45 protein-coding genes and 1 pseudogene are annotated in these 46,175 nt (G+C 75.0%); 32 read left to right on the top strand and 14 right to left on the bottom strand.

Going from position 1 to position 46,175, the window contains the following annotated elements:
• The 7 genes and pseudogenes from AB0H57_RS26640 to AB0H57_RS26610 all read left to right on the top strand — a co-directional run.
• Positions 1 to 665, top strand: a pseudogene (locus AB0H57_RS26640) (hypothetical protein); the annotation flags it as partial.
• A 275-nt stretch (positions 666 to 940) separates the two neighbouring features.
• On the top strand, positions 941 to 2,176 hold the full coding sequence (gene egtA, locus AB0H57_RS26635) for an ergothioneine biosynthesis glutamate--cysteine ligase EgtA (protein ID WP_357510997.1): 1,236 nt from the start codon (positions 941 to 943) through the stop codon (positions 2,174 to 2,176).
• The gene (gene egtB, locus AB0H57_RS26630; RefSeq protein WP_357510995.1) at positions 2,173 to 3,504 is read left to right on the top strand and encodes an ergothioneine biosynthesis protein EgtB; all 1,332 of its coding nucleotides are present in this window, start codon (positions 2,173 to 2,175) and stop codon (positions 3,502 to 3,504) included. Before egtA ends, egtB begins: the two co-directional genes overlap by 4 nt.
• The gene (locus AB0H57_RS26625; protein ID WP_357510993.1) at positions 3,504 to 4,307 is read left to right on the top strand and encodes an ergothioneine biosynthesis protein EgtC; all 804 of its coding nucleotides are present in this window, start codon (positions 3,504 to 3,506) and stop codon (positions 4,305 to 4,307) included. The genes egtB and AB0H57_RS26625 overlap by 1 nt, the downstream gene beginning before the upstream one ends.
• 74 nt (positions 4,308 to 4,381) lie before the next feature.
• Positions 4,382 to 5,347, top strand: coding sequence for an L-histidine N(alpha)-methyltransferase (gene egtD, locus AB0H57_RS26620; RefSeq protein ID WP_357510991.1), 966 nt, complete (start codon positions 4,382 to 4,384; stop codon positions 5,345 to 5,347).
• Between the two features lie 241 nt (positions 5,348 to 5,588).
• Entirely contained in the window at positions 5,589 to 6,176 is a 588-nt protein-coding gene (locus AB0H57_RS26615) for a TMEM165/GDT1 family protein (protein WP_357510989.1), read from the top strand.
• A 108-nt stretch (positions 6,177 to 6,284) separates the two neighbouring features.
• Positions 6,285 to 6,500 (top strand): hypothetical protein, encoded by a 216-nt coding sequence (locus AB0H57_RS26610; protein WP_357510987.1) that lies wholly within the window; start codon positions 6,285 to 6,287, stop codon positions 6,498 to 6,500.
• A gap of 91 nt (positions 6,501 to 6,591) precedes the next feature.
• Here the strand turns inward: AB0H57_RS26610 and nhaA are convergent, their stop codons facing one another.
• Together nhaA and AB0H57_RS26600 are read right to left on the bottom strand one after the other, a co-directional pair.
• Positions 6,592 to 7,917: a Na+/H+ antiporter NhaA gene (nhaA, locus tag AB0H57_RS26605; RefSeq protein WP_357510985.1), complete on the bottom strand. Its 1,326-nt coding sequence runs from the start codon at positions 7,915 to 7,917 to the stop codon at positions 6,592 to 6,594.
• Between the two features lie 126 nt (positions 7,918 to 8,043).
• Positions 8,044 to 9,897 carry a polysaccharide biosynthesis protein gene (locus tag AB0H57_RS26600; protein ID WP_357510984.1) on the bottom strand — a complete coding sequence of 618 codons (1,854 nt, stop codon included), beginning with the start codon at positions 9,895 to 9,897 and terminating at the stop codon, positions 8,044 to 8,046.
• A 193-nt stretch (positions 9,898 to 10,090) separates the two neighbouring features.
• On the opposite strand from AB0H57_RS26600, the gene AB0H57_RS26595 reads away from it, so the two are divergent.
• The gene (locus tag AB0H57_RS26595) at positions 10,091 to 11,563 is read left to right on the top strand and encodes a polysaccharide biosynthesis tyrosine autokinase (RefSeq protein ID WP_357510982.1); all 1,473 of its coding nucleotides are present in this window, start codon (positions 10,091 to 10,093) and stop codon (positions 11,561 to 11,563) included.
• On the opposite strand, the gene AB0H57_RS26590 is transcribed toward AB0H57_RS26595, so the two are convergent.
• Positions 11,544 to 12,098 carry a low molecular weight phosphatase family protein gene (locus AB0H57_RS26590; RefSeq protein ID WP_357510980.1) on the bottom strand — a complete coding sequence of 185 codons (555 nt, stop codon included), beginning with the start codon at positions 12,096 to 12,098 and terminating at the stop codon, positions 11,544 to 11,546. The two genes, AB0H57_RS26595 and AB0H57_RS26590, sit on opposite strands and share 20 nt — an antisense overlap.
• Positions 12,099 to 12,248: 150 nt before the next feature.
• On the opposite strand from AB0H57_RS26590, the gene AB0H57_RS26585 reads away from it, so the two are divergent.
• From AB0H57_RS26585 to AB0H57_RS26560, 6 genes are all read left to right on the top strand, one after another.
• Complete coding sequence (locus tag AB0H57_RS26585; protein ID WP_357510978.1) at positions 12,249 to 13,502, top strand: glycosyltransferase family 4 protein; 1,254 nt, start codon at positions 12,249 to 12,251, stop codon at positions 13,500 to 13,502.
• A gap of 106 nt (positions 13,503 to 13,608) precedes the next feature.
• A complete protein-coding gene (locus AB0H57_RS26580) occupies positions 13,609 to 15,393 on the top strand; it encodes a DUF4012 domain-containing protein (RefSeq protein ID WP_357510976.1) in 1,785 nt (594 codons plus the stop codon).
• A gap of 12 nt (positions 15,394 to 15,405) precedes the next feature.
• The gene (locus AB0H57_RS26575) at positions 15,406 to 16,065 is read left to right on the top strand and encodes a hypothetical protein (protein WP_357510974.1); all 660 of its coding nucleotides are present in this window, start codon (positions 15,406 to 15,408) and stop codon (positions 16,063 to 16,065) included.
• A 181-nt stretch (positions 16,066 to 16,246) separates the two neighbouring features.
• Complete coding sequence (locus AB0H57_RS26570; RefSeq protein ID WP_357510972.1) at positions 16,247 to 17,167, top strand: hypothetical protein; 921 nt, start codon at positions 16,247 to 16,249, stop codon at positions 17,165 to 17,167.
• 16 nt (positions 17,168 to 17,183) lie between these two features.
• Positions 17,184 to 18,155 (top strand): pirin family protein, encoded by a 972-nt coding sequence (locus AB0H57_RS26565; protein ID WP_357510970.1) that lies wholly within the window; start codon positions 17,184 to 17,186, stop codon positions 18,153 to 18,155.
• 61 nt (positions 18,156 to 18,216) lie between these two features.
• Positions 18,217 to 18,882, top strand: coding sequence for a hypothetical protein (locus tag AB0H57_RS26560; protein WP_357510968.1), 666 nt, complete (start codon positions 18,217 to 18,219; stop codon positions 18,880 to 18,882).
• Between the two features lie 259 nt (positions 18,883 to 19,141).
• Here AB0H57_RS26560 and AB0H57_RS26555 read toward each other — a convergent pair whose 3' ends face one another.
• Entirely contained in the window at positions 19,142 to 19,798 is a 657-nt protein-coding gene (locus AB0H57_RS26555) for a DUF1345 domain-containing protein (protein ID WP_357510967.1), read from the bottom strand.
• 54 nt (positions 19,799 to 19,852) lie between these two features.
• Positions 19,853 to 20,125, bottom strand: coding sequence for a DUF2795 domain-containing protein (locus tag AB0H57_RS26550; RefSeq protein WP_357510965.1), 273 nt, complete (start codon positions 20,123 to 20,125; stop codon positions 19,853 to 19,855).
• 194 nt (positions 20,126 to 20,319) lie between these two features.
• On the opposite strand from AB0H57_RS26550, the gene AB0H57_RS26545 reads away from it, so the two are divergent.
• A complete protein-coding gene (locus tag AB0H57_RS26545) occupies positions 20,320 to 20,730 on the top strand; it encodes a DUF2267 domain-containing protein (protein ID WP_357510963.1) in 411 nt (136 codons plus the stop codon).
• Between the two features lie 48 nt (positions 20,731 to 20,778).
• Here AB0H57_RS26545 and AB0H57_RS26540 read toward each other — a convergent pair whose 3' ends face one another.
• Positions 20,779 to 21,945, bottom strand: a complete 1,167-nt coding sequence (locus AB0H57_RS26540; protein WP_357510961.1) for a CaiB/BaiF CoA-transferase family protein — start codon at positions 21,943 to 21,945, stop codon at positions 20,779 to 20,781.
• Between the two features lie 121 nt (positions 21,946 to 22,066).
• On the opposite strand from AB0H57_RS26540, the gene AB0H57_RS26535 reads away from it, so the two are divergent.
• From AB0H57_RS26535 to AB0H57_RS26515, 5 genes are all read left to right on the top strand, one after another.
• Positions 22,067 to 23,158 (top strand): glycosyltransferase family 4 protein, encoded by a 1,092-nt coding sequence (locus tag AB0H57_RS26535; protein ID WP_357510959.1) that lies wholly within the window; start codon positions 22,067 to 22,069, stop codon positions 23,156 to 23,158.
• A 177-nt stretch (positions 23,159 to 23,335) separates the two neighbouring features.
• On the top strand, positions 23,336 to 24,355 hold the full coding sequence (locus AB0H57_RS26530; protein WP_357510957.1) for a TerC family protein: 1,020 nt from the start codon (positions 23,336 to 23,338) through the stop codon (positions 24,353 to 24,355).
• A 75-nt stretch (positions 24,356 to 24,430) separates the two neighbouring features.
• Positions 24,431 to 25,030: a sulfite oxidase-like oxidoreductase gene (locus AB0H57_RS26525; protein ID WP_357510955.1), complete on the top strand. Its 600-nt coding sequence runs from the start codon at positions 24,431 to 24,433 to the stop codon at positions 25,028 to 25,030.
• 43 nt (positions 25,031 to 25,073) lie between these two features.
• The gene (locus AB0H57_RS26520; protein WP_357511001.1) at positions 25,074 to 25,793 is read left to right on the top strand and encodes a ferredoxin reductase; all 720 of its coding nucleotides are present in this window, start codon (positions 25,074 to 25,076) and stop codon (positions 25,791 to 25,793) included.
• A gap of 16 nt (positions 25,794 to 25,809) precedes the next feature.
• Positions 25,810 to 26,103 carry a DUF6510 family protein gene (locus tag AB0H57_RS26515; RefSeq protein ID WP_357510953.1) on the top strand — a complete coding sequence of 98 codons (294 nt, stop codon included), beginning with the start codon at positions 25,810 to 25,812 and terminating at the stop codon, positions 26,101 to 26,103.
• A 190-nt stretch (positions 26,104 to 26,293) separates the two neighbouring features.
• On the opposite strand, the gene AB0H57_RS26510 is transcribed toward AB0H57_RS26515, so the two are convergent.
• On the bottom strand, positions 26,294 to 27,532 hold the full coding sequence (locus AB0H57_RS26510) for an MFS transporter (protein ID WP_357510951.1): 1,239 nt from the start codon (positions 27,530 to 27,532) through the stop codon (positions 26,294 to 26,296).
• 396 nt (positions 27,533 to 27,928) lie between these two features.
• Entirely contained in the window at positions 27,929 to 29,377 is a 1,449-nt protein-coding gene (locus AB0H57_RS26505; RefSeq protein ID WP_357510949.1) for a M20/M25/M40 family metallo-hydrolase, read from the bottom strand.
• Positions 29,378 to 29,494: 117 nt separating this feature from the next.
• On the opposite strand from AB0H57_RS26505, the gene AB0H57_RS26500 reads away from it, so the two are divergent.
• Positions 29,495 to 30,793: an NAD(P)/FAD-dependent oxidoreductase gene (locus AB0H57_RS26500; protein ID WP_357510947.1), complete on the top strand. Its 1,299-nt coding sequence runs from the start codon at positions 29,495 to 29,497 to the stop codon at positions 30,791 to 30,793.
• Here AB0H57_RS26500 and AB0H57_RS26495 read toward each other — a convergent pair.
• From AB0H57_RS26495 to AB0H57_RS26485, 3 genes are all read right to left on the bottom strand, one after another.
• Complete coding sequence (locus AB0H57_RS26495) at positions 30,767 to 31,852, bottom strand: AI-2E family transporter (RefSeq protein WP_357510945.1); 1,086 nt, start codon at positions 31,850 to 31,852, stop codon at positions 30,767 to 30,769. The genes AB0H57_RS26500 and AB0H57_RS26495 overlap by 27 nt on opposite strands.
• Positions 31,853 to 31,911: 59 nt before the next feature.
• Complete coding sequence (locus AB0H57_RS26490) at positions 31,912 to 32,715, bottom strand: fused MFS/spermidine synthase (RefSeq protein WP_357510943.1); 804 nt, start codon at positions 32,713 to 32,715, stop codon at positions 31,912 to 31,914.
• Between the two features lie 72 nt (positions 32,716 to 32,787).
• Entirely contained in the window at positions 32,788 to 33,756 is a 969-nt protein-coding gene (locus tag AB0H57_RS26485; RefSeq protein ID WP_357510941.1) for a DUF2267 domain-containing protein, read from the bottom strand.
• A gap of 206 nt (positions 33,757 to 33,962) precedes the next feature.
• Here AB0H57_RS26485 and AB0H57_RS26480 point away from each other — a divergent pair, with 206 nt between their 5' ends.
• The 6 genes from AB0H57_RS26480 to AB0H57_RS26455 all read left to right on the top strand — a co-directional run bounded on the left by AB0H57_RS26480 (position 33,963) and on the right by AB0H57_RS26455 (position 39,063).
• Positions 33,963 to 34,277 (top strand): hypothetical protein, encoded by a 315-nt coding sequence (locus AB0H57_RS26480; protein WP_357510939.1) that lies wholly within the window; start codon positions 33,963 to 33,965, stop codon positions 34,275 to 34,277.
• A gap of 325 nt (positions 34,278 to 34,602) precedes the next feature.
• Positions 34,603 to 36,363, top strand: a complete 1,761-nt coding sequence (locus AB0H57_RS26475; RefSeq protein ID WP_357510937.1) for a PP2C family protein-serine/threonine phosphatase — start codon at positions 34,603 to 34,605, stop codon at positions 36,361 to 36,363.
• Positions 36,360 to 37,406 (top strand): cobalamin-dependent protein, encoded by a 1,047-nt coding sequence (locus AB0H57_RS26470; RefSeq protein WP_357510935.1) that lies wholly within the window; start codon positions 36,360 to 36,362, stop codon positions 37,404 to 37,406. The genes AB0H57_RS26475 and AB0H57_RS26470 overlap by 4 nt, the downstream gene beginning before the upstream one ends.
• An 86-nt stretch (positions 37,407 to 37,492) precedes the next feature.
• Positions 37,493 to 37,840, top strand: a complete 348-nt coding sequence (locus AB0H57_RS26465; RefSeq protein WP_357510933.1) for an STAS domain-containing protein — start codon at positions 37,493 to 37,495, stop codon at positions 37,838 to 37,840.
• Positions 37,841 to 37,909: 69 nt separating this feature from the next.
• Complete coding sequence (locus tag AB0H57_RS26460) at positions 37,910 to 38,356, top strand: response regulator (protein ID WP_357510931.1); 447 nt, start codon at positions 37,910 to 37,912, stop codon at positions 38,354 to 38,356.
• 134 nt (positions 38,357 to 38,490) lie between these two features.
• Complete coding sequence (locus AB0H57_RS26455) at positions 38,491 to 39,063, top strand: ATPase (RefSeq protein ID WP_357510929.1); 573 nt, start codon at positions 38,491 to 38,493, stop codon at positions 39,061 to 39,063.
• Between the two features lie 42 nt (positions 39,064 to 39,105).
• On the opposite strand, the gene AB0H57_RS26450 is transcribed toward AB0H57_RS26455, so the two are convergent.
• Entirely contained in the window at positions 39,106 to 39,963 is an 858-nt protein-coding gene (locus AB0H57_RS26450; protein ID WP_357510927.1) for a hypothetical protein, read from the bottom strand.
• Positions 39,964 to 40,233: 270 nt separating this feature from the next.
• Here AB0H57_RS26450 and AB0H57_RS26445 point away from each other — a divergent pair, with 270 nt between their 5' ends.
• On the top strand, positions 40,234 to 41,178 hold the full coding sequence (locus AB0H57_RS26445) for an endonuclease/exonuclease/phosphatase family protein (protein WP_357510925.1): 945 nt from the start codon (positions 40,234 to 40,236) through the stop codon (positions 41,176 to 41,178).
• Positions 41,179 to 41,196: 18 nt separating this feature from the next.
• Here AB0H57_RS26445 and AB0H57_RS26440 read toward each other — a convergent pair whose 3' ends face one another.
• Positions 41,197 to 41,622 carry an OsmC family protein gene (locus tag AB0H57_RS26440; protein ID WP_357510923.1) on the bottom strand — a complete coding sequence of 142 codons (426 nt, stop codon included), beginning with the start codon at positions 41,620 to 41,622 and terminating at the stop codon, positions 41,197 to 41,199.
• A 69-nt stretch (positions 41,623 to 41,691) separates the two neighbouring features.
• Positions 41,692 to 42,639, bottom strand: coding sequence for a serine/threonine-protein kinase (locus AB0H57_RS26435; RefSeq protein ID WP_357510921.1), 948 nt, complete (start codon positions 42,637 to 42,639; stop codon positions 41,692 to 41,694).
• 191 nt (positions 42,640 to 42,830) lie between these two features.
• Between AB0H57_RS26435 and AB0H57_RS26430 the strand changes: the two genes are divergently transcribed.
• The 4 genes from AB0H57_RS26430 (at position 42,831) to AB0H57_RS26415 (ending at position 46,070) form a co-directional block, all read left to right on the top strand.
• Positions 42,831 to 43,064, top strand: a complete 234-nt coding sequence (locus AB0H57_RS26430) for a hypothetical protein (RefSeq protein ID WP_357510919.1) — start codon at positions 42,831 to 42,833, stop codon at positions 43,062 to 43,064.
• Positions 43,065 to 43,140: 76 nt separating this feature from the next.
• On the top strand, positions 43,141 to 43,881 hold the full coding sequence (locus tag AB0H57_RS26425; RefSeq protein ID WP_357510999.1) for a response regulator transcription factor: 741 nt from the start codon (positions 43,141 to 43,143) through the stop codon (positions 43,879 to 43,881).
• Positions 43,859 to 45,349, top strand: a complete 1,491-nt coding sequence (locus AB0H57_RS26420) for a HAMP domain-containing sensor histidine kinase (protein WP_357510917.1) — start codon at positions 43,859 to 43,861, stop codon at positions 45,347 to 45,349. Before AB0H57_RS26425 ends, AB0H57_RS26420 begins: the two co-directional genes overlap by 23 nt.
• Before the next feature lie 40 nt (positions 45,350 to 45,389).
• Positions 45,390 to 46,070 carry a helix-turn-helix transcriptional regulator gene (locus AB0H57_RS26415; RefSeq protein WP_357510915.1) on the top strand — a complete coding sequence of 227 codons (681 nt, stop codon included), beginning with the start codon at positions 45,390 to 45,392 and terminating at the stop codon, positions 46,068 to 46,070.
• Positions 46,071 to 46,175: the final 105 nt, after the last annotated feature.

The raw sequence follows: 46,175 nt of genomic DNA, 5'->3' as shown, positions 1-46,175 counted from the left end.
CCGGAAGGCGGCGGCTCACCACCGGCGCGGTCGCCTGGCTCGCCGGGGTCGCCGCCGCCGCGACGGCCGGGGTGGCAGTCGCGGCGGTCTCCCTCGACCGCCAGGCCGACTCGCCCTCCGGTCCGGGCAGTGCCAGCCCGGCCCCGTCCGGCGCGACGGGCGGCGCGCCGTCCGGTGGGACGACCGGCGGTACGCCGTCGGGCACCGGCGATCCCGTCCCGGGTTCCACCGGCCCCGACCCCAGCGGCGGTCCGCGACCGTCGAGCCCGGCCACGGCCGCCCAGCTGCCCGGCCTGTGCCGGGCGTACCTGGCCAAGTCCGTCGAGGGGCGGGAGCGGACGCTGCGGACGCCGGGGTTCCGGGTCCTGGTCGACGCCGCCGGCGGCGCCGACCAGGTGGCGGACTACTGCACCCGGCTGACACCTGCCGACGAGCCCGCGCCCCGGGCCAGCCGGACGCCGCCGGTGACCGGCTCGGCGGGCGCCCGCCCGTCCGCCTCCGCCACCCGGAAGTCCCCGCCGGCCGCCAGCAACCGGGCGACGCCGGCTGCCGCCAGCAACCGGGCGACGCCGGCTGCCGCCAGCAACCGGGCGACGCCGGCCGCCGCCACCAACCGGTCGTCCGCCCCGGGCGTCGTCCCCCCGACCGGCCGCCAGGACGGCTGACCCGCGCCGAGGCGCGGTCCGGACGCCCGGTCGCGGTCCCCGCGCCACCGCTGGCCGGTGGCCGGCTGACACCCGCCCGCCCGGCCGGTCGGGCCCGCCCGCGGTCCGGTCGGGTGCTCCACACCCCGACCACCGATCCGGACAAAAACTCGTCCGGCCGGGCGGGCGAAATTCGTCTGCTAGACAGAAGATGGTGAGGCCGCGTACGCGTCCGTTGGTGACGGTGGTGCGTGCCGGCGGACGGTGGAGCCCGCCCTGAGAAGGGAGCCGGACCCTTGGTGACGTCGCCCGAACTGGACCGGACCACGATCCTGCGGGAGGCGGACGCCGCAGCGCGGCATCTCGCCCGGATCTGCTTCAAGACCGGCCCGCCGGTCTTCACCGGCGTCGAACTGGAATGGACCGTGCACGACGCCGGCGATCCGGCCCACCCGGTGAACGGCAGGCGGCTGCGGGCGGCCCTCGGGCCGCACACCCCCACCACCCTCGACCGCGGCAGCCCCGCCGAGCCGCTCGCCCACGGCAGCGCAGTGACCCTCGAACCCGGTGGGCAGCTGGAGGTCTCCAGCCCGCCACGACCCTCGGTCGCCGCGCTGATCAACGCCACCGAGGCCGACGTCGGCCAGGTGAGCGGCCTGCTGGAGGCCGCCGGGCTGGTGCTCGGCCGGACCGGCATCGACCCGTGGCGCAGCCCCCGGCCGGTCGTCGAGACACCCCGCTACCGGGCCATGCGATGCGTCTTCGACCGGCGCGGCGCTGCCGGCCGCACCATGATGTACAGCACCGCCGGCCTGCAGATCTGCCTCGACGCCGGGGAACGGGGCGAGCTGCCGGCCCGGTGGGCCGCGGCGCACGCCGTCGGCCCGCCGCTGGTCGCCGCCTTCGCCACCGCCGACCGGCACGCCGGGCGGCGCACCGGGTGGGCCTCCGCCCGGATGGCGGCCTGGCTGGCGATCGACCCGGCCCGGACCCGGCCGGTCTGGTCGCCGTCGCACGCCGACCGGGACCCGGTCGCCGCCTGGACGGAGTACGTCCTCGCGGCGCCGCTGCTGTGCCTGCGGGGCGACGGCGCCGACTGGACCCCGCCGGCCGGGGTCACCTTCGCCGACTGGGTGGCAGGCGGGCTGCCCCGGCCACCCACCACCGACGACCTCGACTACCACGTCAGCACGCTCTTCCCGCCGGTCCGGCCGCGCGGCTACCTGGAGATCCGGTACCTCGACGCCCAGCCCGGCCGGGACTGGCGGATCCCGCTGGCCGTGCTCTGCGCGCTCTTCGCCGAGCCCGGGACCGTCCGCGCCGCCCTCGCCGCGGCCCGACCGGTGGCCGGCCGATGGCACGCCGCCGCCCGGTACGGCCTGACCGACCCGCCACTGGCCGCCGCCGCGGCGGCGCTGTGCGACCTGGCGCTGGCGGCCCTGCCCGGGCTGCACCTGCCCACCGACACGTACGAGGAGATCAGCCGAGGCATCCGGCGGCGGCGCGCCGCCGCGGAGAGGGGACAGCGGTGACCGTCAGCGACCAACTCGACGCCGAGCAGCTGCGCGACCGGATCGTCACGGAGCTGGACCGGACCCGGCGGCGGACCGCCCTGCTGACCGACGCGGTGGACGACGCCGACCTGACGCGGCAGCACTCGCCGCTGATGTCGCCGCTGGTCTGGGACCTGGCCCACGTCGGCAACCAGGAGGAGCTGTGGCTGGTGCGGGACGTCGGCGGACGCGAGCCGGTGCGCCGCGACATCGACGACCTGTACGACGCGTTCAAGCAGCCCCGCAAGGACCGGCCCGCGCTGCCGCTGCTGCCGCCGGCCGAGGCCCGGGCGTACGTCGGCACGGTCCGGGCGAAGGTGTACGACCTGCTGGACGGCATCCGGTTCACCGACCGCGACCTGGTGGTGGACGGGTTCGCGTTCGGGATGATCGTGCAGCACGAGCAGCAGCACGACGAGACCATGCTCGCCACCCACCAGCTGCGGTCCGGCCCGCCGGTGCTGGCCGCCGCGCCGCCACCGCAGCCGCGGGCCCGGGTCGGCGCCGAGGTGCTGGTGCCGGCCGGGCCGTTCACCATGGGCACCTCCACCGACCCGTGGGCGCTGGACAACGAGCGGCCGGCCCACGTCGTCGACCTGCCGGCGTACGTGATCGACGCGGCCCCGGTGACCAACGGGCAGTACCGGCGGTTCATCGCCGAGGGCGGCTACGACGAGCCGCGCTGGTGGAGCGGGGCCGGCTGGTGGCATCGGATGGAGGCCGGGCTGACCGCCCCGATGCACTGGCGGCGCGACGGCGACGGCTGGGCGTACCGCCGGTTCGGCCGGTGGTCCCCGGTACGCGACGATGAGCCGGTGGTGCACGTCTGCTTCCACGAGGCGCAGGCGTACGCCGCGTGGGCCGGCAAGCGGCTGCCCACCGAGGCCGAGTGGGAGAAGGCGGCCCGGTGGGACCCGGCCACCGGACGTTCCCGGCGCTACCCGTGGGGCGACGAGGACCCCACCACCGCGCACGCCAACCTCGGGCAGCGGCACCTGTGGCCGGCGCCGGTCGGCGCGTACCCGGCGGGCGCCTCGCCGCTGGGCGTGCACCAGCTGATAGGTGACGTGTGGGAGTGGACCTCCACCGCGTTCCGCGGCCACCCCGGCTTCACCGCCTTCCCGTACCGGGAGTACTCCGAGGTGTTCTTCGGCGACGACTACCGGGTGCTGCGCGGCGGGTCGTTCGGCACCGACCGGTCGGCCTGCCGGGGGACCTTCCGCAACTGGGACTACCCGATCCGGCGGCAGATCTTCAGCGGTTTCCGGTGTGCCCGCGACGCCCGCGCCGAGGAGGCGCACGGCTGATGTGCCGGCACCTGGCGTACCTGGGACCGCCGGTCAGCCTGCGGGCGCTGCTCTGCGACCCGCCGTACTCGCTGCTGCGCCAGTCGTGGGCGCCGCGCGACATGCGCGGCGGCGGGACGATCAACGCCGACGGCTTCGGTGTGGGCTGGTACCCGCGCGAGCCGGCACCCGGCCCGCGCCGCGGGCCCGATCGGCCGGAGGCGGGTCCGGCGCGCGGCGGTGAGCCGGTCCGGTACCGGCGCGGGACCCCGATGTGGAGCGATCCCACCCTGCCGGAGCTGGCGGCGGCGACCGTCAGCGGCGCGGTGCTGGCGGCGGTCCGCTCGGCGACGGTCGGCATGCCGGTGACGGACACCGCCGCCGCGCCGTTCGCCGGGGGCCGGTGGCTGTTCAGCCACAACGGGGTGGTCCGGGGCTGGCCGGACTCGGTGGCGACGATCGCCGCCGGTCTGCCGGTGCGGGACCTGCTCACCCTCGACGCGCCGACCGACTCCGCGCTGCTCTGGGCGCTGGTGCGGGATCGGTTGCGGGCCGGCGCGTCGCCGGCGGCGGCGGTCGCGGACACCGTCACCGCGGTCGCGGCGGCGGCTCCGGGGTCCCGGCTCAACCTGCTGCTCACCGACGGCGCGACCGTGGTGGCCAGCGTGGCGGGGCACGCCCTGTCGGTGCGCACCGGCGCGGACGCGGTGCTGGTGGCCTCCGAACCGCTGGACGACGAGCCCGGCTGGCAGGCGGTGCCGGAGGGCCGCCTGGTGGTGGCCACCGCGGCGGGGGCCCGGATCGACGCCCTGGCGGGCGCATGACGGCGGCACGGCCGGCTCGGCCGCCGGGAGACCACGTATGTAGCCAGTCTCGGTCGACGGGGAAGGAACGACAGATGAGCGCGGAGCCGCTGGAGATCTATCTGGAGGAGCAGGACATCGGGCGGAGCCTGCGGGAGGACGTCCGGGCCGGGCTGACCGCGAACCCCAAGTGGCTGCCCCCGAAATGGTTCTACGACGCCCGGGGCAGCGAACTGTTCGACGAGATCACCCGGCTGCCCGAGTACTACCCGACCCGCGCCGAGCGGGCGGTGCTGGCCGAGCGGGCCGGTGAGATCGCCGCGACGACCGGGGCGAAGACCCTGATCGAGCTGGGGTCGGGGTCGTCGGAGAAGACCCGGCTGTTGCTGGACGCCTTCACCCGTCGCGGCGGGCTGGGCACGTTCGTGCCGCTGGACGTGTCGGTCAGCGCGCTGCGCCGGTCCACCGCGCGGATCGCCGCCGCCTATCCCGGCCTGCGGGTACGCGGGATCGTCGGCGACTTCACCCGGCAGCTGGACCGGCTGCCCACCGGTGGCCGGCGGCTGGTGGCCTTCCTGGGCGGCACGATCGGCAACCTGCTGCCGATCGAGCGGGCGGAGTTCCTCACCGCGATGCGCGCCGCGCTGGAGGCCGGCGACTGGCTGCTGCTCGGCACCGATCTGGTCAAGGACCCGGGCGTGATCGTCCCGGCGTACGACGACGCGGCCGGGGTGACGGCCGAGTTCAACCGCAACGTGCTGCGGGTGATCAACCGGGAGTTGGGCACGGACTTCGACCCGGCGGCGTTCGACCACGTGGCGATCTGGGACGCGGAGCACGAGTGGATCGAGATGCGGTTGCGTGCGCGGCGGCCGATCCGGACGCGGGTACTGGACCTGGACGTCGACTTCGCCGAGGGGGAGGAACTGCGCACCGAGATCTCCGCGAAGTTCCGGCCGGAGCGGATCGCGGCCGAGCTGGCGGAGGCGGGCTTCGTCACCCACGACTTCTGGACCGACCCGGACGGCCGATTCGGGGTGACGCTCGCCCGCGCGGACTGAGGCGGCGTGGCCGGGCCGGCCGGGGTGAGTCCGTTCACCCCCGGCCGCCCGGCCAGCGCCGGTCGGCTAGGCTGGCGGCGCGAAGGGGAGTAGCCCCCAATGTCGTGGTCGACATACTGGTGCGTTCCGCATCCGGCCACGCGGCCCCGTCTCGGGGCGGGCGAGACCTTCGACTCAGGCTGTCACAGCCGGGTCGAGGGCGCCCCCGTTCCTCCTCCCGGCTCGGATCGGGAAGGTTGTCATGGAGGGTTTCCTCGTCGCGCTGGTCGTCAGCTTCGGCGTCATCTTCGTCGCCGAACTGGGCGACAAGTCCCAGTTGATGGCGCTGACGTTCGCCACGCGCTTCAAGCCGGTGCCGGTGCTGATCGGCATCACCGTCGCCACCGCCGTGGTGCACCTGGCCTCGGTCGGCATCGGCTACGGCCTCGGCGCCGCCCTGCCGACCGGCTGGATCTCGTTGATCGCCGGTCTGGCCTTCCTCGGCTTCGGCGCCTGGACCCTGCGCGGGGACCAGCTGACCGAGGCGGAGCGGCGCAAGGCCGAGCGGTCCACCAAGTCGGCGATCATCACGGTGGGCGTCGCGTTCTTCCTGGCCGAGCTGGGGGACAAGACCATGCTGGCCACCATCACGCTGGCCACCAAGTACGGCTGGTTCGGCACCTGGCTCGGCTCCACGGTCGGCATGGTCGCCGCGGACGCGCTGGCCATCCTGGTCGGGCGGCTGCTGGGGCGGAAACTGCCGGAGAAGACCATCAGGTACGGGGCCGCCGTGCTCTTCGCCATCTGCGGCCTCTGGCTGATCCTGGAGGCGGTGCGCGAGCTGACCTGAGCCGGCCACCAGAGCGCCGCGCGTTGTTTCGCCGGTCCGGCGGCGGGAACGATCACGGCATGCCCTGGTCGCACCCGGTGAAACCGCAGACAACGGGAGGAACACCGCATGAGCCGGCATGACGAACCCAACGAGTACGGCTTCGCTGGCGGGGCCACCGCCCCCGAGCCCCCGCCCGGGGGCCGCCCCGACGAGCAGGATCTGGCCGAGGCGGTGGCCGTGCCCGGTGACGACCTCACCGAGCCGGCGGCCGACGCGCTCAGCGACGAGACCGCGGAGCAGGCGGAACGGGCGGAACAGCGGACCCCGCAGCGCCGCGAGTGAGCCCGGCCCGGTCCGGGGTGCGGTCGGCCGCGCCCCGGACCGGCGGGCATCCGGTCCCGGACCGGATCGCGGGGCGGCCCGGCCGGGTGGCTCAGCCGCCCTGGACCGGCCGCTCCTGGTAGACGTCCGGCACGCCGTCCCCGTCGGCGTCCCGCGTCTCTTGCTGGGCGATGCGCCGGTAGGCCGAGTTGCGCCGTACCAGGACCACCGACGCCAGCACCGCCGCGGTGACCGAGGCGGCCAGCACGGCGGTCTTGACCCGGTCGTCCTCGGTGCTGCCCACGCCGAAGGCCAGCTCGCCGATCAGCAGCGACACGGTGAAGCCGATGCCGGCCAGCAGGGCGACCCCGAGCAGATCCGCCCAGCGGATGTTCTCGTCCAGTTCGGCCCGGGTGAAGCGGGCCAGCAGCCAGGTCGAGCCGAGGATGCCGATCGCCTTGCCCAGCACCAGGCCGGCCACGATGCCGATCACCACCGGGTCGGTGAGGACCGCGCCGAGGTCGGCGTCGCGCAGCGAGACGCCGGCGGCGAAGAAGGCGAAGACCGGCACCGCGAAGCCGGCGGAGACCGGCCGCAGGCGGTGCTCCAGGTGCTCGGCCAGGCCCGGGCCGCCGCCCTTGCCGCCGAGCACCGGCACGGTGAAGCCGAGCAGGACCCCCGCCACCGTGGCGTGCACCCCGGAGACGTGCACCAGCGCCCAGGCCAGCACGGCCAGCGGGACCAACGCCCACCACCAGGTCTTGCGGCGCTGCACGAGCAGGCCGAAGGCGGCGATCGGGACCAGGGCCGCGAGCAGCGGCAACGGGCTGAAGCCGGCGGTGTAGAAGATCGCGATGATGGTGATCGCGAAGAGGTCGTCCACCACGGCCAGGGTGAGCAGGAAGGCGCGCAGCCCGTGCGGCAGGTGCGAGCCGATCACGGCCAGCACGGCCAGCGCGAAGGCGATGTCCGTGGCGGTGGGGATCGCCCAGCCGCGCAGCCCCGACCCCCCGGCGCCCAGGTTCACTGCCACGTAGATCAACGCGGGCACCAACATGCCGCCCAGGGCGGCCACCACCGGTAGCGTGGCCCGGCGCGGGTCGCGCAGGTCACCGGCGACGAACTCGCGTTTGAGCTCCAGCCCGACCACGAAGAAGAAGATCGCCAGCAACCCGTCCGCGGCCCACTGGGCCAGGTCCAGATCCAGGTGCAGCCCGGCGCCGCCGGGCCAGGGCACCCAGCGGGCCAGGGCGACGTACGAGTCTCCCCACGGCGAGTTGGCCCAGAGCAGGGCGAGCACCGCGCCGAGCAGCAGCAGGCCACCGCCGACGGTCTCGGTACGCAGCACGTCGCCCAGGAAGCGGGCTTCCGGCCAGGAGCCGCGGGAGAGGAGCCGGCGCCGCGTCGGGCCGGTCGGGTCGGTGGGACGGAAGGCCATGGGCGGGCTTCACCTCGGGGTACGGGGACGGCAGGGACTCACCGCCGACCAGACTTCCCGGCACACCCGTACCCGACCCTATCCGGGCCGCGACCGCGGTGGCGAGTCGTGGTGCCGCGAGGTGGCTCACCGGGGGACCGGCAGCACCTTCCACAGTCGGTCGGCCTGCTGCCCGCAGAGTGTCTCCATCCGCTTGACCAGTTCCTCCGCTTCGCCGTACGGGTCGAGCGCGCGGATCTCGTCGGGGTGCAGCGGAGGCACCGGCACGTGGGAGATCAGCGGGTGCAGCGGGCGGGTGTCGACCTCGTCGGCGCCGAACAGGTCCTCGTGCAGCTTCTCGCCCGGCCGCAGCCCGGTGAAGATGATCTCGCTGTGCCCGGGGGCCTCCGCGGCGAGCCGGCGCGCCACGTCGGCGATCCGTACCGGCTCGCCCATGTCGAGCACCAGCGCTTCCCCGCCCCGGCCGATCGAGGCGGCCTGGAGCACCAGTTGCACCGCTTCCTGGACGGTCATGAAGTACCGGGTCACGTCCGGGTGGGTGACGGTGATCGGCACCCCGGCGCGCACCTGCGCCTCGAACGCGGTGAGCACCGAACCGCGGCTGCTGAGCACGTTGCCGAACCGGACGCTGAGGTGGCGTCCGCCGAACTGCTCGGCGTAGTGGGCGGTGAGCCGTTCGGTGATCCGCTTCGAGTAGCCGAGCACGCTGATCGGATCGGCCGCCTTGTCGGTGGAGATGTTCACGAACTCGGCGACGTCCCGGCACGCCTCGAGCACGTTCAGCGTGCCCCGCAGGTTGGTCTTGACCGCCTCGCCGGGGTGGCGTTGCAACAGCGTGAGGTGCTTCAGCGCGGCGGCGTGGAAGACCACGTCCGGCTGCCGGTCGGCGATGATCCGGGCGATTCCGTCCCGGTCCCGGATGTCGGCGAGGATCAGCTCCGGCCCGTCGAGCAGGGCCCGGCCGTGCAGCGACATCTGCAGCGCGTGCAGGGCCGATTCGTCCCGGTCGAGCATCATCAGCTCGCCCGGCTCGCAGCGGGCGATCTGCCGGCACAGCTCCGAGCCGATCGAGCCGCCCGCGCCGGTGACCAGCACCCGCCGGCCGGTGAGGCCGTTGCGGTCGACCATCAGCTCGGCCACCCGCTGGGCCCGGCCGAGCAGGTCGGTGATCTGCATGTCCCGGACGTCGGTCACCGCGACCGGGCGGTCGAGCAACTCGTGCACCGGCGGGAGCACCTTGAACGCGGCGCCGGCCTGCAGGGTCCGGGCGCGCACGTCGCGCATCAGCTCGGGCTGCGCGCCGGCCATCGAGAAGATGACCGTGTCGGCGCCGGTGAGCCGGACGGCGTCGCCGACCTGCTCCCGCCCGCCCAGCACTCGGATCCCGGCCAGGCGCAGGGTCCGGTTGTCCCGGTCGTCGTCGAGCAGGCCGACCGGTCGGTACCGGCCGGCCGGGTCGGCGAGCAGCACCCGGACCAGGCGCTCGCTGGTGCCGTCCACCCCGTAGATCAGCGCCCGGGTCGCCGCGGCGCGGACCGGTCGGACCCGCTCCCGGTGGAAGCGGAACCCGGCCCGGCCGCCCGTCATGACCAGGAACGCCACCGCGCCGCCGACCAGCGGGGTGCTCGCCGGCACCGGTCGGACGGCCATCGGCAGGAGTACCGCCAGCGCGATGGCGACGGCCAGCGCGCCGGTGACCGCGAGGTCGCGCGCCTCGGCCGCGCTGCCCACCGGGTGCCGGCCCCAGACCGCGAGGCGGATCCGCTCGGCGCCGGTGTGCACGGCGACGCAGCCGAGGGCCGCGGCCATCGCGACGGTGGCGGTGTGCGCGGTGAGACCCCACTCGTACCGGGTCGCGGCAGCCGCCAGAAATCCGGCGCACCAGGCAGCCATGTCCAGCGTTAACAGAGACAGGGCTCGGGCGTGCCGATTCATCCTGGTGGGCGCGACGGGGCCGGGCGAGATGGGCGATACGAGCACCGTTGTCTCCCTCTGGTTACTACGTCACCGCGTGAGGGGTTTGCGGCAATCCAAGGCCTTTATCGTCTACATTCGGTTCGTACGTCATGACGCGTGATGTGGGATAGCTCAATCCTTACATGGTGTCTGTGCCTATTAGGGGGTTTTCTGTGCAGCTCAGCCGTGTTGTCCGCCGCGACGGGAGGCCGACCTGATGGACGTGCGCACCAACCTGCGCCTGATCCGCCGCAACTGGTGGATCCTGGTGATCACGGTGATGATCGCCCTGGGCGTGTCCGCGCTCGTCACGGTCCGTACCGAGCCCCGCTACGAGGCCACCGCGACGTTCTTCGTCACCACCCCTGGCAAAGGGGTGAACGAGGCCTATCAGGGAAACTTCCTGATGCAGCAGCGGGTCAAGTCGTACATCGACCTGATGCGCAGTGATCGCCTTGCGCAGGGCGTGGTGTCGAAGGTGTCCCTGGGCCTCACCGCAGATCAGGTGCAGCGCCGGATCAAGGCCGAGGTGGTCCCCGACACGGTGCTACTGCGGGCGACGGTCATCGATACCGACGCCCCGCGGGCCCTCAAACTCACCGAGGCGGTCGCCGCCGGCTTCGTGGACCTGGTCAAGCAGGTCGAGACGCCAGCGGGCGGTGGCGGCCCGACCATTAAGATCGAGGTGATCAGCGGCCCGCGGGTGAGCTCGGCTCCCGTCTCCCCGCAGCCGGTCCGCAATCTGGCCCTGGGCGCGCTGCTGGGTCTGCTGCTGGGTGTGGCACTCGCGATGCTGCGGACCCGACTCGACACCCGGCTGCGCGACGCGTTGACCCTCCAGCGGGTCACCGGCAGCCCGTTGCTGGGCGAGATCCCCTTCGACGGGGCGGCCCGCTCCGCCCCGCTGATCGTGGGAGAGCAGGCGAACTCGGCCCGCGCCGAGGCGGTCCGCAAACTGCGCACCAACCTGCGTTTCGTCGACGTGCACGAGCCCGCGCGGGTGATCGCGGTGACCAGCGCCCTGCAGGGTGAGGGCAAAACCACTCTCTCCTGCAACCTGGCCATCGCTCTGGCCGAGGCGGGCTGGCGGGTGGCTCTGATCGACGCCGACCTGCGCCGCCCCAAGGTCGCCGACTACCTCGGCCTGGAGTCCGGGGTCGGCCTGACCGACGTGTTGCTCGGCGACGTGCAGGCCGGCGACGTGGTGCAGCGCTGGGGCGACAAGTCACTGCTGGTGCTGCCGAGCGGTACCACGCCGCCCAACCCGAGCGAGTTGCTCGGCTCCAAGGCGATGGCGGACCTGCTGGTCGTGCTGCGGCAGTCGGCGGACATTGTGGTCATCGACACGGCGCCACTGCGCAGCGTCACCGACGGGGTGGTGGTCGCCGTGCAGGCAGACGGCGCATTGCTGGTCAGCCAGCACGGACGCACGGATCGCAACCACGTCGCCGCGGCTGCTCTGGCGCTCCAGTCGGTCTCCGTACGGCTGCTCGGTTGCGTGCTCAACATGGCTAAAATCGCCAGGGTCGACAAGTACGGCTACGAGAGCTACAGGGTCGTGGTTCCGGCGAAGCCGGCGACGGTGCCGGTCGATCGGGCACGGGCCGCGACGAACCTCGGACGGGCCCAGTCAGGCGAGGCGCATCGGGTCCACGACGAGACCCAGCACCTCACCCGGCTGCCTCGATGAGCGCCACGACCGGCAGCAGGGCGCGCTCGATCTGCCGGGCGCAGCGCCGGAAGTCCTCGGGTGTCCCGCGGACCGGGTCGATGATGTCGTCGTCCTCGGGCGCGGCCGGTTGCAGCCGGCCGCGCACCCGGGCGGCAGCCCGCACCACGGCCGGGAGCAGGCCGGCCGCGACGTCCACCGGGCGGTCGGCCTCCTCGGCGAGCCGGGCGAATTGGAACACCGTGAACGTCCGGTGCAGCGCCCTGGGCGCGAGAGAGACGCAGATCGAGCGGTGCCGCCGGCTGGCGGTGAGCACCAGCCCCGCCTCGGCGAGGTGCCGGGGTGACAACCGGCGGCTGCGGAATGTGTTCGGGTCGGAGCCGGTCTCGGCGGCAACGTTCGCCGCGAACGGGTGCATGGGTCGGCCTTCCAGGGCGGCCGTGCCCACGCTGGAGACCTCGACCGGCAGCTTCTCCATCAGCCTCGCGGCCAGGTACTCAGCCATTGGCGACCGGCACAGGTTGGCGTGGCAGACGAACAGGACCCGCTCGGCCATGACGGCCCCTCTCCACGGTGGTGTCGGCGGGGTGGCGACTTTGGCTCGACCCGGTGGCATCGTGGTCGGCGAGGGACTGGGCCGATCCTACGCCGACCGGGGGCCGGCGCCGGGGCCCGCCGCGCCGGTCCGGCGAAGCGGAGGATCGGGATGAAGATCGGCATTCTGTCGTACCACTTTCCGCCCGAACCGGCGTTCATTCCCGGCAGCCTGGCCGAGGAGCTCGCCGCGCGCGGCCACGAGGTGCGGGTGTTGACCGGCTTTCCGGACTACCCGGGGGGTCACGTCTACCCCGGCTGGCGCCAGCGGTGGCGGCACGAGACGCACAGCGAGCGCCTGACGGTCCGCCGGGTGCCGAGGTACGCCCGCGGCGACGGCACGGCCGGCGCCCGGATGGCGGCGTACCTCTCCTTCGCCGGCAGCGCGGCGCTGATCGGCCGCCGCTACCTGGCCGGCGTCGACGCGCTGTACGTCTTCCACCTCCCGCCGACCGCCTTCGCCACCGCCGGCCTGCTGCGGAGGCTGGGCCGGATGCCGACCGTCCTGCACGTGCAGGACGTGTGGGCCGAGGAGGACGAGGCGGTCGAGAGCGCGGAGCGGCGGCGCTGGCCGGGCCGGATCGGCGCCACCATGGCGCGGGTCCACCGGGAGGCGGACGCGCTCGCGGTCAGCGCGCCGTCAATGCGGGACTTGGTGGTGGCCGCCGGCGCCGCGCCGGACCGGGTGGGGTTGGTGCTGAACTGGACCGACGAGCGGATCTTCCGTCCCATCCGGCCCAGTCCGGCGGCCCGCGGTCTGATCCGCCGGGACGGCCGCGGCGTGGTGATGCACGCCGGCACGATCGGTCGGCGGCAGGGCCTGGAGACCGCGGTGCGGGCGGCGGCGGCGCTCGGCGACCGGATGGACCTCGTCCTGGTCGGTTCCGGGCCGGAGGAGCGGCGAGTGCGGGGGCTCGCCGATCAGCTCCGGGCGGAGAACGTGCGGTTCGTCGAGCGGCGCTCGGCGCTGGACATGCCCGATCTCTACGCGGCCGCCGACTACCAGCTGGTGATGCTGCGCGACCGGCCGGAGCTGCGCGGGACGGTGCCCGGCAAGCTCCAGGCCGCGCTCTCCTGCGCCGCGCCGGTGATCGCCTCGGCCGGGGGCGACACGGTGGAGCTGGTGGAGCGGGCCCGGGCGGGGCTGTCCTGCGCGCCCGAGGACTGGGCCGCGCTGGCGGACCGATTCTGGCTGGCGTCCACCATCCCGGAACCGGCCCGGCTGGAGATGGGGCGGCGGGGCCGCGAGGCGTACCAGCGGGAGATGTCGCTGTCGACCGGGGTGGACCGGATCGAGCGGATGCTGCACGAGGTGTCCCGGGCGGGCCGGGCCGGTGCCCGGCGAGAGCGAACCATCCTCGCGTAAGGCATTTTTGCCTGCTGAAGCCATCGAAATGCCCTACATTCGGTCGTTATTCGTGCTAGAAAGGCGACGTTTCATCGTTTCTGTCCGTTTATGGCTGGGGTGTGGTGTGGCGGAGACGGCTGGCTCGAATCGCCGACGGGCGCAGGCCCGCCGACGCAAGCGCGCACGCGTTCGACGGGCGCTGCTCGCGTCCCTGGTGGCCGGCTCGCTGCTGCTGCTCGGCGTCGGATGGGTCGCCTTCCAAGGCTGGCAGGCGCGCGCCCACCTGGTGAACGCGGCGGGGCTGGCCCGGCAGTTGAGCGCGGACGTGGTCGGCGGCGACGTCGACCGGGGGCAGCGCACCCTGGCCGCGTTGCAGGAGCAGTCCGCCAAGGCCCGGGCGTCGACCACGGGGCCGGGCTGGTGGCTCGGGCAGCGGGCGCCGTGGGCCGGCGACGACCTGGCCGCGGTACGCGAGATCGCGACGGCCGTCGACGACCTCGCCCGGAAGGCCTTCCCGAGCCTGCTGCGCACCGACCTCGCCTCGCTGGTGCCGAAGGAGGGGCGGCTGGACCTCGGCCGGCTGCGGGCCGTGTCGGCCGAGATCGGCGCGGCCGACGAGGTGGTGCGCGCGACCCGGACCCGGCTCGCGGCGGTGCCGCAGGACACGCTGGTCAGTCAGGTCCGGCAGGCGCTGACCGACCTGCGCGGGGAGATGGACCGGCTGGCGAACCTCACGGGCGCCGCCCGGCAGGGTGCCGCGCTGCTGCCGCCGCTGCTCGGCGCCGACGGCGTCCGCAGCTACCTCCTGCTCTCGCAGAACCTCGCCGAACTGCGGGCGACCGGCGGCATGTTCGGCGCGTACGCCGTGCTGCGCGCCGAGAACGGGCAGATCCGGATGGTCCGGCAGGGCACCAGCGCGGAGTTCGGCCGCTTCGATCCGCCGTTGTCGGTCCCGGCACCCGTGCGGGCGCTCTGGGGCGAGCTGCCCGGCGCGTACCCGGCGGATGTCAATCTCGTACCGGACTTCCCCACCGCGGCGGCGCTCTACCGGGAGATGTACCAGCGGCACACCGGGGCGAGCGTCGACGGGGTGCTGGCCGTCGACCCGGTGGTGCTGTCGTACCTGCTCGCGGCGATCGGCCCGGTCGCGGTGCCCGGCGGCCCGACGCTGACCGGCGACCGGGCGGTGCGGGCCCTGCTCAGCGACGCGTACCGGGACCTGGACGGCCAGCAGCAGGACGCCTACTACGCCGCGTCGGCGGGGGCGGTGTTCGACGCGCTTTTCGCACGGAAGGTCGACCCCCGTGCGCTTTTGTCGGCTTTCGACCGCTCGATCGCCGAACGGCGGCTATTGTTCTGGAGTGCCCGATCTGAGGAGCAGGGAATGTTGCGGGAGAGCCGCCTGAGCGGCGCTCTTCCCGAGACGGACGCCGTGCCGACCGTGGGGATCTTCCTCAACGACGGTAGCGGCGCCAAGCTCGGCTACTACCTGCGCCCCGCGGCGACGCTGACCGTCGGCCAGTGCCGCACCGACGGCCGGCGCCAGTTGCAGCTGCGCTTCACGCTTCGCTCCGCGGCTCCCGCGGCCGGACTGAGCACGTCGGTCCTCGGACTGGGCAAGGCCGGCGACCCGTACACCATCCGCACTCTGATCTCCGTCTACAGCCCCGCCGGCGGCACCGTGGTCGACGGCAAGCTGGACGGCCGGGCCATCGGGCTCGGCAGTGCGTACGACCGCCGGCGCCAGGTGGCGGTCGCCAACGTCGAGGTGCCGCCCGGGCGTACCCGGACCCTCGACGTCGGCCTGCTCACCGGCAAGAACGGCGCCGGCACCGCCGAGCTCCGGCTCACCCCCACCGCCACCCCCTGGACCACCCAAGTTGTCACCGCACCGAGCTGTGAACAGTAGGAGGAACCGACCATGCGGCTATCCCGCATCATCATGGCGCTCACGGTGGGTCTGGCCATGGCGGCCGTGCCCACCGCGGCGGGGGCGGCGGTGCCGCATCCACCACCGGACTACCCGCCCGGGCCACCGACCCTGACCGTCACCCCGGCGACGACCACCCCCGGCACGGTCGTCACGGGTGTCGGCTCCGGCTTCCTGCCGGGGGAGATCGCCACCATCACCGTCGCGGTCACCGGCCTGCCGGTCGCCGCGCCCGCCGCGGGAACCACCCGGCGCAGCGACGGCACCGTGGTCGAGATGGCCGCCGTGGCGTACGCCCAGGCGCCGGTCCCGGGGCCGACGATCACCAGCAACCCGCCGCCACGGCGCTTCACTGTGCAGGTGGACGCCGGGGGTGGGTTCACGTTCAAGTACCGGGTGAACCGCCCGGGCGTGTGGACCTTCACGGCCACCGGCAACTCGTCCGGTCGGCGGGCCAGCGCGTCGGTGACCGTCATCGCCGGGCCGCCGACCCACAAGCCGACGCACCGGCCGCCGCACCACCTGCCGGTCACCGGCTCCAGCCTCGGCACGCCGATCAAGATCGGCGGCGGCCTGCTCGCCGCCGGCGCGGTCATGGTGCTGCTCACCATGGCCTGGCGGCGCCGCCGGTTCGACACCGGGACGAGGTGACGGCAAACCAGGGATGACCGACGCGGGACGCCCGCCGGACCATGGTCCGGCGGGCGTCCCGCGTCCGCTCCGCCCGCCGGGTGCTTCCCGATCGGACCCGCAACGCCGGTCCGGCGGCGAGTGATCCGAACCCGCTCCGGGTACGTATGGCCAGGCGGGGGACCGCGAGAAGGAGATCACCATGCCGGTGCCGGGGCACGACAGCAGTCAGCGTCCGACCACGGATCCGGCGGAGCCCGTGCCGGCCTGCCCGGACCCCGGCGACGCACGGCGGCCGGACCCGCCGCCGGGCGTGCCGACGCGAACCCGGGCGCCCCGGCTGCTCGCCGCCGCCGCCGTGGTGGTGCTGGCCGTGGGGGCGGCCGCGGTGACCGAGACCCTCGCCCATCCGGACCGGTTGGGGGTCGCCTTCAGCGGCGGCGGGCCGCGTCCGGCGCCCTCCGGGCCGGCCGTAGCCAGCGGCGCGGGAGCGGTCGCGGCGGCCGCCGCCGAGGCGTCCACCACCCCGCTGGCCGGCCGGCGGCGCGCCACCTTCGAACTGACCGACGGCCTCACCGAATTCAGCCTCCGGGTGGCGGACCTCGGTGAGGACCTGTACCGGATCAACGCCGCGGCCGACGGTGGCCCGCGGCCGCGGCCCGAGGTGCTCGGGGACCGGGTGCGGCTGGCGCTGGAGCCCGGCGGCCAGGCCGGACCCGACGCCGTCGAGGTGCTGCTCAACTCGCGGGTCACCTGGCGGCTGCGGCTCGTCGGCGGGGTGCACGACGCACTGATCGACCTCGGCGCCGCCCGGGCCGTGGCCGGGGTCGAGCTGATCGGCGGCGCCCACCGGATCGACCTGCGGCTGCCCCCGATCGCCGGGGCGCTGACCGTGCGGATGACGGGCGGCGTCAACCAGTTCGCCGTCCGGCTGGCGGATCCGACGCCGCCGGTGCGGGTCCGGGTGGCCGCGGGGGCGGGGTCCGTGGCGCTGCCCGGCGCCCGCCGCGACGGGGTCGCGGCGGGCGAGGTGATCAGCTCACCCGGGTGGGACCGCAGCGTGCACCGGCTCTACGTCGACCTGGTGGCCGGGGTGCACACGGTCACCGTCGGCGCCGGCTGAGCGTAGAGTCGGGCCGGTGGAGCGTACCGAGTCGTTGCCGGCCCAGACCCGACCGCCCGGCGTGGCCGCCACCGACCCGGGCAGCGTGCTGCTGCCGGGTCACGACGTGCCACTGGGCCGGTACACCACGGTGCGCCGGCTGCTGCCGCAGCGGCAGCGGCGGATGGTCGGCGCGTGGTGCTTCGTCGACCACTTCGGACCGGACGACGTGGCCGAGCGGCCCGGCATGGAGGTCCCGCCGCACCCGCACACCGGCCTGCAGACGGTGACCTGGCTCCTCGACGGGGAGATCGTGCACCGGGACAGCCTGGGCAACGTGCAGCCCATCCGGCCCGGCCAGCTCAACGTGATGACCTCCGGGCACGGCATCGCCCACTCGGAGCGCTCGCCGGCCGACCGTCCGCCGCTGATGCACGGCGTGCAGCTCTGGGTGGCGCTGCCCGACCCGGCCCGGTCCGGGCCCGCCGACTTCGCCCACCACGCCGACCTGCCCCGCTGGCGCGACGGCGACCTCGACGCGACGCTGCTGGTCGGCGAGCTGGGCGGGGAACGGTCGCCGGCGGTCGCGCACACCCCGCTGCTGGGCGCGCAGCTCGAGCTGCGCGGCGACGCGCCGGCCACCGTGCCGCTGCACCCCGACTTCGAGTACGGACTGCTGGCGATGTCCGGCGCCGCCGAGGTGGCCGGGGTGCCGCTCGCCCCCGGCGCCCTGCTCTACCTGGGCACCGGGCGGGAGTCGCTGCGGCTGCGGGCCACCCCGGAGTGCCGGCTGCTGCTGCTCGGCGGGGCGCCCTTCGACGACCCGCTGGTGATGTGGTGGAACTTCGTCGGCCGCTCGCACGAGGAGGTGGCCGCCGCCCGGGCGGACTGGACGGCCGGAAGCGGCCGGTTCGGCGTGGTCGCCGACGATGCGGCGCCGCCACTGCCCGCCCCGGCGCTGCCCACCACCCGGCTCAAGGCCCGCGACCGGCACGGCGACCTGCACTGAACCGGCAGAAGCCGGTCCCGGCCGGCAGGACTGCCGGCCGCCGGTACGGGTAGACGCCGGCATGCCGACCACCGCCACATCCACCATCGAGGACAGGAAACGCCTGGTCCGCCGGCTCGCCGGGGACGGGCGCGGGTTCGCCGAGCAGTACGGCTTCCCGGTCACCAACAACCCGTCCAGCCTCTTCCAACTGCTCTGCCTCTCCGTGCTGCTCGCCCGGCGGGGCGACCACCGCAAGGCCGTGGCCGCCGCGGCGGGACTGCGCGACGCCGGCTGGGACAGCGCGGCGCGGCTGGCCCGCTCCCTGCAGGCCGACCGGGTACGCGTGCTGCGCGAGCAGGGCCAGCGGGGTGACGTGGACGCCCTCGCCGACCGGCTGGGCGACCTGGCCCGCACCGTCGTCGACCGGTACCGGGGGGACCTGCGCCGGTTGCGGGCCGTGGCGCACCACGACCCGGCGGCCGAGCGGCGGCTGCTCGCCGAACTGCCCGGGGTGGACGGTGCGGTGGTCGACCTGTTCCTGCGCGAGACGCAGGCGCTCTGGCGGGAGGTGGCGCCGGTGGCCGACCGGCACGCCCTCGCGGCGGCCCGCCGGCTCGGGCTCGGCCGGTCCGCCGACGACCTGGCCGGGCTCGCCGGCACCGGCGAGTCCGAGCGGCTGGCCTGGCTGGTCGGCGCGCTCGCCCGGGTCGACCTGGAGAAGCGGTACGCCGAGCTGACCCGCTGACCGCACCGCACCGCACCGCACCGCCGCACCGGCCCGGCCCGGCCGGTGTGCCGGCCCACAGTTTCGCCGAATTCCTCCGAACGGGTGATGTCGCATCGTATGCTGGTGGCGGCAGCGATGCCCGCCCGGTTCGGGCGTAACTCCGCCGTACGACGGTCGCGACCCGGTTCGGGCGTGAACCGACGGCAGCGGCAGGTTCTGTGGGGCGCCCCAGGTCGCGGTTCGTGATCGGGGGCGCCCCGCCGCTTTCCGCCTCACCTCAGCCGGCCAGGCTGGCCAACAGGTTCACCGTCGCCGCGATGACCACCGCGCCGAACAGGTACGACAGCACCGCGTGCCGCAGCACGGTCCGGCGGATCTCCGAGCTGGACACGTCGGTGTCGGACACCTGGAAGGTCGCCCCGACGGTGAACGCCAGGTACGCGAAGTCCACGAAGCACGGCCGGCCAACCTGGTGGAAGTCCACCCCGCCCTCCTCGCGCGAGAAGTACAGCCGGGCGTACCGGATGGCGAACACGGTGTGCACCACGAACCAGGAGAGGAACACGCTCAGCACGCCGAGCGCGCCGTAGGCGTCCCGGACCGGCCCGTCCGGCACCGAGCGGGCGTCGGCCAGCACCACGGCGACCGCCAGCAGGCTCGCCACGCACGCCGCCAGCAGCAGCGCGTCCCGCGCCGGCCGGCTCGGGTCCTCCCGTACGGCCAGCCGGGCGGTCCGGTCGGCGTCCAGCGGCCACAGCCGCCACCACACCAGCAGCAGCCAGCTCAGCGCCGCACCGTCCCAGCCGACCAGCGGTGCCAGGGCCGGTGAGGCCAGCGCGGCGAAGGCGCCGCCACCGGCCAGGCCGACCACCGCCAGCACCGCGAGTTGCACGGCGGCCGGGGTGTGACCGTCCGTGCCGGCGAGTCGCTTCACCGAGCGTCGGCGGGCCGGGGCACCGGGCCGGGCGGCGCGGACCGCACGGCCGGATCAGATACCACGAAGGTGTTGCGAGATCCGCTGGTGCCGCTTGTCCCGCGCCTGGGCCGCGCGCTGGCCGGCCCCCACCTCGGGCGCGGTCTCGATTCTCGCCGAGCGGGCGACCTCCTGGCCGTTGGCGTAGTCCACCGGCGGCAGGGCCCGCAGCGCCCGCAACACGTCCGGCGGCGCGCCCTCCCGCTCGGCCTCGCGTACGACGTCGTCCTTCTCGGCCGGGTAGTCCAGGCTCGACAGGTACTGCAGGACGTCTGAGTAGGTCGCCATCAGTCGGGCTCCTCAGCCACGTTGCGGACACGACCGGGCGCGGTTACCCGTCCGCCGCCCGGTCACGCACCCGGACCCGGCCGAAATTCGCCGGCCCACGGGCCGCGGCCCGTGTTTCCGGCCCCGGGCGCCGGGTAGGCGGCACCGCCCCGGCGGCGGTCGCCGGTGGCGCCCGCGCGGAGGGAGTGCCACGGATGAACTACGACACCTTCGTCGGCCAGGTCGCCCAGCGGGCCGGGGTGGGCCCGGACCGGGCGGTCGAGCTGATCCGGGCGACCCTGGCGACCCTCGCCGAACGGTTGACCGCGGGCGAGGTGCTCGACCTCGCCCAGCAGCTGCCCGAGCCGCTGCGGCCGGCGTTGCGCACCCGCCCCGGCACGGAGGCGGCCGAGCGGTTCGGCGCGGGGGAGTTCCTCGGCCGGGTCGGCCGGCGCTCCGGCGCGGACGAGGCGGGCACCCGGGCCGCCGTACGCGCCGTCTTCACCACCGTGCGCGAGGCGATCACCGGCGGCGAGTTCGACGACGTGGTGGTGCAGCTGCCGCGGGACTACCGGGAGGTGGTGGAACCGGCGCTCGCCCCCGGCACCGCCCTGCGCCGGGCCTGACCGCACGACACGGCACGGGGCCGGGCCGCGCGCCCGGACCGGTACGGGTCAGCGGACCGCACCGGCGGCCCGCAGTCGGGCGATCCGGTCCGCGTCCAGGCCGGCCTCGGTGAGCACCTCGTCGGTGTGCTGGCCGGGCTGCGGCGGCGGGCGGCGCAGCGCGGTGGGGGTGCCGGAGAAGCGCGGCGCGGGCGCCGGCTGGGTGACCCCGGCGTGGTCGACGAAGACCCGCCGCGCCGCCAGGTGCGGGTGCTCCGGCGCCTCCTGCCAGTCCAGCACCGGCGCCACGCACGCGTCGGTGGCGGCGAGCAGGTCGGTCCACTCGTCCCGGGTGCGGGTGCGGAACAGCCGCGCCCACGCCGCGCGCAGCGCCGGCCAGTTGCCCGGGTCGGTACGGTCCAGCGCCTCGTCGCCGTCGGGCGGGAACCCGGTCAGCCGGACCAGTTCGTCGTAGAAGCGCGGCTCCAGCGCGCCGACCGCGAGGTACCGGCCGTCGGCGCACTCGTAGGTGTCGTAGAAGGGTGCGCCGCCGTCGAGCAGGTTCACCCCCCGCTCGTCGCGCCACATGCCCAGCCGGCGCAGCGCGTGGATCTGCGTGCTCAGCACCGCCACACCGTCCACGATCGCCGCGTCCACCACCTGGCCCGGCGCGCCGGCGCGGACGGCGTACAGCGCGGCGACCACCCCCAGCGCCAGCATCATCCCCCCGCCACCGAAGTCACCGAGCAGGTTCATCGGCGGCACCGGTCGCTCACCGGCCCGGCCGATGCCGTGCAGCGCCCCGGTCAACGCCAGGTAGTCGATGTCGTGGCCGGCGTGCGGGGCGTACGGGCCGTGCTGCCCCCAGCCGGTCATCCGGCCGTAGACCAGCCGTGGGTTGGCCGCCAGGCAGTCCGCCGGGCCCAGCCCGAGCCGTTCGGTGACCCCCGGACGGAAGCCCTCCAGCAGCACGTCCGCTGCGGCGACCAGGTCGCGCACCACGTCCCGCCCGGCCGCCGACTTGAGGTCCACCGCGATCGAGCGGCGGCCCCGGTTGAGCAGGTCCGGATCCGCCCCGTCACCGGTCGCGTCGACGCCGGCCACCCGGTCCACCCGGATCACCTCCGCGCCCAGGTCGGCGAGCATCATGGCGGCGAACGGGCCGGGGCCGATGCCGGCCAGCTCGATCACCCGGACGCCGGCCAGCGGGCCGGTCGGTGCGCTGTCCTGGGTCACCGGGTCTTCCTCCTGCGCGGCTGGGGTCGCTGCGGGCCTGCGGGCCCACCTTAGGCCGGGCGCGGGTTTGCCGCGACCGGCCCCGGGAACCCCGCCCCGCAGGCGATCCGAGGGGGTTGGCATGGCCGAGGAGCCGATCCGGGTGGCCATGCTGCACGACCCGTACCGGGAGGACGGGGAGGGGCTCGGCGACTACCTGACCCACCTGGTGCGCGCGCTGGACTCCGCCGGCGTGCGGGTGGAGCGGGTGCCCGTCGGCAGCGCCGGCGGGCTGGCCGTGGCCCGCGAGGTGCGCCGGCTCGGCCCCGACCTGGTGCACGCGCAACTGCCCTCGTCGGGGCACCGGTTGCCGGGGCTGCTGCCCGGGCTGCTGCCGCGAACCACCCCGCTGGTCACCACGCTGCACGCCGACGGCGACCACGGCGGGCAACCGTCCGGCCGGCTCGGCTCCGCGGTGCGCCGGCTCACCGACCGGCTGCGCCGGGGCAGTGCCGCCGTGGTGGTGACCGACCCGGCGATCCACGTGCCCGGTCCGGGTGGGGCGGAACCGGTCCTCATCCCGCCGGCACCCCCGGTCAGCGACCAGCCGGGGGCGGCCCGTGAGGGCCGGCGGATGCGCGCCGGCCTGGGCCTGCCCGAGGGGGCGCCGCTGCTCGCCTTCCTCGGCCCGACCGGGCCGGAGGGCGGACTGCGACACCTGGTCCGGGCGCTGCCCGAACTGCGCCGGGCGCACCCGGACCTGCGCCTGCTGGTGGTCGGCGGCGGCACCGCCGCCGATCCCGCCGAGGAGCCGGCCGCGCTGGCCCGCCGGTACGCCGTCGCCGACGCGGTGACCGTCACCGGCCCGCTGCCGCCCGAGCGGATCTCCGCCGCGCTGCACGCCGCCGACGTGGCGGTGCTGCCCGCGCCGGCCGGGGTGGGTGCGGCCAGCGGTCACCTGCTCAGCGCGCTGGCGCACGGCACGCCGACGGCGGTCACCGTGCCCGACGGTGGGGACGGGGAGCCGCACCGGGCCGGGGCGGTGGCGGTGATCCGGGCCCGGGCGGACAGCGGCGCGATCGTCGCGGCGGTCGGCCGACTGCTCGGCGACCCGGTGCTGCGCCGCCGGCTGGCCGAACGGGGCAGGGCGTACGTCGCCGCGTACACCTGGCCGAGGGTGGCCGCCGCGCACCTCGAGCTGTACCGGCGGGCCCTGCACCGCGACGGCCGGTGAACGCCGGCCGGGTGTTGGCGTTCCTCAGCGGGTTGCCCTAGCCTTGTCGCCACGAGGGGAGTACTTCCCACGAACCATTCCGGTCAGTACGGCGTGCCCCGCGCGCGCCTCGGGTGGTTGCCCACCGATGGTGGGTGAAGGAGACCTCGAACATGTCACGGTGTTCGAGGAGGCCCCATGACCGAATTGTCGTACTTTTCTGCCGGGCAGTTGTCGTCCGTCGGCACGCCCACGCTCTGGGCGGTGACCATCGTCGGGGTGCTCGCCCTGCTGGTGCTGGACTTCCTGGTCACCCGGAAGCCGCACGAGGTCTCGATGAAGGAGGCGCTCGGCTGGTCGGCCTTCTACATCGCCCTGCCGCTGGCGTTCGGCGTCTGGATCTGGGCCCGCTTCGGCTCCCAGCAGGGCGTGGAGTACCTGACCGGTTACCTGGTGGAGAAGTCCCTCTCGGTCGACAACCTCTTCGTCTTCATGCTGTTGCTGGCCGCCTTCGCGGTGCCGGCCGTGCTCGCCCAGCGGGTGCTGCTCTACGGCATCGCCGGCGCGCTGGTGCTGCGCGCGATCTTCATCGCCCTGGGCGCCGCCGCGTTGCAGACCCTCGACTTCGCCTTCCTGCTCTTCGCCCTCATCCTGATCGCCACCGCGATCAAGCTGCTGCGCGACGCCCTGTCCGGGCACGAGCAGGAGGTCGACATCAACAAGATGCGGTCGGTGAAGCTGCTGCGCAGGTTCATGCCGGTGGTCGACGAGTACCAGGGCACGAGGATGACCGTCCGGCAGGGCGCCCGGCGCGCGCTGACCCCGTTCGCCCTCGTGGTGGTGGCGGTGCTCGCCACGGACGTGGTCTTCGCGGTGGACTCGGTGCCCGCCGTGTACGGCATCACCGAGGACCCGTACCTGGTCTTCGTCACCAACGCGTTCGCCCTGCTCGGCCTGCGCGCGCTCTACTTCGTGCTGCACGCCGCGCTGAGCCGGCTGGTGCACCTCAGCTACGGTCTGGCCGTCATCCTCGCCTTCATCGGCGTCAAGCTCGGCCTGCACTGGGCGCACGGCATCTGGGCCGGCGTGCCGGAGATCCCCACCCTCGCCTCGCTCGGCGTGATCATCGGTGTGCTGGTGATCGTCACTCTGACCAGCCTGCGGGCCACCCGCCACCGGGCGCCCGGCGACCGCGAGGTGGTTTCCGGACGGCCCTGAGGCGCGCGCCGCCCACCGCGTTCGCGGTACGTCCGAACGCCCTCGTCGGCGTGTGCCGGGTGGTAGGACTGACGGGTGGGAATCGTTTCGCCGGGCTTCCAGGGCCGCCGCCGTACGACCGGGCCGGACCTGCCTCCAGGGCAGTACCTGACCGAGGACTTTCCGGTGCTGTCGGCCGGCCCCACCCCGAGGGTGCCGCTGGACACCTGGCAGTTCGTCGTCTCCACCGAGGCCGGGGCCGAGTTCCGCTGGTCCTGGGACGAGCTGATGAGCCTGCCGCAGGAGACGCCGACCGTCGACATCCACTGCGTCACCCGCTGGTCGAAGCTCGGCACCAGCTGGCAGGGCGTCTCGCTGGACGTCCTGCTCGACGGCATCGACACCGCCGCCGACTACGCGCAGGCCCACTCCTACGGCGGCTACACCACCAACCTGCCGCTGGACGACCTGCGCGACGGACGGGCCTGGGTGGTGCACTCCTACGACGGGGAACCGCTGCCCGCCGAGCACGGCGGGCCGGCCCGGCTGCTGGTGCCGCACCTGTACTTCTGGAAGTCGGCGAAGTGGGTGCGCGGCGTGCGGCTGACCCTGGAGGACGAGCCGGGTTTCTGGGAGACCGCCGGCTACCACGACTACGGCGACCCGTGGCGCGAGCAGCGCTACCAGGGCGACTGAGGTGGCCGTGCCGACGACCGGCCGGCGGGTCGGTGCCCAGCTGATGTGGCGGGTGGCCCGGCTGGTGGAGCGCCGGGTCGAGACGCCGACCGCGCAGACCCTGGTGCTCGAGGTGTCGGGCTGGCCGGGGCACCTGCCCGGGCAGCACGTCGACGTCCGGCTCACCGCCGCCGACGGCTACCAGGCCGCCCGGTCGTACTCGTTGGCCGGCCCGGCCGACGGGGAGCGGATCGCGGTGACGGTGCAGCGGATGCCCGACGGCGAGGTGTCGCCGTACCTGACCGACGCGTACGCCGTGGGCGACCCGGTGGAGGTCCGCGGCCCGGTGGGCGGCTGGTTCGTGTGGCGGCCCGAGGAAACCGCGCCGGTGCTGCTGGTCGCGGGCGGCTCCGGGGTGGTGCCGTTGATGGCGATGATCCGGGCCCGCCGGGCGGCCGGCAGCCGTACGCCGTTCCGGCTGATCTACTCGGTACGGACCCCGGCGGACGTGATCTACGCCGACGAGCTGCGCGCCCGGGCCCGCGACGACCTCGGCCTGGACGTGGCGTACGTGTACACCCGGGAGGCGCCGGAGGGCTGGCGGGGCGAGCCGCACCGGATCGGTGTGGCCGACGTCAACAGCCACGGCTGGCCACCGGACCTGGAGCCGCTCTGCTACGTCTGCGGGCCGACCGGTTTCGTGGAGACGGTGGCGGATGTGCTGGTGGGGCTGGGCCACCAGACCCGGCGGGTACGGACCGAGCGGTTCGGACCCACCGGTTGACCGGCAAGGAGAGCCGATGACCGACATGTCGTACGTGGACGGCAACATGCTCGACGGGCCGCTGCGGGAGCTGTTCGCCGTCGACCTGAGCAGCGCGACCGGCCGCTGCGAGTCCTGCGGGACGGTCGGCCCGATGGCCCGGCTGCACGTCTACTCGCACGCTCCCGGCCTGGTCGGCCGCTGCCCGGCCTGCACCGAGGTGATGCTGCGGCTGGTCCGTTCACCGGACCGGGCCTGGCTGGACCTGCGCGGCGCCACCTTCCTTGAGGTGCCGATGCCGCTCGACCAGCCGCACCCCCGCCCCCTGTAGGCCGCCGCACGGGTGGGGACGGCGCGAGTTGCGGCAGGCGCCGGGCGTTCGCCGGGCGCCGGCCGTGCGCTGCGCGTGGGGCGTTCGCCGTGCCACCACGCCGGCCCGGTGACCGCTCGGCCGACGGCGACCACGCGGGCCCGGCCACCGGGTGCGGTGACCGGGCCCGTGGCGAGCCGGAGCCGGGGGATCAGCCGTCGGTGCCGCCCAGGCGGCGCCAGGCGGCGACGGTGAGCACCGCCAGGGCCGCCGCGGCGGCCCAGAACGGGGCGGTGATGACGCCGGTGACCTGGGCCAGCAGGCCGCCGAGCCCGGTGCCGACGGCCGCCCCGCCCAGGTCGGCCAGCGCGTAGGCGCTGCCCACCCGGCCGCGCAGCGGATCGGGGACGAGCCGCTGGCGCAGCGACACCACCAGGATGCCCCAGACCATGGCGTGCCCGCCCCAGATCGCCAGCGCCGCCCCGGCCACCCCGGGCTGCCGGGTGGTGGCCAGCACCAGTTGGAGCCCGATCTCGATCAGCAGCCCCACGCGCAGCAGCGTCGGGGTGCCGAACCGGGCCCGCAGCCGGGTGGCCAGCGCCGTCCCGGCGAGACCGCCCAGCGCCGAGGCGGTCAGCAGCACGCCGTAGCCGACGTCGCCGAGCCCGAGCCGCTGCCGCGCGTAGAGCACGAAGGCGGCGAACGCGGCGCAGAACGCCACGTTCATCAGCGCGATGCAGATCGCGAGGACCCGCAGCGCCGGCACCGACCACAGCGCCCGCAGGCCGGCGGCCAGGTCGGCGCCCAGCGACCGCAGCCGCCCGCCGTCGCGCCGCGCCGCCCGGTCCGGGGGTGGCACCGGCCGCCAGCGCAGCAGCGCCACCAGCAGCGCGGCCAGCCCGAAGCTGCCGGCGTCGACCGCGAACGGCACCGCCACCCCGACGGTGAACAGGTACGCCCCGAGCGGCTTCGCGGCGAACTGGTTGCCCACCACGAAGGTGGCGAAGAGTCGGCTGTTCGCCCGCTCCAACTGCTCGGCCGGCACCACCGAGGGCAGCAGGGCGCTCGACGCGGTGTCGGCCAGGGTCTCGCCCAGCCCGGTCAGGAAGAAGGCCAGGCAGATCAGCGGGACGGTGGCCGTGCCGGTGACCACGGCCAGCGCCAGCGCGCCGAGCACCGCGCCCCGGGCCAGGTTGACCGTGACGACCAGCCGGCGCCGGTCGAGCCGGTCCACCAGCGCGCCGCTGACCAGGCTGAACAGCAGCCAGGGCAGCTGCGGTGCGAGCGCCGCCGCGGCCACCGCCGCGGGCTCGGCCGAGATCGACGCCACCAGCAGCGGACCGGCGACCAGGGTGACACCGTCACCGAGGTTGGACACCGCGTTGGCGGTCCAGAGCCGGCGGAAATCGGGGCCGAGCCCGGCCTTCCCGACGGTACGGGTGGCGGTCATCCCGACCGCCCGGGGACGTGCCGACGTCCGGGCGCGCGGCGGCGCCCGCACGGAAACTGCGGAAACACGAGGACTCCCTCGGAAGCGATGTGGTGGCGTGGTCACGCCATGACGCAGGACCCGCGCGTACGGCGGGTCACTTCATCGCTTCGCGACGGGCGAGGGGCGCGGCACCCCTGGTGGGCCGGATCGGCCCGGGGGTCAGCGGACCGGGATCACCCGCGACGAAGCGGAGGCCGACATCGTGCCGAGAGCAGCCGTACCCATGATCATCCTCCGATCGTCGTTGGAGCCCGCTCACCGTACCGGCGCCGGAGCGCGTCCGCCGCCCCGCGCCCAAGTGCGGCGGGGGCCCCTGTTAACAGACGGGTGTTAACAAGGGCCCCGCCTTACACCTCAGCTGCCCGGGCGGGGGAACGCCACCGGGCTGCGGTGGCCGGCGTGGTCGACCGCGCGTACGCCGAAGAAGACGTTGTCCTTGGACAGGTCGACGGTCACCTCGGTGACGTCGCCGACCGCGATCACCCGCTGCCACTCGGCGGCGGTGGTCTCCCGCCACACCACCTCGTAGCCGGCCAGGTCCGGCTCGTCGCCGCGCCGCCAGCGCAGGGTGGTGTCGTTGGTCAGGTTCGTGGTGACCACGACGACCCCCTTCGGCGTGCCGGGGCCCTGGGCGAGGGACCACAGCGCCGCGGCGTTCACCCGGGCCACCCGGGTGATGTAGTCGAAGTCGCAGAACTCCGGCAGGTCGCCGTACTGCTTGCCGGCCACCACCCGGACGTCCTGGTGCTGGTGGGCGAAGTCCTCGTTGGGCTCGGTGAACCGGCCGGCCGGCCAGCCCTGCCGGAGGAACGGGATGTGGTCGCTGCCCCGCAGGTAACGGTCCCGCCGGTAGATCACCCGGACCCGGATGCCGGTGGCGCCGCTGTCGGACACGTCGGTGACGAACCGGGCCAGCTGCCGCGACGGGGAGTCGTTCTCACCGCCGACCGACTGCCGGGTGCTCGCCTCCGCCGGCGTCTCCGCGGTCGGCACCCCCTCGGCGAAGAGTCGGACCACCCGCGGGTCGCGGGTGCCGTCGTCGGCGGTGGACGAGCCCACGATGTCGTTGCTGAACATGCCCTGCACGTCCAGGCCGGCCGCCTTGAGCTGCCCGGCCAGGTACGTCGAGCCGTACAGGCCCTGCTCCTCGCCGGCCACCGCGGCGAGCACGATCGTCGCCTCGGTGCGCCGGGTCGCCAGCACCCGGGCCAGCTCCATCAGCACCGCCACGCCGGAGGCGTCGTCGTCGGCGCCCGGGGCGTCGCTGACGGCGTCCATCACGTCGGTCGCTCGGGAGTCGTAGTGTCCGGTGACCACGTACACCCGCTCGGGCGCGGTGTCGCCGCGCAGGGTGGCGACCACGTTGGTGATCCGGGTGGGGACCGGGATCCGGGACGCGGGCTGCTGGACGTACGACTGGAGCTGCACCGTCATCCGCCCGCCGGAGGCCGCGGCGTACCCGGTCAGCTGCTCGTGGATCCAGTCCCGGGCGGCGCCGATGCCCCGCCGCGGGTCGTCCTGGTCGGAGAGGGTGTGCCGGGTGCCGAAGGCGGCCAGCCGGCGCACGGTGGCCTCGATCCGGTGCCGGTCGATCTCGCGCAGCAGGGTGCGCAGCTCGCGGTCCGGGGATTGCGGGGTGATCGGGTGGCCGGGGCCGGGTGGGATGAGGGTCGGTGCGGCGGTGGCCGGGGTGGCGGCCACCGGCGTGGCGACGGCGGCGGCGGTGGCCGCGGCGGAGGCGGTCAGGAAGGTCCGGCGGCTGGGCCCGGTGGGGCGTGCCCCGGTCGTCTCGTCTGCTCCCATGAAGCATCCTCATCACATTCGATGCCGGTTGTCCATATCCATCGTGATGTATCGGGCCGGGCTCGGCCCGGCCACCGGCGACGTTTGTCGGGCGTGCGGGTGGGAACGGCAGGCACCATGACGAAACCTCGGGTGGTGATCGTGGGTGCCGGATTCGCCGGTTACCACGCGGCGAAGACGTTGCACCGGCTCGCCGGCGAGCGGGCCGAGATCGTGCTGCTGAACTCGACCGACTACTTCCTCTACCTGCCGCTGCTGCCCGAGGTGGCGGCCGGGGTGGTGGAACCGACCCGGATCGCGGTGCCGCTGTCCGGCACCCTCGACGGGGTCCGGGTGGTGATCGGCGAGGCGGACCGGGTCGACCTGCATAACCGCTGGGTCGGCTTCACCCAGCCCGAGGGCGACCGCAACAAGCTCGCCTACGACCGCTTGGTGCTCGCGGTGGGCAGCGTCAACAAGCTGCTGCCCATCCCCGGGGTGACCGAGTACGCGCACGGCTTCCGCAGCCTGCCCGAGGCGCTCTACCTGCACGACCACGTGGTCCGGCAGATCGAGCTCGCCGAGCAGGCCGAGGACCCGGCCGAACAGCGGGCCCGGTCCACCTTCGTGGTGGTCGGGGCCGGCTACACCGGGACGGAGGTCGCCGCGCACGGGCAGCTCTTCACCGACGCGCTGGCCGCCCAGCGCCCCAGGCTGACCGTGCGCCCCCGCTGGATGCTGCTGGACGTGGCGTCCCGGGTGCTGCCGGAACTGGACCAGCGGATGTCCACCACCGCCGACCGGGTGCTGCGCCGGCGCGGGGTCGACGTGCGGATGGGCACCTCGGTGGCGGAGGCCACCCCGGACGGGGTCCGGCTCACCGACGGCGAGTACGTCCCGACCTGCACCCTGGCCTGGTGCGTCGGCGTGCGCCCCGACCCGTTCGTGGCGCAGTTGGGGCTGCGGACCGAGAAGGGCCGCCTGATCACCGACGAGTACCTCAACGTCCCCGGCTACCCCGAGGTGTACGCCTGCGGCGACGCCGCCGCGGTGCCCGACCTGACCCGACCGGGCGAGATCTGCACGATGACCGCCCAGCACGCGCAGCGGCAGGGCAAGCTCGCCGCGCACAACATCGCCGCCTCGTACGGCCAGGGCCGGCGCCGGCCGTACAAGCACCACGACCTGGGTTGGGTGGTCGACCTGGGCGGCAAGGACGCGGCGGCGAACCCGCTGAAGCTGTCGCTGTCCGGGCTGCCCGCCAAGGCGGTGACCCGCGGCTACCACCTGCTGGCCATGCCGTCCAACCGGGCCCGGATCGGCGCGGACTGGGCGCTCGACGCGGCCCTGACCCGCCCCGCGGTGCAGCTCGGTCTGGTGCCGGCGCACGCGGTGCCGTTGGAGAGCGAGTCACCCGAGGTCATCCGGCGCGGCTGACCGGTCGGCAGGCGGGGGCACCGGCCCCCGCCTGGCCGGCCCGAACTCGCGCAGCAGCACCTGCGCGACACCCGCCGCCGGGATGGCCAGCAGCGCCCCGACCAGGCCGGCCAGCTCGACCGCGAGCAGCACGCTCACCAGCACCGTCAGCGGGTTGAGCCGCACCGCGCGACCCATGATGACCGGTTGCAGCAGATGATTCTCCACCTGCTGGTAGACCACGAAGAAGACCAGCACCACGACGCCCGCGGTGGGGGAGTGCAGGAACCCGGCGCCCCCCGCGATGATGGCCCCCAGGGTCGCCCCGACCAGCGGGATCAGGTCGGCGATGGCGACCAGCAGGGCGATCACCCCGGCGAACGGGACGCCGGTGAGCAGCAGCACCAGGAAGGTGAGCACCCCGCAGATCACGCTGATCAGCAGGTTCCCGCTCAGGTAGCCGGTGACCGTACGGGAGCACTCCCGCCCGATCCGCCGCAGCCGCCCGGCCGCGCCGTCGCCCAGCAGGGCCAGCGTCGCCCGGATGATCTTCGGGGCCTCCAGCACCATCAGGTACGCCAGCACGATCACCGTGACTAGCCCGGCGAGCGTGCTGAGCACGCCCCGGACCACGCCGACCGCCGGCTGGCGCAGCTGGTCGCCGTAGCGCCGCAGCTGCTCGGGGTGCGAGGTCACGTACTCGCGTATCCGCAGCCGTTCCAGCATCTCGCCGAGTGGTCCGCGCCCCACCCGGGCCTCCCGGTACACCTCGGGTGCCCGGTCGACGAACCGGCTCACCTCGTTCAGCAGGGGCAGCACGATGCCCGCGCCCAGCGCGGCCAGCACGGTGAAGGCGGCCAGGAAGACCAGCAGGGTGGCCAGCGCCCGCCGGGGGACCAGCCGGCGTTGCAGCGCGTCCACCGCCGGCTTCAGTGCGACCGCGAAGAACGCGGCGACCACCAGCCAACTCAGCACCCGCCGGGTCTCCCAGACCAGCGCCAGGCCGGCGACGGTGGCCAGCAGCAGGCCGATCACGATCATCGCCCGCCGGGCCGTACGCCGGTCGTCGCCGTCCCTCATCCGCCGCGGCTACCCCGCGCACCTGCCCGGAAACCCCGGACGCAGGCCCTCGGGGCCGCTCAGGCCGGCGGGAGGTCGGTGCCCAGCCCGGCATCGGTGGCCGGGCGGGCGCCGGCGACGAAGCGGTCCAGGGCCGCGGCGTGCAGCACCGCGCCGGGCACCGGGTCCCGGGCGACCTCACCGGCGAGGCGGGACACCGGCAGCCGGCCCGGGCGCGCCGCGGCGGCCAGCACCAGGTTGCCGTAGCGGCGGGCGCGCAGCATGCGCCGGTCGGCGACCAGGCAGACCTCACCGAACACGGCCCGCAGGGTGGCCACCTGGCCGCGGGTGAAGACCAGCGGCGGCAGGTCGGTCACGTTCACCAGGTAGACGCCGTCCGGCCGGAGCACCCGGGCCACCTCCGCCACGAACTCGACGGCGGCGACGTGGGGCGGCATCCGGGCCGCCCGGTAGACGTCGGCGAGCACCACGTCGTACCGGTCGGGCGCGGCGGCGGTGACCGCCGCGCGGGCGTCGGCGACCTCGACGCGTACCTCGGCGGGCAGGGATGGCAGCTCGCGTTGGACCAGCTCCACCACCCGGGGATCCCGCTCGACCACGGTCTGAACCGACCCGGGCCGGGTGGCGGCGAGGTAGCGGGGCAGGGTCAACGCCCCGCCGCCGAGGTGCAGGGCGGCCAGCGGGGCGCCGGGCGGGGCCGCCAGGTCGAGCAGGCGCGCCATCCGGCGCACGTACTCGAATTGCAGGTGGCGGGGGTCGGCGACGTCCACGTACGACTGGGCGACGCCCCCGGCGAGCAGGGTGCGGCCGGTACGCCGGCGGGGGTCGGGGACCAGTTCGGGCGGATCGTCTCCGGTGGGCACGCCGCACGGTAGCGCCAGACCCGGCCGGGCCCGCCCGCGGGTATCACCGCGAGCGGGCCCGGGCCGCGCCGGTCAGCCGGCGTTCATCCCGGCGCCGGCCTCGTCGACGGCGTCGTCCACCCGCCCGGCGAGATCCACGTCGAGCGTGGTGACCGCGTCGGCCCGGCTGCTGCGTACGGTGAGCACCGCCGTGTCGGCGGTCGGCCGGCCGATCTGGGGTGCCCGGCCGGTCTCGTCGCGGAGCCGGTCGACCCGGTCCAGCACCCGGTCGAGGTTCTCCGCCGGCAGCTCGACGGTCCGCACCAGCGAGCGGCGATCGCTGGACCAGTACGGCAACCGGGCGAGCGCCGCGCGCAGCTCCGGCTCGGTCAGCGGCGCGGTCGACGTGCTCGCGCCGACCAGGCCGCCGCCGACCGGCGGGGACGCCAACAGGTCGCGCAACCCGTCGGGTACGTCCAGCGAGGCGACCAGATCGCCGTCCCGCTCGGCCAGCGCGGCGAGGGTGGCCTGTGCCTGGTAGCGCGCCTGTTCCGGGGTGAGGCGGCTGCGCCGGCCCACCTCGGCCAGGAAGCCCGGCAGGTCCTCGTGCCGCTCCACGCCGTCGATCGGCACCACGTCGTGCAGCTTCACCGGCACCGCCTCGAGCAGCCGCTCGCGGGCCGCCTCGTCCAGCGCCCAGGCCAGGGTCAGCACGGTGGCCTCGGCCGCCACCTTGGCGGTGGAGAAGTCCACCCCGGCCCGGCGGCCGACGTCGTCCACCAGTTCCCGGTAGCCCATGGCCGGCGCCCCCGCGCGGGGACCCGGACGGGGCCGGGTGGGCGCGCGCGTCGCCACCGCGGGCGGTGCCGGGCCACCTCTCGTGCGGTCGGGCTTTCGCCGGCCGGCCGGCGGCGGTCCGGCCCGTCTGCCCTGGTCGAGGTGGGTGAGCTGTTTGGTGGCGCTCAGGCTGGCGCCGGTCTCGCTGGCTCGCTGGCCGCGCTCGCGGGCGTCCCGGGCCAGGGCCCGGCGGCGTTGGTTGTCGCCTTCCATCTGCTTGCGCATCGTCACACCTCGTCTCTGCGTCGGCTGGTGTGCTCCGATCCCGTCGCGTTCCCAGAAGGGCGAGGAAGGTAACGCCTCGCCGGCCAGTCCCGGCGGGGCGGGCGGTCCAGGCTTCATCCGCTGCGGGTGAGGGGCGCTCACCCGCAGCGGCGGCACGATTCGAGTGGACCGGAATTTCGTCCGAGCAGGCGGAAGGGAAGGTCGTCATGAAGAGGATCGTCGAGATCGTCCCGGCGCGCCCCGGCTGGTACGCCCGCTGGCAGGTGACCCCGGAGCGGACCAGCTGTTACCCGGTGAGCCTCTGGGCGCTGCTGGAGGAGGCCGACGGCACCGGCCGCGAGGTCGTCGGCGTCGACTGTGTCGGCCAGTGGCCCGGTGCGGACGACAACGAGGTGGGCGGGGAGTTCGTCCGGTACCTGTTCCAGACGCCGGATTCCGGGGCGCCCGAGGACGCCGAGCCGCCGAATCCGGACGAGCTGCGGGAGAGCGGACCCCGACTGCAACCGGTCACCGCCGCATAGGCATTACTCCGGCCCCCGGCCCCTGGTCCCAGGGCCGGGGGCCGCCCCGATCCCGGGGTTGGACCGCTCAGCCGACGTCGCGGACGGCCCGGTCGGCCATCGGCGGGGCGACCGCGAGCAGCTCGCCGGGAAGGAAAACTCCCGGGGACGGGCAATGTGGGGAAACACGCCGACGGGTGCGCAATGCCGGCCCCGGGCCGCAACGGGACGGGGGCTCGCCTCGGATGGCGGTACCGGCATACCGGCGTAGGGTGGGGCGAAGAGCAGGGAACACACGGCCGTTCCGAACGGTCCACGGGACTCGACGAGGAGTGGGGCTTAGCTGGTGACTGCTGCCGACGCCAGGGGCTGGGACCCGGGCGACGGACGGATCTCCACGCCGAGTGCCGCACGCGCTCCGGCGTGGGCCGCCGACGTTCCGACCCGGTCTGCGTCCGGGCTGCCACCGCTCGCCCCCGACCGGGGCCAAGCCGCGCCGGACTGGTCGGAGGTCGTCGAGCACTTCCGCGAGGGCCTGATCGTCTGCGACGCCGACGGTGTGGTGCGTCACCTCAGTGCCGTCGCCGAGCGGCTGCTGCCCGAGGTCATCCCCGACGTCCCGCTGGTCAACGCCGGGGTCCGCGAGCTGACCGCGCCGGACGCGCCGGCGGAGTTCAGCCACCGCGACCGCCGGCTGCGGGTGCGCCGGGTGCCGCTCTCCGCCGGGCGGTCGTGCCGTTACGTGGAGGACGTCACCGGGAGCATCACCCGCTCCGACGCGCTGCTGGCCGAACGTGCCCGCTCGGCCTTCCTGGCGGTGGTGGGGGAGAAGCTGGGCAACCCGCTGCACCCGGACCGGGCCGCGGCCGCCGTGGTGCGGCTGGCGGTGCCGACCCTCGCCGAGGTCTCGGTGCTGGTGCTCGCCCCCCGCGCCGGCCGGGCGCGCTGGTGGCGGGCCGCCCGGTCGCAGGACGAGACACCGATCGTCGACAGCGGCGTGCTGGCCGCCGCCGACCTGCCGGCGGCGATCGAGGAGGGCCTGACCGGCGCCGAGCCGCACACCGTGGACTGGCTGGTCGAGCAGGCCGTCGACGCCGGCTGGCTGCCGGGGCTGCCCGCCCAGGCGACGTCCGCCCGCGTCGTGCCGCTGCCCGGCCACGACTCCCCGGTCGGGGTGCTGCTGGTCGCCCGCCGGGCCACCCGCTGCTACGACGAGGCCGACATCGACCTGGTCCGGGCGTTCGCGGCCCGGGCCGGCGCCGCGCTCACCACCGCCGTGCTCTACCGCGACCAGGCCGAGGTGGCGGACACCCTCCAGGCCAGCCTGCTGCCGGTGGAGCCGGCCGAGGCGGCCGGCGTGCAGTGGGGTACGGCGTACCGGCCCGCCCAGGCAGGGGTGCGCATCGGCGGGGATTTCTACGGCTCGCACCGGCTCGCCGACGGCGGTTCCGTCTTCTTCCTCGGTGACGTGTCGGGCAAGGGGGTGGAGGCCGCGGTCTTCACCGGTCAGCTACGCCAGTGCCTGCAGGCACTGCACCGGGTCGAGTCCCACCCGGTCCGGCTGCTGCGGCTGCTCAACGACGCCCTGCTGGAGACCACCCAGGCGCACGGCCAGGGGCGCTTCGCGACGATCGTGCTCGGCGTGGTGCGTCCGCACCGCGACGGCGGCCTCACTCTGACCATGGCCGGGGGAGGCCACCTGCCGCCGCTCGTGCTGCGCTCGGGCGGTGAGGTCGAGCCGGTCGGCCTCAGCGGGATGCTGATCGGGGTGGTGCCCGACCCGCGGATCGGCGAGGTCATCGTCCGGCTGGCGCCCGGCGAGACCTGCCTGCTCTACAGCGACGGGGTGACCGAGGCGCGCGGCGGCCGGCGCGGCGACGAGCTGTTCGGTAGCGAACGCCTGGTCACCGCCCTCGCCGGCTGCCACCGGATGCCGGCCCCCGCGCTCGCCGAGCGGGTCGAGCAGGTGACCTGCGACTGGCTGGGCCACGGCGACCACGACGACATCGCGGTGCTGGCGCTGCGTGCCACCGGTACGGGGGCGCGCGGCTCCCGGCACCTGCACGCCGTGCCCCACCTGCCAGACCAGAGGGAGCACCAGGAGTGACGGCCCCCGCCATCGAATCCGACCCGGGTCACGCCTTCTCCCGCTACCTGGACTGCCTCGCCGAGGCCGACGAGTACGCCGCGATCGAGGTGGCGCTGGGGTTGCTCGACGCGGGGGTGCCGGCCGAGCGGGTGCTGCTCGACCTGGTCGCTCCGGCTCAGGTCGAGGTCGGTGAGCGTTGGGCGCGCAACGAGTGGAGCGTGGCCCAGGAACACGCGGCCACCCACATCAGCGAGCGGGTGGTGGCGGCGATCGCCGGCCGGGCCAACCCGCGGCCCACCCGTGGGCGGGTCGTGGTGGCCTGTATGGACGGTGAGTGGCACGCGCTGCCGCCCCGGCTGGTGGCCGAGGTGCTCCGGCTGCGCGGCTGGCAGGTCACCTTCCTCGGCGCCAGCGTGCCGGTCGCGCACCTGGTGTCCTATCTGCACCGGCACGACGCGCATGCGGTGGCGCTGGCCTGTGCGCTGCCGATGCGCCTGCCGCACGCGCACCGGATGATCGAGGCGTGCCGTCGCTCGGACGTACCCGTGGTGGTCGGCGGGCGGGGCTTCGGCGAGGACGGTCGGTGGGCCCGCCGGCTCGGGGTGGCCTGGGCGCCGGACGCGCCGACCGCGGCAGACCTGGTGGCCGACGAGCGGACGTTGCGCCGGCTGCCCCCGGCGCAACCGTCCCATCTCGCCGGCGACGAGTACGGTGGCCTGGTCAAGCGGCGGGGCGAGCTGATCGACTCGGCGCTGGCCGAGCTGCGCGACCGGGTGCCGGGGATGAGCGCGTACACCGGGGCGCAGCTGGACTCGACCGTCAGCGACCTGGGCTACATCGTGGACTTCCTGGCCGCGGCGCTGTACGTCGACGACGCCTCGCTCTTCACCGAGTTCGTACGGTGGCTGGTGGAGATCCTGACCAGTCGGGGAGTACCGGCCGGGGCGGTGGGGACGACCCTGTCGCACTACCGGCGGGCGCTGCACGACTTCCCCCGGGCCGGCCGCTTCCTGGCCGCGGGCGAGGCCCTGGTCGCCGAGGTGGGCCACGCCGGACGATGATCGCCGGGTGTGGGGACCCCCCGGTGCCCTGCGTATACTTGCTCCACTGCAAGCGTCCGCCTGCGGTGGGAGCGAGAGGGATCGCGGTGACCTTCACCGTCACGTACGCCCCGCACGACGGAGGCACGGCGCGGCTGCACCTGGCGGGCGAGCTCGACATGAGCAGCGCTCCCGAACTCAACGCCGCGATCGACCGGCTCGCCGCCGAGGGCGCCCGCCAGCTCCTGATCGACCTGTCCGAGCTGACCTTCTGTGACTCCACGGGCATCGCCGCCTTCGTCCGGGGCGACAACCTCGCCGCCGCCGACGGGGGTTGGCTGCGGGTCACCGGGGCCACCGGCCGGGTGCACCGGGTGCTCCAGGTGACCGGTCTCGCCGGGGTGCTCAGCTACGACCCGGGCACGCCCGACCCCACCTCGCGATTCCTACCGTGATGGGCTAGATTTCCCCGGCCGGCAGGGGCCGGTTCCCGTTCCGTCTTCCGACAGAAGCAGGTGTCTCCGATGCGCACAGGTGCTCCGAACCCCGTCCGCATCCTGGTGGTGGACGACGACCCGGGCGACGTGCTGATGATCGAGGAGGCCCTGGCGGACTCCGACGTCGACAAGGTCATCGACGTGGTCAACGACGGCCAGGAGGCGATGGAGTTCCTCCGGCGTACCGGCCGGCACGCCGAGGCGCACCGGCCCGACGTGATCCTGCTGGACCTGAACATGCCGCGGATGGACGGCCGCCAGGTGCTCGGCGAGGTCAAGCGGGACGAGGACCTGTGCACCATCCCGATCGTGGTGCTGACCACCTCCAACGCCGACACCGACATCGTGGGCAGCTACACCCTGCAGGCCAACGCGTACGTGACGAAGCCGATCGACCTGGACGACTTCAACGACGTGGTGCACCGCATCGACGACTTCTTCGGCCGGGTGGTCGTGCTCCCCAAGCGCGCCTGAGCGTCCCGCTCCGCGCCGGCCGGGCCGCCCCGCGCGGATGGTGAACATTTTTCTGAAACCCCCGCGGCGCGGGCCCGCGCCGTCGAGGATCGACAGGTGGCGGGATCGACATCGGCTGCCTGGGGGGCGACAGCATGGAATTCTCGGTCGTTGAGATCGGCTACGACCAGCGGCAGGTGGACTCCTGCCTCGACGAGGTGGACGCGCGGCTGAGCCGGCTCGCCGCGCGGGTGCAGCGGCTGGCCGCCGCCGGGCGGGAGTGGGACCAGATCCGGCGGGAGGCGGAACTGCTGCGGACCGGGCTGGCACGCCGGGGCGGGCCGGCCACCGGCGCGGCGGCCGCCGATCGTGATCGGCGTGCCGCGGCCGGTTCCGGTGACCGCCAGGTGGTCCGGCGGGATGCCGCGGGCGTCCGGCGAGAGGCGGCGGAGATCCTCGCCGCTGCCCGGCAGGAGCTCGACGCCGCCCGCGAGGAGGCCCGCCAGGTGCGCGACCGGGCCTACGCCGAGGCGGTGCGGGCGCGCCGGGAGTTCGAGGCGGCCCTCGACGAGCGCCGGCGGCGGGCGGCCCGGGCCGAGCAACTGCTCTCCGGTGTCACCGTTGCGGTGGACACCCCGACCGCCGCGGCCGGGGTGCCGGCAACCCGGGCGGCCGGTGGCGCGGGGGACGCCCCGGTGGAACCGGGGCCGGGAGCCCGGGTCGCCTGAGCCGGCGGCGACCGACCAGTACCCGGCCGGCGTGCCGCTCGGTCAGACCAGCAGCGCGGCGACCACGGTGCTGGCGCGCCGCTCGTGCGGGGCGTACGCGTTCGGGAAGGCGGAGACCTGGACCGCCTGGGCGGCGGCGGTGACGCTGAGGTCCTGCCAGCCGGGGACCTCCCGCAGGGCGAGGTAGAACGCCCGGGCCGCGTACTTCGGGTCCATCAGCTGCGCCACCGTGCCCCAGCCGCTGCTCGGCCGCTGCTGGAACAGGCCCACCGAGTCGTGGTCGGCGCCCGCGCCCTGGTGCGGGTACCGGCGGGACTCCGGCACCACCTCGCTGGCGAGATTGTGCAGGTCGCTCTCCTGCATCGCCGTGGAGAGCGCCACCACCAGGGCCCGGCGGGGCAGCTTGAGGTCCCGGCCCACGTCGACGATCACCTTGGCGTTGTTCATCTGGGCCTGGGTGAGCCCGGCGACCGGTCGGGGCGGGCGCGGCGCGACCGGTCTGCGCGGGATCGCCCGGTGGGTGGCGGTCGGCTTCGGCGCGGATGTCGGTGAGCCGGCGGCGGGGGCGGGTGGCCGCCGCACGGCCGCGCGGTCCAGCGACCGGGAGGCCGGCTGGTCCGCCGCGGTGGCGGCCCGCTCGGCCATCGCCTCGCGCAGCGGGTCGTGCGGGGTCTCCTCGGCCGATCCGAAGCCGACGCCGGCGAAGGCCGCGGCGCCCAGCGCGCAGGTCACCCCGGTGGCCAGGGCCACCCGGAACGGGGCGGAGCGCACCAGCGCGCGCCGGGGCGGCTCCAGGACGCGGTGGCGGCCAACCCGCCTTTCCGAGGAGGGGGCATCGGTCGAACGGCTGGCCGGTCGCGTGGCGGTCTGCTTCTGCTCAGGGGAGTCGTCGGGATGCACCCGCCGAACCTAGAGAGGTTCTTCGCCCTTGCCATCGGGGTAGTTGGTGGGATGCGACACAATTTGCCATGATCCGGCCCGGCATTACCCTCGGTGGACCATGAAGCCGGCCAAGCGAACATGACCGAAATTCCGGGTAAATTCGTCCTTGTTGGGAGGAAGGGTGCGCGTGATCGCATCGGACGCGACCAACGTCCCGATCGTCCGTTCGGTGGAGGGGCCCCGCACCGACCCGGGGAGGGCCCGTCGGCCCCGCAGCGCATGCCGGCAGTGATCGGCAGCGTGATCGACGAGTCCGCCCCGGGACGGGAGCGGCCCCGGCCGGGGCGCGGCCTGGTCGTCGGCGCGCTCGCCGTCCTGCTCGCCGCGGTGCTGGTGGGGCACGGCCTGGTGCCCAACGTGCGGGGCTTCGGCAGTCTGCTGGACAGCGTCACCCCGCTGCTCGGGCTGGGCGTGCCGCCGCTGGCCCTGGCCGCGCTGCTGCGCCGGTCGCGGTGGGCCCTGGCCGCCGTGCTGCTCCCCGCGATGATCTGGTCGATCCAGCACGGGGCCGCCTGGCTGCCGTCCCACGCCTCGACCGAGCCGACCGGGCTCCGGGTGGCCAGCCAGAACCTGCGCGCCGACAACCCCGACCCGGCGGCCACCGTCACCGCGCTCGCCCGCGCCGAACCGGATCTGATCGCGTTGCAGGAGGTCGCCGACGACGACCGGATCGCGGCCCCGCTGGCCGTGCGGTACCCGCACCGCGCGGTCGTGTCCACGGTCGCGCTGTACAGCCGGTACCCGATCCGGGCCGAGGACGGGGTGGACACCGGGCTGGGCTGGACCCGGGCCCTGCGGGCCGTGGTCGCCGCGCCCGGCGGGGACGTCACGGTGTACGTCGCCCACCTCGGGTCGGCCCGCGCCGGGCAGACCAGCACCCGGGACGGCACCCTGGCGGCGCTGGCCGCGGCCGTACGGGCGGATCCGGCGCCGCGGCTGGTCGTGCTGGGCGACCTCAACACGGCCAGCACCGACCGATCCTTCCGGCCGCTCGGCCGGCTGCTGCGCGACGCCCAGGCGGATGCCGGACGCGGGTTCGGCTTCACCTGGCCGGCCCGGCTGCCGATGATCCGCCCCGACCACGTGCTCTACCGGGGGCTCACCCCCACCGCGGCCGGCGTCGTGGCCACCCCGGACAGCGACCACCGGGCGGTGACCGCCGGCTTCCGCTGACCACGGGCGCCCGGCGGCTCAGTGCCGGCCGTTCTCCGCCGCCGCGACGGTGAGCCGGTGCCGGGTGCTGTCCCCGCTGGAGAAGGGCCAGAGCCGGTCCGCGTGCTCGACCAGAACGGCCAACTGCTCCCGGGTCAGTCCGGCCGAGGAGATCGACGCGTGCACGTCGGCGCGGTACCGGCCGTCGTCGTCGCGTCCCAGTCTCGCCTCGGCGGTCACCTGAACGGTGTGCGCCTCGTCGGTGATCTCGCCCGCGGCCTCCACCGCCGCGTGGTGCAGGCAGGACGCGAACGCCGCGGCGAGCAGCTGTTCCGGCGTCAGCCCGGTGCAGTGCGGCGCCAACGGGGACGCCAGCGCCGTGGACAGCCCGCCGTCGTCGGTACGTACGTGGCCTCCTGCGGCGGTCGCCGTGGCCTCGTGCAGCCAGGAACTGGAGTCCGGCATGGCGTTCCTCCCGTCGTCGACCCGACGGCTACCCGGCCCGGCAACGGTGAAACGGCTGGTCCGCCCGGGTCACCGATCGGCCATCGTGTCCCAGTCGGTGATCTGGGCCGCCTCGGTCACCTCGGCCGCGGCGCGTTCGGTCCACGGTGCGACGGCGGGGGTGCGCGGGCGGGGGACGGCGGCGATCATCGGCACGTACACCCGGGCGTCCACCGCCTCGGCGAGCACCAGCGCGGCGACCAGGCTGGTGGGCCGGTTCGCCGGGTCGTCGTCGAGGCAGCGCTGGCACAGCTCGGCCACCTCGGCGGGCAGCCCGGGCACCTCGGGCAGCGGCTCGGGGGCCTGCCGCCGGCGCAGCCCCAGCAGCTGGGTGGTCGAGTCGGCCGGGTACGGCAACCGCCCGGTGAGGCAGTAGTACATCAGCACGCCCAGCGCGTAGATGTCGGCCGCCGGGGTGGCCGGCTGGCGGTCGAACTGCTCGGGGGCCAGGTAGGCGGGGGTGCCCACCACCATGCCGTCCGGCGTCCGGTCCGGCGAGCCGGCCGAGGTGGCGATGCCGAAGTCGAGCACCTTCACCCCCGCCGGGGTGAGGATCACGTTGGCCGGCTTCACGTCGCGGTGCACGATGCCGTGCGCGTGGGCGGCGGCCAGCGCGGCGCTGATCTCGGCGCAGACCCGGACCCCGATGCGCCAGTCCAGCGGGCCGGCGCGCAGGTGGCTGGCGAGCGTCTCGCCCTCGGCCAGTTCCATCACGATGTACGGCGACTCGCGGCCCGGCATCGTCGTCGCCGTGCCGAAGTCGTGCACGCTGGCCACATTGGGGTGCACCAGCCGGGCGGCCGACCGGGCCTCGGCCCGGATCCGCTCCACCGAGGTCCGCTCGTCCCGGCCGGCCGGGGCTATCAGCTTCACCGCGACCGGGCGGTCCAGCACCACGTCGTGCGCGCGCCACACCTCCGACATGCCGCCGATGCCGATCCGCTGCTCGAGCTCGTACCGCCCGGCCAGCGTCCGCATCGGTGGCTCCTCGTGGTCGTACCCGTGCGCCGGGCTGACACCCCGGCGCTGCGGGACCCGATACCCGGGCCACGAGCAGGGCAAACCGCCTCGGGTTCCGGGTGGGCGGAGGCCGGGCCGGCGCTGCGGTAGCGTTCGGGCAGGGCCGGTGTCACCCAAGGTGCCGGTGTTGCGACGGACGGTGGTCGGGGATGGCTGAGGTGCGCGTACGGTTCGTCGGCGGGCCGGCCGACGGCCTGGTCCGGCCGCTGCCGGCCGAGGCGGACGGCGGGCCGCCCGCGCGCTGGGTGCTGCGGCATCCGGACGGCCCGGCCCCGGCGGGCGGGACCGGGCCGGACCACCTCTACGAGCGGGACCGTCCGGGCCCGGCCGGCGGCTGGACGATGCGGTTCGTGCACACCTACCCGCTCGGTGCGGGCGAGTAGCCGGGCCGCACACAGCGAGCACACAGCATCCGCCGAGGTGCGGCACAGGGACGGGGCCGACGATGGGGGCATGGTCATGGAGGGGCAGGCCGGGCAGGGCCGGATCGAGCTGCGCCGACCCGACGGCGAACCGGTGCGGGTGCTCGTGGTCGACGACGAGCCCACCCTCACCGACCTGCTCTCGATGGCCCTGCGGTACGAGGGCTGGCAGGTGCGCAGCGCCGGCGACGGAACGGCCGCACTGAGCGCCGCCCGGCAGTTCCAGCCGGACGCGGTGGTCCTCGACGTCATGCTGCCCGACCTGGACGGGTTCCAGGTGCTGCGCCGGCTGCGCGAGCAGCGTCCGACCGTGCCGGTGCTCTTCCTGACCGCCCGGGACGCCGTCGAGGAGCGGGTCGCCGGGCTCACCGTCGGCGGCGACGACTACGTGACCAAGCCGTTCAGCCTGGAGGAGGTGATCGCCCGGCTGCGGGCGCTGCTGCGCCGCTCCGGCTTCGCGGTCGCCGCCCGGGCGGACGCCGTGCTCACCGTCGGCGACCTGAGCCTGGACGAGGACAGCCACGAGGTGCGCCGCGACGGGCAGCTGATCACCCTGACCGCCACCGAGTTCGAGCTGCTGCGTTACCTGATGCGCAACCCGCGCCGGGTGCTGAGCAAGGCGCAGATCCTCGACCGGGTCTGGAGCTACGACTTCGGTGGCCAGGCCAACGTGGTGGAGCTCTACATCTCGTATCTGCGCAAGAAGATCGACGCGGGGCGGACGCCGATGATCCACACCCTGCGCGGCGCGGGATATGTCCTCAAGCCGGCGGAGTGACCTGCTCGGGCGGCTGCGGCGCTGGCTGGCCGGTTGGTCGCTGCGCCGGCGCCTGGTGGTCTCCGTGGTGCTGCTGCTCGCCCTGGTCAGCGTCGGCATCGGCGGGCTCACCACGGTGGCGCTGCGCCACTTCCTGATCGCCCGGGTGGACGACGCGATCACCCTGGACAACGGGCGCCGCGGCGAGCTGCCCCCGTGGTTGCGGTCCGACCGGGACCGGCAGTGGCCCCTCGGCGCGCAACGGGCGGCGGAGCCGCCCCCCGGGCTTCCCGTGGGCTCGGTGGCCGTCCGGGTGTCCGACGGGGACACCCGGGCGCGGATCCGCACCGACAGCGGCGGCCTGGCGGACCTGTCCGCCGACGCGGTCGCCCCGTTGACCGCGCTGCCCCCCGACGGGCGGCCCCGCACCGTCGACCTCGGCGAGCGCGGCGACTACCGGGCGGTGGCCCGCAGGGCGCCGGACGGCGACGTCGTCGCCGTGGCGTACCCGCTGGCCGAGGTCCAGGAGACCGTGGGGTGGATGCTCGTGGCGCAGGCCGGGGTGGTGACGGCCGGCCTGCTGGTGGCGGGCAGCCTCGGCGCGCTGATCGTCCGGGCCACGCTGCGCCCGCTCAGTCGGGTCGCCGCCACCGCCACCCGGGTCACCGAGTTGCCCCTGGACCGGGGCGAGGTGGCCCTGCCGGTGCGGGTGCCCGACGCCGACCCGCGTACCGAGGTCGGGCAGGTGGGGGCGGCGCTGAACCGGATGCTGGGGCACGTCGCCGCCGCGCTCGCCGCCCGGCAGGCCAGCGAGACCCGGGTCCGCCAGTTCGTCGCCGACGCCAGCCACGAGCTGCGTACGCCGCTCGCGGCGATCCGCGGCTACGCGGAGGTGGCTCGGCGCGGCCGGGACCGGGTGCCGCCGGACGTGGCGCTGGCGCTGCGGCGGGTGGAGTCGGCCAGCACCCGGATGACGGCGCTCGTCGACGACCTGCTGCTGCTGGCCCGCCTGGACGCCGGCCGGCCGCTGGCCACCGAGCCGGTCGACCTCAGCGCGCTCGTCGTCGAGGCGGTCGCCGACGCGCACGTCGCCGGGCCCGAGCACCGGTGGCAGCTCGACCTGCCCGACGAGGTGGTCGACGTGCCGGGCGACGCCGCCCGGCTGCACCAGGTGGTGGCGAACCTGCTGGCGAACGCCCGGGTGCACACGCCGCCGGGCACCACGGTCACCACCCGCCTGGCCCCCGTGGACGGCGCGGTGGAGCTCAGCGTCGCCGACGACGGCCCGGGGGTGCCGCCGGAGCTGCGCGACGAGGTGTTCGAACGGTTCGCCCGGGGGGACAGCTCCCGGTCCCGGGAACACGGCAGCACCGGCCTCGGCCTGGCCATCGTGGCCGCGGTGGTGGCGGCGCACCACGGCACCGTCCGGCTGGCGAGCGGACCGGGGCGGACCGTCTTCACGGTCCGCCTGCCCTGGACCGACAGCTGAGGCGCGCGCGCCCTGGCCCGGTCGTGGCACGCTGGGGAGCGTGTATCGGGAACGGCCGGCCGGGATAGCGGGCGCGGTGCTCTGGACCGCCGTCAGCGACGGGTCGCCCACCCGGGTGCTGCCGGACGGCTGCCTCGACCTGCTCTGGTCCAGCCGGTCCGGGCTGCTGGTGGCCGGGCCGGACCGGACGGCGTACCGCAGCCACGCCGTGGCGGGGGAGCGCTGGCTGGGCCTGCGCCTGCCGCCGGGCGTCGGCCCGGCGGTGTTCGGCGTGCCCGCCGACGAGCTGCGGGACCGCCGGGTGCCGCTGACATCACTCTGGGGCCGGGCCGCGGACGAGGTCGCCGAGCGGCTGGGGGAGCGCCCGACCGGGGTCGCGCTGGCCGCGGTCGCCACCGGGCGGCTCGCCGCCGCGGGCGGGCCCGACCCGCTCGGGCCGCGGGTGGCCGCGCTGCTTGCCGCCGGCCGGCCGGTGGCCGCGGCCGCCGCCGAGGTCGGGCTCGGCCCGCGCCTGCTGCACCGGCGCAGCCGGGCCCTGTTCGGGTACGGCCCGAAGACCCTCGCCCGCATCCTGCGGATGCGCCGGGCGCTGGCGCTCGCCCGGACCGGGGTCGGGCTGGCCGAGGTGGCCGCCCGGGCCGGGTACGCCGACCAGGCGCACCTGACCCGCGACGTCCGCGAGCTGACCGGGGTCGCCCCCGGCGCGTTGCTCGCCGGCTGACGCCCGCCGCCCTAAGGCGTGTTTCATAAGCGGGTCAGAGCCACTCGCAGATGATGGTGATGGTCAGGACGGCCTGGAACCGGACGGCCAACTTGTCGTAGCGGG

Origin of the sequence: Micromonospora sp. NPDC050686, assembly GCF_040654475.1 — a bacterium.
Lineage (GTDB): Bacteria > Actinomycetota > Actinomycetes > Mycobacteriales > Micromonosporaceae > Micromonospora.
Note: the sequence above shows the minus strand (reverse complement) of the source record. Positions and strands in the feature narration are given on the sequence as shown.

Coding starts and splice junctions, on each gene's coding strand:
- AB0H57_RS26625 (WP_357510993.1), top strand. CDS start 3,504: ATGTGCCGGCACCTGGCGTACCTGGGACCGCCGGTCAGCCTGCGGGCG.
- egtD (WP_357510991.1), top strand. CDS start 4,382: ATGAGCGCGGAGCCGCTGGAGATCTATCTGGAGGAGCAGGACATCGGG.
- AB0H57_RS26615 (WP_357510989.1), top strand. CDS start 5,589: ATGGAGGGTTTCCTCGTCGCGCTGGTCGTCAGCTTCGGCGTCATCTTC.
- AB0H57_RS26610 (WP_357510987.1), top strand. CDS start 6,285: ATGAGCCGGCATGACGAACCCAACGAGTACGGCTTCGCTGGCGGGGCC.
- nhaA (WP_357510985.1), bottom strand. CDS start 7,917: ATGGCCTTCCGTCCCACCGACCCGACCGGCCCGACGCGGCGCCGGCTC.
- AB0H57_RS26595 (WP_357510982.1), top strand. CDS start 10,091: ATGGACGTGCGCACCAACCTGCGCCTGATCCGCCGCAACTGGTGGATC.
- AB0H57_RS26590 (WP_357510980.1), bottom strand. CDS start 12,098: ATGGCCGAGCGGGTCCTGTTCGTCTGCCACGCCAACCTGTGCCGGTCG.
- AB0H57_RS26585 (WP_357510978.1), top strand. CDS start 12,249: ATGAAGATCGGCATTCTGTCGTACCACTTTCCGCCCGAACCGGCGTTC.
- AB0H57_RS26575 (WP_357510974.1), top strand. CDS start 15,406: ATGCGGCTATCCCGCATCATCATGGCGCTCACGGTGGGTCTGGCCATG.
- AB0H57_RS26570 (WP_357510972.1), top strand. CDS start 16,247: ATGCCGGTGCCGGGGCACGACAGCAGTCAGCGTCCGACCACGGATCCG.
- AB0H57_RS26560 (WP_357510968.1), top strand. CDS start 18,217: ATGCCGACCACCGCCACATCCACCATCGAGGACAGGAAACGCCTGGTC.
- AB0H57_RS26550 (WP_357510965.1), bottom strand. CDS start 20,125: ATGGCGACCTACTCAGACGTCCTGCAGTACCTGTCGAGCCTGGACTAC.
- AB0H57_RS26545 (WP_357510963.1), top strand. CDS start 20,320: ATGAACTACGACACCTTCGTCGGCCAGGTCGCCCAGCGGGCCGGGGTG.
- AB0H57_RS26535 (WP_357510959.1), top strand. CDS start 22,067: ATGGCCGAGGAGCCGATCCGGGTGGCCATGCTGCACGACCCGTACCGG.
- AB0H57_RS26530 (WP_357510957.1), top strand. CDS start 23,336: ATGACCGAATTGTCGTACTTTTCTGCCGGGCAGTTGTCGTCCGTCGGC.
- AB0H57_RS26520 (WP_357511001.1), top strand. CDS start 25,074: ATGTGGCGGGTGGCCCGGCTGGTGGAGCGCCGGGTCGAGACGCCGACC.
- AB0H57_RS26515 (WP_357510953.1), top strand. CDS start 25,810: ATGACCGACATGTCGTACGTGGACGGCAACATGCTCGACGGGCCGCTG.
- AB0H57_RS26510 (WP_357510951.1), bottom strand. CDS start 27,532: ATGACCGCCACCCGTACCGTCGGGAAGGCCGGGCTCGGCCCCGATTTC.
- AB0H57_RS26505 (WP_357510949.1), bottom strand. CDS start 29,377: ATGGGAGCAGACGAGACGACCGGGGCACGCCCCACCGGGCCCAGCCGC.
- AB0H57_RS26500 (WP_357510947.1), top strand. CDS start 29,495: ATGACGAAACCTCGGGTGGTGATCGTGGGTGCCGGATTCGCCGGTTAC.
- AB0H57_RS26495 (WP_357510945.1), bottom strand. CDS start 31,852: ATGAGGGACGGCGACGACCGGCGTACGGCCCGGCGGGCGATGATCGTG.
- AB0H57_RS26485 (WP_357510941.1), bottom strand. CDS start 33,756: ATGCGCAAGCAGATGGAAGGCGACAACCAACGCCGCCGGGCCCTGGCC.
- AB0H57_RS26480 (WP_357510939.1), top strand. CDS start 33,963: ATGAAGAGGATCGTCGAGATCGTCCCGGCGCGCCCCGGCTGGTACGCC.
- AB0H57_RS26460 (WP_357510931.1), top strand. CDS start 37,910: ATGCGCACAGGTGCTCCGAACCCCGTCCGCATCCTGGTGGTGGACGAC.
- AB0H57_RS26455 (WP_357510929.1), top strand. CDS start 38,491: ATGGAATTCTCGGTCGTTGAGATCGGCTACGACCAGCGGCAGGTGGAC.
- AB0H57_RS26440 (WP_357510923.1), bottom strand. CDS start 41,622: ATGCCGGACTCCAGTTCCTGGCTGCACGAGGCCACGGCGACCGCCGCA.
- AB0H57_RS26435 (WP_357510921.1), bottom strand. CDS start 42,639: ATGCGGACGCTGGCCGGGCGGTACGAGCTCGAGCAGCGGATCGGCATC.
- AB0H57_RS26430 (WP_357510919.1), top strand. CDS start 42,831: ATGGCTGAGGTGCGCGTACGGTTCGTCGGCGGGCCGGCCGACGGCCTG.
- AB0H57_RS26425 (WP_357510999.1), top strand. CDS start 43,141: ATGGAGGGGCAGGCCGGGCAGGGCCGGATCGAGCTGCGCCGACCCGAC.
- AB0H57_RS26420 (WP_357510917.1), top strand. CDS start 43,859: ATGTCCTCAAGCCGGCGGAGTGACCTGCTCGGGCGGCTGCGGCGCTGG.